A 57,671-nucleotide genomic window follows, 5' to 3' on the forward strand; every position below is an offset into this window, starting at 1 on the left:
CGTAGGCTCATTATGCAAAAGGCACGCCGTCACACAGTAAATGTGCTCCGACCGCTTGTAGGCGTACGGTTTCAGGTTCTCTTTCACTCCCTTACTTAGGGTTCTTTTCACCTTTCCCTCACGGTACTAGTTCACTATCGGTCTTTCAGGAGTATTTAGCCTTACCAGATGGTCCTGGCAGATTCATACAGGATTACACGTGTCCCGCACTACTCAGGGTACTGCTATATCCTCTTCGTTTACCTATACGAGACTATCACTCTCTTTGGTTAGTCTTTCCAAACTATTCTAGTTCACTTAGATTCTAATGTCGCAGCCCTACAACCCCCAATTTGCCGTAACAAATTAGGTTTGGGCTAATCCGCGTTCGCTCGCCACTACTAACGGAATCACTATTGTTTTCTCTTCCTCCGGGTACTTAGATGTTTCAGTTCTCCGGGTTTGCTCCTTTCGGTGACATGTCTTCAACATGCCGGGTTGCCCCATTCGGAAATTAACGGATCATAAATTATGTGCATCTCCCCGTTACTTATCGCAGCTTATCACGTCCTTCTTCGCCTCTGAAAGCCTAGGCATCCGCCATACGCCCTTATTTAGCTTATTGTACTTTTTGCTCTAGCATTACACTAGAACGAGCTCTTTATAATTCTTTATATTTTTATAAAAATAATTCGTTAGATATTTATCTAACTCTCTATCTTGATTCTTTACGATATCATTTTACCAATATGTCAATGAACTTTAGGTTATAAAAACCTCGTGGAGAATACCGGAGTCGAACCGGTGACCTCTTGCGTGCAAGGCAAGCGCTCTAGCCAGCTGAGCTAATTCCCCTTCTCTAGTAAGAGGAGCCTCATGAGCGATTAAGTTACTTAACACTCTCACCCAACTTCTAGAATTTCCTTACTTCGACCTTAATTAAAATAGTAGTCTCGGGCAGACTCGAACTGCCGACCTCTACATTATCAGTGTAGCGCTCTAACCAGCTGAGCTACGAGACTATTAAGATCTTAGTCTTTTTTTTAAAATTAACAGCAAAGAGTAAATTACCTCTTTTGTAACTCACCATCTTTCTCTAGAAAGGAGGTGTTCCAGCCGCACCTTCCGGTACGGCTACCTTGTTACGACTTAGCCCTAGTTATCAGTTTTACCCTAGGCCGCTCCTCTCGGTGACGGACTTCAGGCACCCCCAACTTCCATGGCTTGACGGGCGGTGTGTACAAGGCCCGGGAACGTATTCACCGGATCATGGCTGATATCCGATTACTAGCGATTCCAGCTTCACGGAGTCGAGTTGCAGACTCCGATCCGAACTGTGATATGGTTTATAGATTCGCTCCTATTCGCATAGTGGCTGCTCATTGTCCATACCATTGTAGCACGTGTGTAGCCCAGGACGTAAGGGCCGTGATGATTTGACGTCATCCCCACCTTCCTCGCGGTTTGCACCGGCAGTCTCGCTAGAGTCCCCAACTTTACTTGATGGCAACTAACGATAAGGGTTGCGCTCGTTATAGGACTTAACCTGACACCTCACGGCACGAGCTGACGACAACCATGCAGCACCTTGTAGAGAGTCCGAAGAAAGTCTATCTCTAGATCATGCACTCTACATTTAAGCCCTGGTAAGGTTCCTCGCGTATCATCGAATTAAACCACATGCTCCACCGCTTGTGCGGGCCCCCGTCAATTCCTTTGAGTTTCAATCTTGCGATCGTACTCCCCAGGTGGGACACTTATCACTTTCGCTTAGTCACTGAATAATTCCAACAACTAGTGTCCATCGTTTACGGCGTGGACTACCAGGGTATCTAATCCTGTTCGCTCCCCACGCTTTCGTCCATGAGCGTCAGTACATACGTAGTAGACTGCCTTCGCAATCGGTATTCTGTGTAATATCTATGCATTTCACCGCTACACTACACATTCTATCTACTTCCATATGACTCAAGTCAACCAGTATCAAAGGCAGTTCTACAGTTAAGCTGTAGGATTTCACCTCTGACTTAATTGACCGCCTGCGGACCCTTTAAACCCAATGATTCCGGATAACGCTTGCACCCTCCGTATTACCGCGGCTGCTGGCACGGAGTTAGCCGGTGCTTATTCTTACGGTACCGTCAGTTACCCACACGTGAGTAAGTTTCTTCCCGTATAAAAGCAGTTTACAACCCATAGGGCAGTCTTCCTGCACGCGGCATGGCTGGTTCAGAGTTGCCTCCATTGACCAATATTCCTCACTGCTGCCTCCCGTAGGAGTCTGGTCCGTGTCTCAGTACCAGTGTGGGGGATAATCCTCTCAGACCCCCTACCTATCGTTGCCATGGTAAGCCGTTACCTTACCATCTAGCTAATAGGACGCATAGTCATCTTGTACCGATAAATCTTTAATTAGATAGTGATGCCACTTCCCAATATTATGGAGTATTAATCTTCATTTCTAAAGGCTATCCTCCTGTACAAGGCAGATTCTATACGCGTTACGCACCCGTTCGCCGGTCGTCAGCAAAAAAGCAAGCTTTTCTCTGTTACCCCTCGACTTGCATGTGTTAAGCCTGCCGCTAGCGTTCATCCTGAGCCAGGATCAAACTCTTCATTGTAAAATCTTTAATAATTTTAAATGTTAAGCTTCAAAAGAATTTTTGGTAACCTAACCTAAATTAGGTCGCCGTGGTAATTCTACTCTTTAATTACGCTGTCAATTTCAATATTTTCAATGAACTTGGTTAGTCTCTAAATCACAAATAATCTCATTGTATCTTCAACTTAACCTCTTTGTAGAAACACTAGAATCGAACTAGTTGATTTGTCTTAAATCATTCCAAAATCTCTCTGAACTTTTGCTCTTTTTAAAAGCGAGTGCAAATATATAAACTCTTTTTAATCTGACAAAAATATTTTTGAAATTTTTGAAGTTTATTTTTACACTATTTCAACGAACTTTCGTTTTTAAAACGGACTGCAAAGTTACCTATTTTATTTCCGATTAAACAAGAAAAAATTAAACTATTTTTTAACCCTTTCTTAACCCTTCACATACCCTATTTTAATGAACTTTGCAATCTTCTAAACATTATCCGTTTTGCGATTGCGGGTGCAAACATACGACCTTTTTTTAATCCAACAACACCTTTTTAAACCTTTTTTTTAACTAAAAAACTAACTACCTTAAAAACAAATACTAAACCTTCTAGTTTTTTTACTTCTTTCTACGTTTTTTCTTCCTATCCTTCTTCTTTCTAATCTTAGCAAACATTCTTTTGTACTCTTCTACATCAACAGTTCCTTTTTTCTTTTCTAAAATACCCCTTGATTCAATAGACATTTTTGGTTCTTGATATTCTAATTCTTCATTTATATATCCTCTCTGCAAAATATCTTCTATCAAATAATCTTCATTTACTGTTGAAGGATTATATTCTGTTTTTAATGATAGCTTAAATAAATTCGCCGTTGCATTATACCAAAAAGCTTTCCATCCACTTCTAAATTCTTTAATATTATCAAAAGCTGTTTTTCCAGTTTGACGATGAATTAACTTAATCAACACTCTTCCCTCTGTTCGTGTCATCTTTTTCAATTGATCTGTCAATTCCTCTTCTAAGTACTTTTGGATTCTTTTGGTATACTTTCGTCTTTTACTTTTTGAAGGAATTCTTGATAATCTTAATTTAAGGCTATCAATTCTCTTAGAGGCTAATGTTGCATAAGGATAAGCCTTATATACTTTCTTCCTAAACCAATAGTAATAATGTATATCCGTTTTATTTTTAAATTTATGTTTTGGCAAAACAGCAACCTCTGGTAACTCTATCATTAAGGAATCTCCTCTTTTTACTAGATAATACTCATCCTCAAAGCTAGGTAGCGAGTCTTTTATTTGAGCCTGCAGTATCAAAGGCATTAGAATTATAAGAAGTAAGACAATTCTTTTCATAGTTTAATACATCAAAAAGGATTCCAAAAATAGCATATTCTTTAAAACAAAAAACTCATGAACGTTAATTCATGAGTCTTTTAAGTTAATTTTATAATTACTCTGCCATAATTGCTTCGGCTAGTTTTTTGTATGTTCCATTTTCCAGCTTTTCTCTTATTGCTGTAAAGGCTTCTATTGTTTCTTTTACATCCTCCATATTATGCCTTGCTGTTGGAATTAATCTTAAAATTATCAATCCTTTTGGTATAACTGGATATACTACGATAGAGCAAAACACTCCATGATTTTCACGTAAATCCTGTACCATTGCCATAGCCTCAGGGATTTCTCCTTTTAAATATACTGGAGTGATACACGTTTGTGTTGTTCCTAGATCAAAACCAGCATCTCTTAAACCTGATTGCAAGGCATTTGTAACTTCCCATAGCTTATCTTTTAATTCAGGTTGTGTACGAATTAAATCTAAACGTTTTAATGCCCCTTTAACCATTGGCATAGGAAGTGATTTTGCAAACATTTGAGATCGCATATTATATTGTAAGTATTGAACTACATCTGCATCACCGGCAAAAAACGCACCGATACCTGCCATAGATTTTGCAAAAGTTGCAAAATACACATCGATTCCATCCTGAACTCCTTGTTCAAAACCTGTTCCTCTTCCTCCTTCTCCTAGAGTTCCAAAACCATGAGCATCATCTACTAATAACCTGAAGTTATATTTTTCTTTTAACGCTACTATTTCAGCTAAACGTCCTTGTTCTCCTCTCATTCCGAAAACACCTTCAGAAACTAATAAAATACCTCCTCCAGTTTTTTCAGCCATTTTAGTGGCTCTTTTTAAGTTTTTCTCACAACTTTCTATATCATTGTGACGGTATACAAATCTCTTTCCCGCATGTAATCGAACTCCATCAATAATACAAGCATGAGTATCCATATCATATACAATAATATCATCTTTTGACACTAAAGCATCAATTGCTGACACCATTCCCTGATATCCAAAGTTTACCAAATAAGAAGCTTCTTTCCCAACAAATTCAGCACATTCTCTCTCTAATTGCTCATGATATTTTGTATGACCTGACATCATTCTTGCTCCCATTGGGTAAGCCATACCATCTGTAGCTGCTGACTCTCCATCAACCTTTAAAACTTCTGGATGATTTGCTAAACCTAGGTAATCATTTATACTCCAAGTAACTACTGACTTACCATTGAACTGCATTCGGTTAGATATAGGCCCTTCTAACTTAGGAAACACATAATATCCCTCTGCTTTATCTGCCCATTTACCTAACGGTCCCTTATCTCCTTTAATTCTCTCAAATAAATCTTTAACCATAATTACTTTTGTTATTCAGGGTGCGAAAATAGGGCTTTTTTAACAGTTAATCAAATCGAAAATTCACTAAGTTAAGTGACTAATTACAAGAAAAAAAGGCTTGAAATATTCTTTCAAGCCTTCTTCAATCAACTATTAAAAACTAACTAATCACCAACTTATTTGTTAAGCAATCAATTATAAGACGGTTGTAACTCTAATTAGTTACAGTATTTAAATTAGTTTAACACTATTTTAAGATTATACTTTCTTTATCGAAGAATTCAAAGTCATTCTTGATTTTGTTTTTATAATTACAATCTGTACTTTTAACAGTAAACTAACTTTAAAAACTATTTTATGTCTTCAGAATCTAATAAACCAACTACATTATTTTGGGTAATCGGTATTTTTGCGTTAATATGGAATGCTATGGGAGTAATGGCATACATTGGACAAGCATATATGACAAATGAAATGCTTGCTGCTTTGCCAGAAGCGGAACGTGCTTTATATGAAAATGTACCCGCTTGGGTAACAGCTGCTTTTGCTATTGCTGTTTTTGGCGGTACTTTGGGCTGTATCGTTCTTTTGTTAAAAAAGAAACTTGCCAAGTCTTTATTTTTAGTTTCATTAATTGCAATTATTGCTCAAATGAGCTACAATTTGTTTATGAGTAAAGCTACTGAGGTTTATGGTCCAGGAGGAATGGTTATGCCTATCATGGTTATTATAATTGGAGTGTTCCTATTACTCTATTCAAAGAAGTGCATTGAAAAGGGATGGTTATCATAAAAAATAAGAGCGAGTTTATTACTCGCTCTTATTTTTTAAATATATCTTTTTTAATTCTTGGTAATTCCAATTGATATCTAACTGCAATTGTTCTTATCAAAATAATAATAGATGCCGATATTATAAATTGAATATCTACATTAATATTTAATTTACCTAGTAAAAGGTATACTACTCCACCAGATAAACAGGCCGAAGCATAAATTTCTTTTTTAAATATTAAAGGAACTTTTCTTGTTAAAACATCTCTGATAACACCACCAAAAACAGCCGAAACCATCCCCATTATTAATGCTATAAATGGATGAAGGTTGAAACTCAATCCTTTTTGCAATCCTAATAAGGTAAAAACACTTATTCCTATGGTATCAAATAAAAACATTGTTTTACGTAATGGGGCTATTTTACTCCTAAATAAAAAAGTTGCTAATACTGCTGTTAATATAGTCCAGATATAGTTAATATCTCCAATCCAATTAATGGGGTGAGCATTAATCAAAACATCTCTTAGCATCCCACCTCCTACTGCAGTTACAAAAGCTATAATGATTACTCCAAAAACATCAAAGTCTTTTTTCAATGCTACCAAAGCTCCACTAATCGCAAAAGCAAAGGTTCCTGCAATATCAATAGCATAAATAACACTCATTACATATGTATTTCTGAAATTTCAATTTGTAAATCTCTTTCTACTTCAGCAATCTTTTGTCTTTCATTTTGCAATACCAATATTAAAGATATTCCCTTTTTTCCAGCTCGAGCTGTTCGACCACTTCGGTGTGTATAATACTCCTTCTTTTCAGGTAATTGATGATGTACAACAAATCCTAAATCTTGTACATCAATCCCTCTAGCAGACACATCTGTAGATACCAATACTTGTAAGTTTTCTTTTTTAAAAGCTCTCATCACTTTATCTCTCTCCTTTTGCTGCATATCTCCTTCTAATGCTTCTACTGAAAATCCTTCTTCTTTTAATTCTTTTGCTAACTTTTGAGCTCCTGCCTTCGTTCTTGTAAATACAATTCCTCTTTCATGATTCCTTCTCTCTAAAAATTGAACAATGATGTCTGTTTTTTCTCCTATGGTTGTTTGAACAAATTGATGTGAAATATTAGCATTGACCAGAGTATTTTTATCAATCTCAACTTGTTTAGCAGAAGCGTTCATATATTTCTTAACAATACTTCTAATTTCATTAGGCATCGTAGCTGAAAATAACCAAGTTTTTCTTTCGCCAGAAGTATATTTTAAGATACGATTTAACTCTTCTTTAAAACCCATACTTAACATTTCATCTGCTTCATCCAAAACCAATGTTTTAAGCTGCTTAAGGTTTACCTCGCCTCTTTCAATTAAATCAATTAATCTACCTGGAGTGGCAACAATTATATGTGTAGTTCTTTTAAGATTATTTATTTGTTTGTCTATTTTTTCTCCACCATAAACAGCTTCTACAAATATTTTTTTATCTACATATTTGGTATACTTGAATAACTGTTTTTTTATTTGCTGTACCAATTCTCTAGTAGGAGACAATATTAAGGCTTGAACATTGTCTTTTGATGGATTTATCTTATCTAAAACAGGTAATCCATATGCTGCTGTTTTACCAGTTCCTGTTTGAGCCAAACCAATAAAATCACTATTAGTTTGTAATAGGTATGGGATTACTTCTCTTTGAATTTCTGTTGGTGTAACAATTCCTAATTCTTTTAACCCTTTTATATATTCTTTTTTAATCCCTAAGGTTTTAAATGTTGTCATACACTTGTTTTAAAAATGCAAAGTTATTGCTTATTCTTGGGTAATAATAAATTCGTTACCTCTTTTGTGATTCTTCTAGGTTTTTGGGTTTTAGCATCTAACAAACAAAAAGTAGTTTCCGATTTAACCAAAACTTGTTTATCTCTTTTTATTTCAACATGTCTAACCGACTTTACTCCTTCTGTCTTACCAATCCAAGTGGTAATTGTTACTTCATCTTCTAATTTAGCTTGTCCCTTATAATCTATCTCATGACGTACAACAAACCAAACATAATCTGGTTTTGGTACATCTGCTATTAATTGTTTCCAATGAGCATCTGCTACATCTTGAATCCATTGTACATAAACTACATTATTCACATGATTGTACTCATCTATCTCCTCTAAAATTACTCGATGCTTCTTTTCAAAAATATTCATTTAACAAACTTACAACGATTGGTGTTAATTATTACTTAAAACTGCTAGTCATTTTATTGTAGCTAACAATATTTTTAGATATTCGAGTGCTGAGATTAAACTAAGAACACTTTGACAAACAAATTTGGAACCGAAAAAATAAGTAAACTATTACTCAAACAAGCAATTCCAGCTTCTATTGGTATTCTTGTTATGTCTATGAACATGATTGTAGATACTATTTTTGTTGGTAAATGGATTGGTGTTTTAGCTATTGCAGCAATTACAGTAGTTTTACCTATTGCTTTTTTCATTTCTTCTGTAGGAATGGGAATTGGTATTGGAGGAAGTTCTATTATCTCCAGAGCATTTGGTCGAAATGAAATTAAAAAAGCTTTTGAAGTTTTTGGGAATCAAATAAGTCTTACTGTTATACTGGCTTTCCTTTTTATTCTTGTTGGAGAATACTTTTGTGCTCCTTTACTACGATTATTTGGAGCAAATGGACAAATTTTAGATCCCGCTACCGAGTATTTTCATGTAATTATTTGGGGAGTTCCATTTTTAGCTTTCGCTATGATGGGTAATCCTGTTATTAGAGCTGTTGGGAAACCCAATTATGCTATGTTTACTTTGATTTTACCAGCGATTGCTAATATTATTCTCGATATTATCTTTATTAAGTTTATGGACTTGGGAATGTTTGGTGCAGGATTAGCAACTTCCATTTCTTATGCGGTAAGTGGATTATTTGTATTGTGGTTTTTCCTATCAAAAAACACTGAGTTAAAAATTCTTCCAGAATATTTTAATTTGAATTGGTCTATTGTAAAAGAAATCATTTCTTTAGGAGGAATCACCGTAATACGTCAAGGAACTATTAGCATACTAATTATAATACTCAATTATACATTATTTAAATATGGAGGAGAAATTTCGATTGCAGTGTATGGTATTATTAATAGGGTAATGATGTTTGCTTTATTTCCAGTATTAGGTGTAACACAAGGTTTTCTTCCTATTGCTGGTTATAATTATGGTGCTCAAGATGCCATTAGAGTAAAACAAACAATTAAAACTTCAATTCTATTTGGAACTGGTATCGCTACTTTTATTTTTATTTTAATAATGCTTTTCCCTTCTGAATTAGTAAGCATTTTTACAAATGATCAAGAACTATTGAGTTTAACACCCAACGCTTTAATAATTGCCTTTTTGGCAACTCCAGTAATCACAACACAATTAATTGGCTCTGCTTATTTTCAAGCAGCAGGAAAGGCTTTACCCGCCTTATTATTAACCTTACTAAAACAAGGCTTTTTACTGATTCCATTGGTTTATATTATGCCAAAGTTTTTTGGTGTAAATGGTGTATGGATGTCTTTTCCCATTGCAGATATCTTGGCAACCCTTGTTACTTATGTCTATCTAAAAAAGGAAATTGCAAAAAACCTCACTTAAAAGTTAACATTCATACTATTACTTCCTTTATTTCTTTTCTTTTTTATAAGAAAAGCTTATTTTAGTGGTCCTCGAAATATTATATTGTCTTAATTAACATTCTTAGAAAACCAACTAACATCTACTTACTAGGTTAATTAATGATTATTGTACAATTACTATGATAAGAAAAACATATGTCCTACTATCGTTGCTGTTTTTGAGTTTGTTAAATTTTGCTCCAAAAACAACGCATTCCTCCTTTCCTACTAAGAAAGATTTTAACTTCAACTCAATAAGAAAGGGCATGGTTACTACTACTTTTAATGCCAGTGCAGATCTATGTGATTGCGATAGAAGAAGACCTATTACGATTACTTCAACTACAACAGAAACAGATTATCAAATAATGTTAGATGTAAATTTTGTTACTGGAATGAGTTCTGATTTCTCTGATATTCGTTTTACAGATTCTGATGGATCAACTGAAATATCTTTTTGGATTGAAGAATTTACAGTAAGTGATGATGCAACTATTTGGATTAAAGTTCCATCTATACCAAATGGAACTAAAACTATATATATGTATTATGATGGTTGTACATCGTCTAATACTAGTAACGCGGCAAATACATTCATTTTTTACGATGATATGAATTCCACAACAGGTTGGAATACTTACGGATCAGGAGCTGTAAGTGCTACCACAACCTTAGGAAGCTCTACACTATCAAAAACAACCAATTGTGACCCTAATGGAGGATGGAAATCTATTGGACAAACCATTACGAATTTTAGATTAATAACAAGAGAAGTAAGAACTACCGCAGGAAACAATAATGGCTGTGGATTGAATAGGTATGGTATTGAAAATTCAGGATTTAATGGTTATAACATAAACAGAGATGCTAGAGGGGGAAATCGTGTTTTTGGTCTTGAAGCCAGAACAAATGGCAGTGGAAACAATGCAAACAGACCTAATAGAAATCAACCTATTGATACCTGGTTTAGAACTGAATTAACACGATGTTGTTCTTCGAATACTGTGACAGCTCAACTTTATGATGATAATAGAAATGCTATTGGTGGTTTGGTTTCTTCAACTATGCCTAACAATCGTAACTATTGTAATTTTGATAGGGTTACTGTTAGAGGAGGACATAATTATCATATTGATTTTATGGCAGTAGCTAAAAGTTCATGTGGAACTATCGGAGCAACTATAGGTGCAGAAGATGGTAGCGCCGACTTAAAACTAACTAAAACTGTTAACAATGCCCTTCCTAAAGTAGGAGATAATATTACCTATACCATAAGGGTTCATAATGCAGGACCTCTTTGTGGCACAGGTGTTCTTGTAGAAGATATTATACCTAGTGGATTAACTTTTGTAAGTTATAGTAGTACTTCTGGCACAACGTATAGCACAGGAACTAATACTTGGGACTTAACCTCTATCTCCATACTTCCAACCGAATTTGCCGAGTTACAAATTACTGTAACTATAGATTCAGCTGGACAAATTATAAACACGGCGAAAATTACTCAGAGTGATAAAGATGACCCTGATTCAGACCCGACAAATTAAATTATAGATTCACCATTTAAATTAGTGGTTAACACATCACTCATATAATTAAAAAATGGACGTAGTGCTATAAAGGCTTCATCTATATTAGATAAAAAGTCTTTTGCCAATACTTCCTTATCTGAAAATCTTTTGACAGCGATATATCCTTTTTTACGTATTAGATCAATATCTGGGTGTGTTTTGTCAAATCCCTTAGGAGCTGTTTTTAGTTCTTCTCCCTCAAATACTCCTCCAAAATGTTTTACATAATTTTCTTCAGTCAAAATTTCTCTAACTTCGGAAGCATCCATTTCAAATTCTTTACGAATTCTAAACAAATCTTCTTTATTAGGTTCCCAAAAACCTCCTGCTAAAAAACTATCTCCTGGAGCTATATGTAAATAATACCCACCTCTTAATTCAGGTTTCTTTCTATGAAATGAACCTCCGAAATGTGTTTTATAGGGTGTTTTATCTTTTGAAAATCGTACATCTCTATAAATTCTAAACAACTTAAACTTATCAATTTCATCATGTTTATTCAAGTTATCTTGAACGGAAGCATACAATGCTTTTGCATTGTTTTGAGCGTTTGTAAAATCACCTTTATTATCGGTAAACCAATCTCTGTTATTGTTTTCGCTTAAGTCTTTTAAAAATTGAAATGTTGATTTTTCTATTTGCATTGTTCTAGAAATTTGGAGCCCTAAAATACAAAAACTCCATGGAAATATTTCCATGGAGTTTTAGAATCCTTATAAGTTTTTTATTATACGTTGAATCTGAAATGCATAACATCTCCATCAGCTACGACATACTCCTTACCTTCTACTCTAACTTTACCCGCTTCTTTTACTTTAGCTTCACTTCCATATTCAACATAATCCGTATAACTAATTGTCTCAGCACGGATAAATCCTTTTTCAAAATCTGTATGAATCACTCCAGCCGCTTGTGGTGCCGTAGAACCTACAGGAATCGTCCAAGCTCTTACTTCTTTTACACCTGCAGTGAAATATGTTTGTAAATTTAATAATGTATATGCCGAACGAATTAAACGAGATACCCCAGGCTCTTCTAACCCAATATCAGATAAGAACATTTGACGCTCTTCATAATCATCTAACTCAGCAATATCTGCTTCAGTACCTACCGCTAATACAATAATTTCTGCATCTTCATTTTTTACAGCCTCACGTACTTTTTCTACATAAGCATTTCCATCTTTAGCTGAAGATTCATCAACATTACACACATATAATACTGGCTTTGCAGTAATAAATTGCATCGATTTTACTAATTCTTCTTCTTTTTCAGAAAATTCAATTGTACGAACAGATTTTCCTTCTAATAAAGTAGCTTGGATATTTTCTAAAATCTCTAATTCTAATTTAGCTTCTTTACTTCCAGTTTTAGCTGCTCTTTTTACCTTTTCTAAACGCTTTTCAACAGCTTCTAAATCTTTTAACTGAAGTTCAATATCAATTGTTTCTTTATCTCTAATCGGATCTACAGATCCATCTACGTGTACGATATTATCGTTGTCAAAACAACGTAATACATGTAAAATTGCATCCGTTTCTCTAATATTTGCCAAGAACTGATTTCCTAATCCTTCTCCTTTACTAGCTCCTCTAACTAAACCAGCAATGTCAACAATTTCTACCGTCGCTGGAATTACCTTTTCAGGATTTACTAATTCCTCTAATTTTTCTAATCTTGCGTCTGGTACATTTACCACTCCTAAGTTTGGTTCTATTGTACAAAATGGAAAATTCGCACTCTGTGCCTTAGCGTTAGACAAACAGTTAAATAAAGTTGATTTACCTACATTTGGTAATCCTACAATTCCAGCTTTCATATTTCTTTAAATATTTAATAAAAACACCAAAAATCAATATTTCGATTTTTGCGCATGCAAATATAGTTGATTTCCTTTCAATAAATACCATAAAAAAACCTCGAATTCATCGAGGCTTTATATCTTTAATATTTAACGATTATTGGTTAAATTTATTCATGGTGCATAAAACGTTGTTTTGCCAATAACTCTTCATCTGTTTCAACATTATCTTCATCTGGCACACAACAGTCTACTGGACATACAGCCGCACATTGAGGTTCTTCATGGAATCCTTTACACTCTGTACATTTATCAGCAACAATGTAGTATATCTCATCAGAAACTGGCTCTTGCTCTTCCTCAGCATTCGCGCTTGTTCCATTTGGTAACACTATATTACCTTCTAAATCGGTACCATCAGCATACTTCCACTCATCTGCTCCTTCATAAATAGCAGTATTTGGACATTCTGGTTCACATGCTCCACAATTTATACACTCGTCAGTTATTATAATTGCCATAGTATTTCTATATCGGTTTATGTATCTTTGCAGCGCAAAAATAACGCCAATTTAATTTAGAACCAAAATAAATGGAGATAACACAGAGCAGAATAAACGCTTTTGTAAAGTTAGGTAAGTTTTTAAGTCAATTTTCTCAAGAAAAGATTGAAATAAAAGATGCTATTGAGCATAATGATTTGTTTTTTGATGGGTTTAAACATCAATTAAAACTAGCAGAAGAGAATAATACATGGTTTACCAAAGAAAACTTATTATTTTCTACCGAGAATTGGTCTAAAGCATTAACTCTTTCCAATATTTCTACTTGGGTAGAAAATGAATCGTTAGGGACTAATGAAGCGAAAAATGTAGCAATTATTATGGCTGGTAATATTCCGTTGGTTGGTTTTCATGACTTTATTTCGGTATTAATTGCTGGGCATTCAGTGATAGTAAAACAATCGTCTAACGATAAACATTTACTTCCTTTCTTAGCGAAGTATTTAGAATATGTTTCTTCTGATTTAAAAGGTAAAATTGTTTTTACTGAAGGAAAATTAGAAAACTTCGATGCCGTTATTGCTACTGGAAGTAACAATACCGCTCGTTATTTTGAACACTATTTTAAAGATAAGCCAAGTATCATTCGTAAGAATAGAAATTCTGTTGCTATTTTAACAGGAAATGAAACTGAGGAAGATTTTAAACATTTAAGTGAAGATGTATTTCGCTATTTTGGTTTAGGTTGTCGTTCAGTTTCTAAATTATTTGTTCCAAAGAATTATGATTTCGATAATTTCTTTAGGGGAATGTATAATCGAAAAGAAATTATTGACAACGTTAAATACGCTAATAATTATGACTACAATAAGGCGGTGTATTTAATGAGCGAATTTGACATTTTAGAGAATGGTTTCTTAATGATAAAAGAAGATAATAGTTATGCCTCTCCTATTGCTTCTGTTTTTTATGAGTATTATGATAATACAGATGATTTAAAAATAAAGCTTTGGGAAGAAAGAGAGCAAATACAATGTGTGGTTTCTAAAGATTTTATGGATAATGAAATTGCTTTCGGACAAACACAACATCCAAAACTATGGGATTATGCTGATGGGGTAAACACCTTAGAATTTTTAGCTAAAATTTAAGCGAATCCTCATAGGATAATTTGCATCTTTGCCTTTCAACAACTCAACAATATGAAAAAACATAATTTTAGTGCTGGTCCTTGTATTTTACCAGAAAGCGTACTTCAAAAAGCTTCTGAAGCGGTTATTAATTTTAACAATGATAACTTATCGTTAATTGAGATTTCTCATAGAAGTCAGTCTTTCGTAAATGTTATTGAAAAAGCAAGGAGTTTAGCTTTAGAGTTATTAGGATTAGAAAACAAAGGTTATAAAGCATTGTTTTTACAAGGTGGCGCAAGCATGCAGTTTTTAATGACGGCTTATAATTTATTAAATAAAAAAGCTGCCTATTTAAATACAGGTACTTGGAGTTCTAAAGCCATTAAGGAAGCAAAGTTATTTGGAGACCTAATTGAAGTTGCTTCTTCAAAAGATAAGGGCTTTAACTATATTCCTAAAAATTATGAAGTACCTGGTGATATCGATTATTTTCACTGTACAAGTAATAATACCATCTATGGAACTCAAATGAAAAGTTTCCCTGAAACTTCCGCTCCCTTAATATGTGATATGAGTTCAGATATTTTTTCACGTCAGTTAGACTTTTCTAAGTTTGATTTAATCTATGCTGGAGCACAAAAAAATATGGGACCAGCTGGAGCAACCTTAGTTGTGGTGAAAGAAGATGTTTTAGGAAAAGTAACACGTCAAATTCCTTCAATGTTAAACTATCAACTATATATTGAAAAAGAGAGTATGTTTAATACCCCACCGGTATTTTCGGTATATGTTTCTATGTTAACTTTAGAATGGTTGAAAGATTTAGGAGGTATTGAATTTATAGAAAAGGTTAACAAGCAGAAATCTGCTTTATTATATAATGAAATAGATAGAAATCCATTGTTTAATGGGGTTGTAAATAAGGAAGATCGTAGTCATATGAACGCTACGTTTACCTTAGCTAATGAAAATTTAAAAGAGAAATTTGACACCTTATGGAAAGAAGCCAATATTAATGGTTTACATGGACATAGAAGTGTTGGAGGCTACAGAGCCAGTATGTATAACGCATTACCTTTATATAGTGTGCAGGCATTAGTAGATGTAATGCAAGAGTTAGAAAGAATCGCATAAATTAGTGTCTTTATAAAATATATCATCTTTAAAGACCAATAGTAGAAATAAAATGAAAATATTAGCAAATGACGGAATTTCTAAAAAAGGAATTGAAGTTTTAGAAAAGTCAGGTTTTGAAGTAATAAATGCAAAAGTTGCTCAAGAGCAATTAGAAAACTATATAAATGATCATGGTATTGATGCCATTTTAGTTCGTAGTACTACCCAAGTGCGACAAGAGTTAATAGAAGCTTGTCCGAGTATTAAGTTAATTGGATGTGGTGATATTGGTATGGATAATATTGATGTGGAATATGCACAAGATAATGGTGTATTCGTAATTAATACTCCTGAGGCTTCTGCCAATTCAGTAGCAGAATTAGTATTTGCCCATCTTTTTGGAATGGTTCGTTTTTTACACCAGGCCAATAGAGACATGCCTTTAGAAGGAGAAATGCGTTTTAAAGCTCTTAAAAAGCAATATGCTGCGGGGGTTGAACTGCGTGGAAAGACTTTAGGTATTATTGGAATGGGGAATATAGGGCATGAAGTAGCAAGAATAGCTTTAGGTATTGGGATGAACGTTATTACTTCTGATATTAATGTGGAAACGACTTCAGTAACAGTTCCGTTTTTCAATGGGCAATCTATAGATATTACTATTGATACTGTTCCTACAGAAGAGGTTTTAAAAGAAGCTGACTTTATTAGTTTACATATCCCTGCTCAAGAAGAATATTTATTAGGTTCAGATCAATTTGAATTAATGAAAGATGGCGTTGGTATAGTTAATACTGCACGTGGAGGTATTCTAGATGAAGTAGCTTTAGTTAGTGCTATTGATAGTGGAAAAGTAAAATATGCTGGTTTAGATGTGTATGAAAAAGAGCCTACTCCAGAAATACAGTTGTTAATGAATCCAGATATTTCATTAACACCTCATATTGGTGCATCAACTATAGAAGCTCAAGAAAGAATTGGTGTTGAACTTGCAAAACAAATAGTAGAATTACTTTCATAATAATATATGGCTATTGTTAAACCCTTTAAAGCTGTTAGAGCTACCAGAGATAAAGTTGCATTAGTATCTTCTAAATCATATGAAATTTATGATACTGAAAACCTAAATGCTAAACTTGCGTTTAATCCGTATACTTTTTTACATGTAATTAATCCTGGTTATAAATACCACAAGCAAGATGTTACTGGAGAACAACGTTTTAAATTGGTTCACAATCGCTATTTGGAATTTAAAGAAGATGGTATTTTCACGCAAGATGAAAAACCTGCTTACTACTTATATCAAAAAGTAACTCCCACGCATACGTTTTGCGGAATCATTGCTGCTACGTCGGTAGAAGATTATCATAATGATATTATTAAAAAGCATGAGAGTACTTTAAAAAAACGTGAGTTATTATTTGAAAATTATTTAAAAAACACTGGCTTTAATGCTGAACCTGTACTACTCACCTATCCTGACAATCCTTCTGTAGAGAAAATTATCCAGAAGTATCAAAAGAATAGAGCAGAGTACGAATTTTCAACAACTGATAAAGATTTTCATTTATTATGGGTAATTGATGATGAGCAAGATATAAAGAAGATTAATGACGCTTTTCAAGCCATAAACACCCTGTATATTGCTGATGGGCATCATCGTTCAACTTCTTCTTGCTTATTAGCTCAAAACTTAGCTAAAGAAAATCCAGAACATACGGGTAATGAAAACTATAATTTCTTTATGAGTTATCTATTACCAGAGAGTCAATTGAGTATTTATGAGTTTAATAGATTCATTAAAGATTTAAACGGATTAACTCCAGATGAATTCTTAATAGAGTTAGACACTTATTTCAGAATAGAAAACAGAGGTCAGGAGTTGTACAAGCCAAAAGAGAAGCATCAATTTAGCATGTACTTAAATGGAGAATTTTATTCACTAAATCTACGTAAATCAGGATATGAGTTTACTGATGCTTTAAGTGATTTAGATGCACATATATTATATACCACTGTTTTAAAACCTATTTTAGGAATTGATGATATAAGAGATGATTCAAAGATTATTTATTCTCAAGATAAATCTGATGGATTAGAGTTAAAAACGAAAGTAGACAAAGGTGATTTTCAGGTGTCTTTTGGAATGTTACCTACCACCATTGAGGAATTAAAAGGTATTATTGACGCTGGTCTTATCATGCCTCCAAAAACCACTTATATAGAACCGAAATTAAGAAGCGCTTTAACTATTTACGAATTTTCATAGTAAACGCCTATACACATATGATTACAGGAATTAAAGAAAACCTTCAAAAGATAAAAGAAACATTGCCAGAAAATGTTACTCTGGTTGCTGTTTCTAAAACAAAACCCAATTCAGATATTCAGGAAGCATATGATGCAGGACAACGAGTGTTTGGCGAAAATAAAATTCAAGAAATGGTAGGCAAATACGATGCTTTACCAAAAGATATTGAATGGCATATGATTGGGCATCTACAACGAAATAAAGTGAAATATATGGCTCACTTTGTAAGTTTAATTCACGGTGTTGATAGCTTTAAAACTTTGGTAGAAATAAATAAGCAAGCAAAAAAGCATGATAGAATAATTCATTGCCTATTGCAAGCTCGTATTGCTAAAGAAGACACTAAATTTGGTCTACCTTTTGCTGAAATAGAAAGTATTTTAGCTTCTGAAGAACTAAAAGAGTTAGAAAATGTGAAAATTACTGGGCTTATGGGCATGGCGACGTTTACAGATGATCAAGCCCAATTACAAGAAGAATTTTCTTCCTTAGCTAACTTTTTTAATGTCCATCAAAAGAAACATACTGATTTAACTACTTTATCTATGGGAATGAGTGGAGATTACTCATTAGCCATTGAAAATGGAAGCAATATGGTTAGAATAGGTAGCTCTATTTTTGGAGTTAGAAATTATATTGCTTAGATTTACCCTAATCAGCTAACTTAAATAATAAAAAAAGAGAAAGAATTGTACGCAATTTTAGATATTGAAACGACAGGTGGAAAATTTAATGAAGAGGGAATTACAGAAATAGCCATATATAAATTTGATGGTCATCAAGTAGTTGACCAGTTCATAGGACTTATTAATCCCGAGAAAGAAATTCAAGAATTTGTTGTAAAACTTACCGGAATAAATAATAAAATGCTTCGTAATGCTCCTAAGTTTTATGAAGTAGCTAAACGTATTGTTGAAATTACTACAGATTGTATTATTGTAGCTCATAATGCTAGTTTTGATTATAGAGTTTTAAAGAATGAATTTAGCAAGCTCGGTTATGAATTCAAACGAAATACATTATGCACCGTTACCCTGAGTAAAAAATTAATTCCGGATGCTCCTTCTCATAGTTTAGGGAAATTATGCAGACATCTTGGAATTCCTGTAGCAGATCGCCATAGAGCTAATGGTGATGCCATGGCTACTGTAAAACTTTTTAAATTACTCTTAGAAAAAGACGTTGAAAAAGAAATTCTTCAAGAATCTATCAAGTATTTTGACAAACGAGAAGTTAAACAAAAGATCGATAAGATATTAGATAAACTACCAGAAAGACAAGGACTTTTTTATGTTCATAATGAAGAAGGGAATATTATTTTTATAGGAAGAGGAACCAATTTAAAATATGAAGCCAATAAACTTTTTTTGAAAACCACTCGTAAGGCAGAAAAGATTTTAAAAAGGCTACACGATATTACTTTTGAAGAAACCGGAAATCTATTATTTACGCGTTTAAAATATTATTTAGAGTTAGAAAGACTTAAGCCTAAATATAATATCATTAGAAAGCGTAAACACAATCTTAATGGTTTTAATCATAGTGATATGATTATAATGGATAAAGGAAGAATTCCGGAAGAAAATGCAGTCATTTTAATTGAAAACAATGAAGTTATTGGGTATGCTTTTACCAATTTAGCTTATCAAGAAAATAAGTTAGATGTATTAAGATCTATGCTAACTCCCATTGAACACAAACAACTTTCTAAAACTATCATTAAAAATTACTTACTTAAAAATAAGGTGTCTAAAATCATTAGATTAGAAGTTGAAAATAATTTGTAATATTGTTTAAATTCCAAAATTTCTCTTGTTGAAACAACAAAAAAACAGCAACTGGAAAGATAAACTTCATGAAATCATTTATGAGGCAGATACACCCGCTGGCAAATTATTTGACATAGTTCTGTTAATTGCAATTGTGGCTAGTATTATATTAGTAATGTTAGAAAGTGTAGATTCTATTCATACAAAATATGATTCTTTTTTAGATATCTCTGAATGGGTTATTACTATCTTATTTACAATTGAATATTTTGCTCGTATTATCTCTATTAAAAAACCTTCTAAGTATATTTTTAGTTTTTACGGAATCATAGATTTATTATCTACATTACCTAAATATTTAGCCATCATTTTTACTGGAACACACAGCTTGGTTGCTTTAAGAGCGTTACGATTACTAAGAGTTTTTAGAATCTTAAAACTAGCTCGTTTTATTGGAGAATCTAACAACTTCATTAGGGCTTTAAAAGCTAGTAGAGCTAAGATAGGTGTTTTCTTGTTTTTTGTTTTAATCCTGTGTGTTATTTTAGGTACTGTAATGTACTTAATTGAAGGAGGAGACAATGGTTTTACAAGTATTCCCAGAAGTGTGTATTGGGCTATTGTTACTTTAACTACGGTAGGATATGGTGATATAGCTCCTCATACTCCTTTTGGACAATTTGTTGCCAGCATTATAATGATATTAGGTTATGGAATTATAGCTGTACCTACAGGAATTGTAACTTCTGAAATGACTAAAGCTACGATTGACACAAATACCCAATCTTGTCCTAATTGTTTGCATGATGGTCATAAAGATGATGCAGAATTTTGTTATCATTGCGGAACAAAACTGAATTAAATGTCGCAAGAAAATACTCTCATTACTATTGTAGGTGCAACAGCTATCGGTAAAACTGCACTTAGTATCAAATTAGCACAGCATTTTGGCTGTGATATCATTTCTTGTGATTCACGTCAGTTTTATAAAGAAACGGCTATCGGAACTGCTGTTCCTGATGTCGAAGAGTTAGCCGCAGCACCTCATCATTTTATTCAGAATCGAAGTATTTTTGAAGATTACTCTGTAGGTCAATTTGAAAAAGATGTATTGACAAAACTAGATGAGTTGTTTCAAAAGAATTCAGTTCAAATTATGGTTGGAGGTAGTGGATTATACGTTGATGCTGTTTTAAAAGGATTGGATTATTTTCCTGATGTTGCCCCAGAAATTAGAGTACAACTTACTTCTGAACTTGAAGAAAAAGGTATTGAATACCTTCAAAATAAATTAAAAGAATTAGATTTCGAAAGTTATGAAACTATTGCTCTAGATAATCCTCATCGTTTAATTAGAGCTTTAGAAATTTGTATTGGTACTGGGAATACTTATTCTTCTTACAAAAATAAACCAAAAGCTCCTCGTAAGTTTAACTCTATTAAAATTGGATTAACCGCTGATAGAGAAATAATGTACGATCGTATTAATCGTCGTGTAGATATTATGATTGCTAATGGTTTGTTAGAGGAAGCCAAATCGGTTTATCCACATAAAAGTTTAAATGCGTTACAAACTGTTGGCTATAGAGAGTTATTTGAATATTTTGATGGAAATTTCACTAAAGAGTTTGCTATTTCTGAAATAAAAAAGAATACCCGAAGGTTTGCCAAAAGACAAGGTACATGGTTTAGAAAAGACAAAGACATTTTATGGTTTGATTTTCAAGAGAACATAGAAACTATCATTGAAAAAGTGAAAAGCAGGCTATACTAAGATAGCCCACTTTTCTAAGGACAACCATTATACATCCCTATTTCCTTTTATACCTCAACTTACCTGTTTCTATTCCAATTGCGGTTTTTGCCAGTATGGTAAATATTAAGGCCCCTAACGCCCAAATACCAAGTGTTACACCAATCTCAATCCCTGTAGGTGTATATTCAGCTATTTTTCCATATGGTCCCGGAATAAAGCCTGGAACAATTAGTCCGAAACCTTTTTCAATCCATATTGCAATAAATAGAATGAAACAGGCAAAGTATAAGATTTTTAAATTGTTTCGAAGCTTATGAAAAGTTAATATGATTGTAGCTAAAAGGTTTAAGGAAATAGCTGTCCAAATCCAAGGTAATAAAGCCGTTTTTCCTTCTAAACCAAAAAACAAGTAATAAGCGCTTTCACTATGATGTGTAGGAGCGTAAAACTCCTTGAACAATTCAGATACCAACATAATTATATTAATCTGAGCTGCTACTGTAACAACCATAGCTATTTTCTTTATAGTTTTATCTTCTATCTTAAATGCCGTAAAGGTTCTAATAATTGCTAATACTAAAATGATCAAAGCTGGTCCAGCTGCAAACGCAGAAGCCAAAAACCGAGGTCCTAACAAAGCATTGTTCCAAAATGGACGTGCTTGTAATCCTTGATATAAAAATGCTGTTACTAAGTGAATTCCAACTGCCCAAAAAACTGATAAGATTGCACCAGGTACATACACACTTTTCTTAGATTCTTTCCCTTGATAATGTCTGAATAGAATATAAAATGGTATGGTAATATTTAAAAACAAGTACCCATTTAGCACAATAACATCCCAAGTAAGCATAGAATTAGGAAAGTTAAATACTCCTATTCCTGGTAACATATGCCATAATACAGAAGGGCCTCCCATATCAGCTATCACAAAAGCCAAACACATTATTAATGCGGCTACTGCTAGCCCCTCTCCTATTAATACGGCTTGTTTAAAATCAATATCTTTCAGTACATAAGTAGGCATTACTAACATAACTGCAGCAGCGGCAACTCCGACTAAAAAAGTAAAATTTGAAATATATAATCCCCAACTAACTCGATCTGTCATTCCTGTAACACTTAGTCCATGCTCTAATTGAATTGAGTAACAATACATTCCTACCAACATTACGAAAGTTAAAAATGCCATCCATAAATGATAGGTTTTTGAACCTTTGGTTATGGTATCAAAACTATCTATAATTAAACTTTTAAAAACTTTAAATTGTTTCATCTATTTATATTTTAATCCATGAAATACCAAAACTTTGGTTCTGTTCCCAAGTCTTCTTTTAATCGGAATACTTTTTTGTTTTCTAAAACCCATCTAATCGTACTATTAGGGTCTAATAGATTGCCAAAAATTCTAGCTCCAGTTGGGCAAGCTTCTACACATGCTGGATTTTTACCAGCTCTTGAACGTTGTACACAAAAAGTACACTTCTCCATCACACCTTTTTTACGTAAACGGTTTCCTAAATAATGTTGATTTTTATTGATTTCTTCTTCAGGAACTTCAGGTTTACTCCAGTTAAATCTTCGTCCATCATATGGACATGCAGCCATACAATACCTACATCCAACACACCAATCATAATCTACTACTACTAACCCATCCTTTTCTCTCCATGTAGCTTGTACAGGACATACCTCAACACATGGAGGGTTATCACAGTGAAAACATTGAGTTCCCATATAAAAATGACCTTCTGCAGGTACTTCATGGTAGTAATTATCATCCGCTTCATTAAAATTGAAACCTTTACCGTCTTTCATTTCATGAATACGGATATATTGCATTTGCGAATTTCTATCTTGATTATTTTCTTCTACACAAGCACTCACACAATCCATATATCCCTGACATTTAGAAATGTTAAAAGCATACCCAAACAATACATCGTCTTCAGCATTTTTAGAAGACATATTGATGGTTTTACCCGTTCTTAGTTGGTATGAACGTACCAACCTATCTACCGTTGCCTGTTTCTCTTCATTGGTCATGAGTTTATAGTTTCCTTTAAACTGTTCCTCCCAATCTATTTGGGCTTTTTCTTTTGATGTTTCGCTCGAAACTACACTTGTACAAGATGATACTGCTCCTGCTCCTATTAATAAACTTGCCGTTAACTTTTTAAAAGCTGAACGTCTGTCCATTTGTACATCAAACACTTGATCAAATCCATCTTTATGTCGTTCTTCTCCAATAGATGCCTTTACGGCAGCATCGTAAAACTCTTTCTCTGTTAACGCTTCATTTTTCTTATCTGAATTGCAGCTTCCATTTTTTCCGCATTCACAAGAATTACATGAACCGCTTGTTTGTTTATGCTTACTATTTAGGTTTAGAGTAAACCATTTTTTATTGTTATTGCTCATGCCTAAATTATTTACGTTCCTTAATTTTTTGTGTATTGAATCTTGCTGGCCATTTCGTTTCAAAACTTGGTGAATGTGGATTATGACAATTCACACAGGTTAAAGAAGCTCGCGGTGGTGCCCAACTTTTAATACGCTTTCCATGTGCTCCTCCTGTCCAGTCTTTATATTGTTGTTGATGACATTGACTACATAATTTATAACTCTTATTAAAATCTACTCCATGCCCTGTAATACTTCGCAACTCATCCATATTAGCACTATTATGACAAGTGATACAATTCATTGTTGTAGATTCAGCATGATTTAGTTTAATATTCCAATGTGCCTTCTTTATATCTTTTGTTTGCATTTTAGCCAAAGGCTGTGTATGACATTCCGTACACTTATAAGATTTTATTTTATCTTTTCTTGTTGGAATTAAAAAAGTGATCTCATTTTCGCTTACTTCAATCATATTCATGCCATCAATGTATTTATCTGATGAAATAGAGGTTCCTTTATAATGTTTACTTTCTGCTTCTATTTTATCTGTTATACTATGATATTCATGTTCCTTATGCTTACAAGAAATACTAAGTAGTAATAATAGAATAAGGTAGCCTGTTTGTTTAATAGTTGTAGTATTCTTCATTAGTTCCCAATTTTTCTCATGAAGTCTCCAACATCTACAGTAACCTTGTTATTAGGTACGTGACATTGACGACAATTAACTCGTTCTGGATGTGAAACTCTAATTTCTTTAGGGGCGCTCGGTCCTGCATGACAAGCCAAACAGTTTTCTCTCAATTGTAATTGATGCGGAATTACAGGTGGACTCCCTGCCAATGCATTGTTTATTCCTGCAACTGGAGTTGTACCTCTCTTGAAATTTGTTTCCTTAAATAAAGAATTTGTTTTCTTAGGAACATGACACTGACGACAGTTAATCTTTTCTGGATGTGGCGTAACAGGAGTATATGCTTTGTATTTTTCCACATATCCACCATTTTCATGACACTTTAAACAACTATTGTCTCCCATATCGCGTTCACTATTTACTTCATGTGGAATACTAGGTGGTGCTCCATGAAAAGCTCTATTATCATAATAGTTTTTCATGCTACGTTGATGTTTTTCATCAATAGGCATCTTTGTATAATCTAAGGCATGCTTTGAGCGCTCAAAAACCCCAGACTCAGAAGGAATAATTGGGATGGGTCTATTATTTTCTATTGGAACATATGCTTCCTCTTGTCCTGTATAGTAACTATAATTCCATATGGTAATAAATGCTACAAACAAGACAATAAACAGTGATATTATACCTAATCGTTTTCTCATAACTTAGGCTTTTTCAACTTTAACCGCACACTTCTTATAATCTGGCTCTTTTGATATAGGACAAAAAGAATCTAGCGTGATATCATTAATCAACATGTTTTCATCAAAGAAAGGAACAAATACTTGCATCGGTTCTGGTACCCCTCTTTCATTTACCGATGCTGGTAAAATAATCTCTCCCCTACGTGTAGTTAATTTCACTTTGTCTCCGTTTCTAATTTGCATACGTTTTGCATCTTCCGGATTTAACTCAACATAGGCATGTGGCATGGCTCTGTGTAACACAGGAATTCTTCTAGTCATAGACCCTGTATGCCAGTGCTCAACTACACGCCCAGTATTTAACCAGTATGGATATTCATTATCTGGTTCTTCAGCTGCAGGTTCATAAGGACGTTGCCAAATAATAGCCTTTCCATCTGGTTTCCCATAAAAATGAAATTCTTCTCCATTACTACAAGCTGGATCATATTTAGCATTAAATCGCCATTGAGTAGATTTTCCTTCTACATAAGGCCAAATAGCTCCAGACTGCTCTTTTAATACTTCTAATGGAGCCATATTATGTTTTTTTCCTTTATGGAACTTGCGGTACTCTGTATAGATCTCTTCAATATGGGTCTCTGGCTTGTAGTAAAACTGCTTTTCATACCCCATACGTTTTGCTACCTCAATCAATTGCCAAGTATCACTCATGGCTTCCCCTGGAGGTTGTACCATTTGTTCAAAGTATTGTGTTCTTCTTTCAGAATTCCCATACATTCCCTCACGTTCTACCCACATTGCTGATGGTAAAATTACATCAGCTATATCTGTAGTTGGTGTTGGATAAATATCTGAAACCACGATAAAACGTCCTTTTTTCTTTGCTCCATCTCGGTAACGTTTCAACTTAGGCATTGTTACCATTGGATTGGTTACTTGAATCCACATAAATTTGATATCTCCACGATCTAATGCCCTAAACATTTCTACCGTATGATACGTTGGTTTTGGTGCAATATTCTCTACAGGAACATCCCAAATTTTTGCTGCAAACTCACGATGCTTCGGATTCATTACCACTCCTTTTGGTAATTTATGTGTTAATGTTCCTACTTCTCTTACAGTACCACAAGCTGATGGTTGTCCAGTTAAAGAGAATGGACTATTTCCAGGTGTTGAAATTTTTCCAGTTAATAAATGGATATTATAGATTAAGTTGTTCATCCAAGTTCCTCTTGAATGCTGATTTACTCCCATACACCACAAAGACATTACTTTCTTATTTGGATCCCCATAATAGGCCGCCATATATTTAATATCCTTAGCAGAAACTCCCGATATCTGTTCTACTTTCTCTGGTGTATAATCTTCTAGGAAGTTTTTAAACTCGTCAAAACTTATGCCTGATGGTTTGTCTTTGAATTTATAGTTATCCTCTAATCCATAGCCCATGTTGGTTAATCCTTTCTTGAAGTTACAATGTTTCTCTACAAAGGATTGATTTACCCAACCATTTTTTATAATCTCATAACATATAGCATTTGCAACGGCTAAATCTGTTTGAGGTTTAAATATGATAGATTTATCTGCCGCCATACTAGTACGTGTTGTACGTGTAGCAAAATCGATAATTTTTACACCTCTCTTTAATCGTTGATCTAACAAACGAGAGAATAATACTGGGTGCATTTCTGCCATATTATTTCCCCATAAAAAGAATACATCTGCATGATCTATATCTTCATAACACCCCATAGGCTCATCCATTCCAAAAGATGTTAAGAATCCTGTAACAGCACTTGCCATACATAAACGAGCATTTGCCTCTACATTGTTAGTTCCAATACATCCTTTAAAAAATTTAGAAGCCACATAACCGTCTGGAATTGTCCATTGACCAGAACCATAAATGGATACAGCATCTTTACCATGGTCTTTGATCGTTTCCTTCATTTTTGAAGCTATTAAATCTAAAGCTTCTTCCATAGAAGTTTCAACATACCTTCCATTCTTCTTTACCCAAGGTTTTGTTAAACGATCTTTACCATACATAGACATTACTGAGTGGTACCCTTTAACACAGCATAAACCTTTATTTACACTAGATTTTGGATCTCCCTTAACAGCTACTGCTTTGCCATCTTCTACACCTACCAATACACCGCACCCAACTCCACAAAATCTACAAGGTGCTTTTTTCCAATCCAAATTTCCTCCTTTTGGTAAGTTTCTTTCTTGCTCTCCAGCAAACATAATTCCTGGAAACATCGTAGCTGCTGCTGTCATCGCTGAAAGCATAGCCATTTTCTTTATAAAACTTCTTCTGTTTGTTGTTGAAGTATACATGGGCTAGTGTTTTTTAGGTGTATTAAATCCAGAAACCATCGCTAATAATTTTAAGCTTTTTATAGTTTCCAATCTTTGTTTCAAAATGTCTTCGTCCGCCTTAGTATCGGTCTCTGTAACAACCACAAGAATATCTTTATTTTCTGCAGGTATTACTTCACATTCTTTAATTGAAGACAACTCATTAATGAGCTCATTCTTTTTTCCTTTATATGGATGTGCTAAGTAACTTTTAATAGGCATATAAATACATGTAATAATTTGTATCAAATTAAGAAAAAGACAAACACAAACAACATGATATTTATCATAAACAACCTAAAAATCAATGCGTTATATTTTTAAAGAAATAGCGTTTTCATACTTTCCCCATTAGTATCAAGGTTTTGCAGTCTTTTAAAGCACTTCATGTAAAAACTAATTTATTATGATTATAAATAACCCTCAACTGATAAATATCATGATTAATCAGACCATACAACCCTAATTTCATTTCAATCATTAACACGGATATTATGTATAAAATTAAAAGTAGAATTTGGGTAGAAATTGATGGACAAATGTTTTTAGGAGAAGGAAGAATACAACTTTTAAAATCTATAGAAAGAACCAAGTCTTTATCTAGATCGGCTAAAGAGTTAAATATGTCATATAAAAAAGCTTGGAATCTGATTGATTCGGTTAATAAAAAAGCCAAAGAGCCTGTAGTTATTAAAAGTACCGGTGGATCTGGTGGAGGTGGTACCACAATTACCTCCTATGGAAAACAACTCATTCATCTCTTTGAAACAATTACTGATAAGTCTTGGAAGTTTTTCGATAAACAAACAGAGAAAATATTCTTAGAAATTTAGTTTCATGACTTATATCATGTAATAATATTGCATAAGGCTAGACCTTTGTATAAAATTATAAACAAGAAGTAATGGCAAATGATTTAAAGATTGTTTCGGCTAAAGAAGCAGTATCAATTGTAAAATCTAATGATAAAATTTTCTTTCAAGGAGCTGCAATGACTCCTAATGTATTAATTGATAATTTATGTGAACGATACGAAGATCTTACCAATGTTGAAATCATTCAAATTCATACACACGGGCAAGCAAAATACTTAGAAGCTCCTTATTCTAATTCCTTTAAACTGATTAGCTGTTTTGTAGGAAACAACGTTAGAAAAGGAGTAAATACGAATAATGGGGATTATGTTCCTATCTTTTTAAGTGAAATACATTGGCTTTTTAGAAGAGGAATATATCCTTTAGATGTTGCTTTCATTCAAGTTTCTCCACCCGATAAGCATGGATATTGTTCTTTAGGAGTTTCTGTTGATATTACCCTCCCAGCTATACAAACAGCAAAAGTAGTAGTTGCTCAAATAAATCCAAATGTTCCAAGAACACATGGTGATGGTATTATTCATATAAAAAATATTGATTATGCTGTTGAAGTAAATTCACCTATTCATGAATCTATTACAGGAACCCCTTCTGAAATAGAATCACAAATAGGAAAGCACGTAGCTGAGTTAATTGATGATGGAGCTACTTTACAAATGGGTATTGGTAATATTCCAAATGCAGTATTACATAATTTAACCAATCATAAACGATTGGGAATTCATACAGAAATGTTTTCTGATGGTATACTTCCTTTAGTAGAAAAAGGAATCATTACTGGTGAAGAAAAAGAAATCAAAACAGGTAAAATTGTAACCTGTTTTGCTGTAGGTTCTCAAAAACTATATGATTTTATCGATGACAATCCACTTGTACATTTTAAAGAAGCCGGATATACTAATGATACTTCTATTATAAAGTTAAATCCAAAAGTAACCGCTATTAATAGTGCTATTGAAATTGATTTAACAGGACAAGTTTGTGCAGATACTATTGGTAAATATCAATATTCCGGTGTAGGTGGTCAAATGGATTTTATTCGTGGAGCCTCTTTATCCAAAGAAGGGAAGGCTATTATTGCCATGCCATCTATGACTCCGAAGGGTATTTCTAAGATTACTCCTTTCCTAAAAGAAGGTGCTGGCGTTACTACAACAAGAGCACATGTACATTATGTTGCAACAGAATACGGTGTAGTAAATCTATTTGGTAAAAGTTTAAAACAACGTGCAAAAGCCTTAATATCTATTGCACATCCAAATTTCAGAGAAGAATTAGAACGAGAAGCTGCTAAAAGATTCTCTTTATAATTTCCTTTGTTTCCATTTTATTATAAAGCTCCATACATCATTTTTGATTATGGAGCTTTTACTTTTAAAGTTTTAAAAAAAACAATGCCAATAGGTATTAAAAACAAAATACTTCCAACAAATAAGTAATGATTAAGATAATACCCAACATCAATATTCCTCCAACTAGAAAATCCCTTATAAAAGATTAGAACTTCTATAATAATAAAAGCTATAACATAAATAAATACTTCCCTTTTTGATAAACAAATTAGATTAAACTCATGTAAAATTCCTAAAAGCCCTAAACTTACAATTCCCAAAAACATCCAGTGTATATAACCTATAACAAAATCTATATAAGAAGAAACACCCCGAGCTACATAGGGTACCACACCAATTATTTGCATTGTTAATTTTATAAAGAATAGTATTACAACCGTTTTAAATACAAGTACTAAAACATTCGAAACGGTATTAAATAGCTGTTCTTTCTCTCTATGTATCTCTTTTAGTAGAATTGTAAAAGCTATTATTTGAAATAGTCCTCCTATACCTGCAATTACATTAATTACATAACTTAATTTCATCCATAAAATGGATATTAAAAAAGTAACTATAATTCCAATATTAAAAAGTAAAAAGAAAGGTTTAAACACTTTTTGTGGAATATTAAGACCTTTTAATTCAAAAACTCTTAGCAACAAACCTACTAAGCCAAGTATAAACCATCCGTTGTATTGAAAGTGCAAATAAAAATAGATTGCATTTCTATACCAACTAGAGTTTTCTCCGAGGGTATTCATTATTATTCCTAAAGCCCATGGTCCAACACTTGAAATAATCATATACCACAATGCCAATTGAACGCATTTATAAGAGTTTGTCTTTTTTAATTCTTTTGGAGTAAACTTAAAAACTAAATAACCAAAAAAATAAGAAGCTATGATAAACAAACTTGAAAAAACTATAGAGAACAATGCATAACCAGTAAATGGAAAAGTAAAAAGCATTCCTACAATTGTTATTTGCGTACACCAAAAAACTCTAAGGTACTTTCTCTCTATATTCGCCTTTTTAAAATACAGCTCGTATATTAAAATCATGAATGCCGTATATACCCAACCTAAAAGTGCTACATGCGAGTGTGCATGTACAATATGACGATAATTAAAGTCAATTTCTACTATTGAAAAACAGCGTAATAACACTCCTAATAATGTTATTATCAAAAAATAACTCAATGCTATTGCACTATGTTTCTTAAGAATACTCATTATAATTTTTTACGCACAACTTTTCGTTTATACATCACTACAATAGTAAGTAAAATCATACTACAAAAAACAATATATACAAAACTAGGGATTGGAATAGGATCACCTGAAGCATAACTATGCAACCCTGATAAATAATAATTTACCCCAAAAGAAGTCATTATTATAGACCAAAACGCAAACATACTTGCGGTATTTAACACAAGAAAGTTATTGAGTTTTGGTACAAATCGTAAGTGCAATACAATAGCATATACGATTATACTAATTAAGGCCCAAGTTTCCTTTGGATCCCATGCCCAATAACGTCCCCAACTTTCATTTGCCCATATACCACCTAAAAAAGTTCCTATTGATAATGTAAACAAGCCAATGGTCATTGATAATTCATTAATATAACTAAGCTCCTTAACCTTTAATTCTATAATAGATTTGTTATTTGTTGTTTTGAATAGCATGAGTAACAATGCCATAATTCCTAAAACTGCTGATAGTGCTAATGGGGCATAACTACTAACAATAGTGGCTACATGAATTTTTAACCAATACGATTTTAGTACGGGCATTAAGTTTGTAATCTCTGGATTTAACCAATCTAAATAACTTACAAATAGTAAAGCTCCTGTAAACAACGTAGCTAGAGGTAATGCAAAGTCTGATTTTCTAAAAGTTATCAATCCACTTAACAACAAACACCATGCTACAAAAATCAACATTTCATACCCATTACTCCATGGGGCATGTTGTGCTATATACCATCTTAAAATGATATTAAATGTAAATAGTAAGAATGCTATTAAAGTGATTAGAATTAAGGTATTCCAAAAAAAGTTTATTAACTTTTTTTGTATAAACATCTTTATAATTGCCAAAACTAAAAGTAACAGTCCTACCACAAAAAACACCTGAAACAACCAAAAGTTAATGTTCGCCCTATTATACCATAGTTCAGCTTCTACTCTACCAGCTGTGGGAATAATATCAGCTGATAAAACTTCTTGATACTTTTTGATATACGCTATTTTTTGAAGCGCTTCTTTGAAATCATTTTGACCTAAACTCTTAAAATAGCTTGGTAAAATTGTTTGTGCAAAACGTCCATCTTCCTCGGTAAAGTCTTTAAAATGATAATTGTAACTATACCAAGTATTATTCTCATCTCCTTTCTTCGGAAAAATCTTCAAATAGTTTCCTGTAAATAGATTGTATAAAATATTAAAACGCTCATCAATCTTTAAAACTTCTTTATCAAACTCATTACGTTCAGCTGGTTTCTTCTTATTTGCATTTTCAACTTCGTTTGACAACAAATAGTTTCCTTCTTTATCTAAAAAACTAATAAAAGCATACAACCCGTTTTTACCTTCAGGTATATTCTTTAATATACTACCAATTTTATCTGTGTCGACTTTTATTATAGGAATTCGCTGCCATATTTGAGGCACCATATGCATCCCTAAGAATACTTGATTTACATCAAGCTGTACTATCTTATTATTAATTGGATACTTGAAGTTTGATTTACGAGATATTTTTCGAATACATTCTGAAGCTAACGTATTGATAGGTTTGATTCGTCCATCTAAATCTTGTACTAATAAGCGTCCAAATATTTCTGATTGTTGTTCATCTATTTCTAAAGAAGAAACTAATTTTTCTATCGTAATTTTCTCTGGAATCGAGTCTTGCTTAACATTAGCAAATGTTGAAGCGCCAATCGTAAAAAAGAGTATTGTTATTGCGGTTTTCGTTTTTAATTTCTTTAACTTTTTATTAATCTGTTGGAAACGTGAAGCTTTTCCAAAAAAAGTAAAAAGCATTCCAATTCCCATTAAAAAATAACCGAGATAAGTAACCCAAGTTCCTATAAAATCATGATTTACAGACAATACTGTTCCTAGCTCATCAGTATCGTAACTTGCTTGAAAAAAACGAAATCCTTTATAATCTAATACATTATTCATAAAAATCCTATAATCAAAAGTTTCTTTAGAATCAATAACAGTAACTTCACTTGCATATGCTGATGGACTTGAAGAACCAGGATACCTTTCTAATTGAAAATCGTTTAACTTTATTGAAAATGGAGTTTGTATGGCTCCTGCTCCATAAGACAATATTACCTCTGTTCCATCCTTAAAATCGACCTGATGTTTAATGGGGAGAAAACCTTCTCTGTATAATAAATTTACCTCTTGTATTTCTTTACCAACACGAACGTTAACTATTAAAGCATCATCTAAAGCTGATTCGTTATCAGTTTTATCTTTTATTGTGCTTATTAACTTAAATTTTCCTTTGGGATGATAAGATGTAGGAACAAAAGAAAAATCTCCCGATCTAAATAAGGTTTTTAGAGCTATTTCTTGTACCGTATCCTTTTTTATTCTACCGGCCTGCTGACTGGACATGATAAAAAAATCTATGGGATGAGGTGCTTTTATTTTAAACGTTCCATTTTCCTCTATGATTTTAATAATTCCTTCTCTTTCTGCTTCAAAACCAACTTCATGCTGATGTTCTCCTACCCTTTCAATCTCACCTTTCTTTAAATATACTGTATTCCTTCCATTCCCAGTAGTTGTAACCATTTTAAGCAATGGTTCTCCATTAACATTATCTGTAATTACTTCTGGGGAAGCATCAGCGACATATTGCTTAAACGAAATTGATACAGGAAGATTTTCTAAATTTTCGCTAAACTCGAATTGATTGTCCTCTAAAGGAGAAAAACTAAGTTTCTTTTGAATCTTTTTACTTAATTTTCCTTTTGTAAAAGTAGCCGTTAACAACTTAGTATCAGATATAATGACATTCGAAGAAGCTCCTTCTCTGATTCGCATAATCCCACTAAAAGAAGTATATCGAGTTATACCAGCCCCCAATAAAACAATGACGAATGCGATATGAAAAAGAAAAATTGCCCATTTACGCTTGGCTAGTAAGTTATATTTGAAAATATGCAAAAAGAAACTTATTGCCAAACCCAACATTACTACTTCAAACCACCAAGCATCATAAACACTAGCCCAAGCAACAGCCGTACCATAATCATTTTCTACAAAGGTTGCTATAGCCATAGCAAATCCAAATATGAGTAACAAAATTAGGGCAAGCGAAGATGATGATAAAAATTTATATAGTTTTTGCATACGTTTACTATTTAAAAAAGATAATTTTTAAAGTTTATTCTCTAAAAATTATCTTTTCAAGTGTTCATACTTAAGGGGTAATTAATTCAAAGAAGCTTTTTTACTCCCATAATTGGCTTCTCTTTGTTTTGCTTCTTCTAACCATTTCGGAAGTAAATTATTCTTAAACTCTTCCTTTTCTTTATGTAGTTCTTCTATATCTAACCCTATATACTTTTGTGCCTTCTCTTTGGTAGAAATGTCTGGCATTTCAACGGGTTTATTATATCCTAAATCAGCTAATAAACGAGCTAATTTTACACGTCCTTCAGAAGCCTTATCTAGACCGCTAGCAATAACTCTTCCTGTTTCAACAGGTGAATGAAAAGAGGCTCCATGCGCCGCTGCCGCATAGTCCCAACGCCATTGTGCATGACGAATATCCATTAATATATCTTTCATCTGCTCTTCGGTTGCTCCTAAATCCCAACACTTCTTTGCCTCTACATGCATTCTAACCAACGCATCCTCTAATTTTAATCTTGCCTCCGTAGATTTTTGTTGACGTTCATAAACGTTTGCTTTTAACTTATCTGCATCTTCTCTATGACAAACCTGACAAGAATTAGCAACATTATTCATAGGAGACTGTATATGGTGATCTGTAAATTTCTGACCTCCTTCACTTTTATATGGCATATGACAATCAGCGCATGACACTCCTCTATCTGCATGTACTCCAGTTAAATAAGTCTCATATCCAGGATGTTGCGCTTTTAACATTGGTGCTTTACTTAACTTATGAGTCCAATCTTTAAAGTTTATGTCATCGTAATATTTTTCCATTGCCTCTACCGACATTCCATTTTTCCAAGGAAATGTTAAATAAGGAACACCTTCTTTTCCTTGCTTTGTTTTATCAAAATAATATTCGACATGACATTGAGCACAAACCAAAGAGCGCATTTCTTGATGAGTAGCTTTGTTGATATCTTTACCCATAGCTTCAAAAGCTTCAACCAATGCTGGTCTTGTTATTGTCAGCTTCATTGTTTTAGCATCGTGACAATCGGCACATCCAATTGGGTTTACTACTTCATGTCCCTTATCAGCCCATTTTCCTTTGTAGAATTCAGTAATACCAATTTCATTCATCATCCTTGGAACATCAGGGCTTTTACAAGTCCAACAAGTAGCTGGCATTGGCCCATCTCCTTTACCTTTAGGACCTCCAGTTCTCAATGTATTTTGTAAATCAGTAACTGCATGTTGATGTCCGCGCCCTTGATTATAATCTTTAGCAAATCCATAACCTGCCCAAAGCACCACCAAACGAGTATCTTCTTCTAACATATCTCTCATTTTTGATCCTCCTTGAAAAGATTCAAAATCACTTTTCTCGGTTTGTAAAAACGATTGATACTCCGCTGGAAAATTTTTCCCCCATTCTTCATTTCTAGGCTCATTTTCACTAATTTCTACCTGAGGTACGTACATATACTTTGCCTCATTTTTTCTATTTACTATACTAGACGCTAATAATCCGAGGAGAAAAACGACTACCACTGTTACTATAAATAATACTTTGTTTTTCATTTGTTTTGTTACTTTTTTATTTGTTCATTAAGCCATTCAGGTATTACTGTTTCTACATTATCTGTAGGTATTGGAGCAATGTTGTTTCTTATTGTTGAAATTCCATGCACCGTACCATGTGGAAGTTCTTGATGACAAGACCAACATTTTCGTTCTGTTCTATTTTCTTTGTGCTCTTCAAGCCACCCGTCATATTTTGTTTGAGTTACTTGCTGTACATGACATCTGATACAATTATTCTGTACCACCTCTTGAGATGCTTCTCTCATAAACATTACTTCTGGTTCTGCACGCGCGGTAAAAACAGATGCATGAAACAATCCATCTTTAGCTTTGAAATAATATTTGTTAAACACATTATCATGAGGTACATGACAATCGTTACAAGAAGCTTGTTCTCTATGCGAACTATGCATCCAACTATTATACATAGGTGTCATTACATGACAGTTTACACAAGCCAAGGGATCATCTGACATATAAGAAACCAAAGAAGCTTCTTTTGCCATGAAAAAACCTAGACCAGTCAATATTCCAATTAGAATAATAGCGACCCTTCTCCATCTAGATTTTTTGTTTGGTAATATTTCGCGATTAAAATTCAAATTATGTTTGGTTTTGAGAAGCTCGTAGCTCTTTTTCTAAGCTAATTGCTTTACGATGTAAAATGTTATTTTCTAAATGAATATGTTTATGTAAATCTTGCTCAAACTCTTCTAGTTTAGCATATAATGCTTTATGCGTATTACAAGCTCCTGTAGGAGGTGTATAATTATTTGTTAGACTCGCTATTTGTTTCAAAATATCTCCAGCATTTTCGTGTTCATATTCCATCATACGAATTGGGTTATTTACAGTATTAAAAGGAGGTATCTTAACTAATGTTCCTTGTTTTTTTGCTTCGAATAATTGCCTTATAAATGGAAACAATACTTGTTCCTCTTTTTCTAAATGAATTATTAATTCATTGGCTATTTCATGAAAAAGGTTATTGATTTCTACAACTTCAGGATGTCTAGTTTCATGCACTTTTGCTACTTTATTTGCGTATTGAGAAATTAGTGGTAAATTTTCTCGTACATACGTATGATGTACATTCTCTATATAGATTATTAAAAAGTCTAGCTCCCACTTATCATAATCTTCGATCAAATCTTTCACAACCCCTATTTCAGAGAGCTCTTTTTCAATATCGTTGATATCAACATTCTTCTGAGCACAAGCCTTAGTCAATGAAACATTTCCTCCACAACAAAAATCTATTCCATACTTTTTAAAAATATGGGCGGTTTTAATGTTTTCTGTAACATATTCAGCTACTGTTTTATCACTTGAGGTTACCATAGTTCTATTGTTTAGTTGAAAATAAAGTTGGCTTCACTGTAATCATTATCCACCCCCAATTATTAGTATTATTATCTGAATTTGCTTTTAAAACTTCCATTCCTTCTGATGGAAAAAGATGAGAATATCCTGCCTTGATTCCTATTTCCTTACTAAACTTGTATCCATATACAAGATCTAACTCCATTCCTAATTGTTTTGAAACTGAACTATTGAGTTCTGCTGCTGCTGAAAAGTTATGCAGGCTTGCTGTTATACCCGATTTAGAGTTTAATTTAAAATTGGCCATTGCATATATATCAAGTAATCCCACATTATTAGCGTGATTACCTACATAGAAATAGTCCATTAAACCGTTGAATTTATGATTAGTACCATAAAATGGAGTAAAAGCTTTGTTTTCATTGTTTATTGGAGAACCATTCTCATTTCCACTAATCAATTCTGTACCAATTCCTATTTTAGTTTTGTTTGATACTTTATAATAAGCCTCTAAACTTAATAAGTATGCACTTAGTTCTCTGTTTCCTGCATCTCTACCAAACTGATAATATAAATTCGAAACAAGTTTGAACTTATCTATATTAGCCTTTAAATGTGTACCTACTGTTTGACTATATTTTAGTCCAATGGGAGTTTGCATTCCGTTATTTAAGAATAAAAAGCTTCCTGAAAAATTTTCCCAGTCTTTATGCAACCAAGCATACTGTAAAGATTTATAAGTATTCGGTGTCTCTAACAAAGTTCCTGTTACTTTCTCTCTTGATTGATTAAAAGCAACCCCAACATCTATTCTTAAATCTTTCTCTTTGTATTTTAACAAAGCCATATCATGGCTTCTTGCTTGTTGTGCCCAGCCTACATTTCCAAAAATTCGACTATCATCATAAATTACTTCTTGACGCCCAAACTTAAGAGAGAAATTAGCATCTAATAAAATTTCTGCCCAAGCCTCATGTAACCCTAATCCATTGGCATCTGCTATATTCAACTGAGGAACATCTCCCCAAACTCTCACATCTTGAATACTTAAATAAAAATTTAAGTTCTCCATAGCATATGTTGTATTCAATCTTGTTCTTTGAGATATAAATAACGCTGCATCTTCGTTATTTGCTATTAATGTTTTAAACCCATGCCTATACTCTGCTCTTGGTCTTAATTCTGCCTGAACTGTTAATTGAGCATATGAAGCTGTTGCTACTAAAGCTAATAGGATACTAAGAAACTTGTTTGTTTTCATGATGATCTATTTTTTTAGATTTCCTAACAAATTTCTTTAGAAAGTATTCCTTAAACTATGATAAAGGTCATGCTTTGAAAAAACTTTAACTAATTTTAAAGGTCATAGCTAACTCACTTTTATATATTTGCGAAAAACAATAAAAAACATGAGATCAAAAATTATACTATTAGTAGCTCTTCTTATTTCAACTTTATCATTTTCTCAAACAAAAGTAGGTACAGTAAATAGTGATTTAATTATTGGTAAAATGCCTCAAACGAAAAACGTTTTAAAAAGAATTGAGAGCGCTGGTAAAAAGTTAGATTCATCATACAATATAAAGGCTAAGGAGTATCAAACAAAAATTGATGCTTTCAAAGCTGATGAAAAGACCATGAGTGATGCTGACAAAAAGAATAGAATCCAAGAATTACAAGTATTGGATCAGGAGATGCAGAAATTTAGAGTAAATGGTACTAAAATGATGCAACTACAACGTGATGAATACATGCGCCCATTGTATAAAAAACTTAGTGAAACGATTGCTGAAGTAGCCAAAGCAAACGGATATACTCAGATTTTAACTACCAATGGAAACCAATTTGGTTATATAGACGAGCGTTTTGATATTACACAATTGGTATTAGATAAATTAGGTATTAAAGAGTAAACTCTAATGTATCAAAAACAAAAAGACTTACAACTTCAATATGAAGGATTTTTAAAAACACCTTTTCTTTGGCATGGAAAAGGTGTTTTTGATTTAGTACAGTTTGAAACAACTGCAATTAACACCACTTCATTTACTACTAACATTAAGAAAAAACTGAGGCTTGGAAAACTGGTAGAACGTTTTGTTTCCTTTCAACTTCAGCAAGACAGTTCTATTAAAATTTTAACTGAAAATCTTCAAATTCAAAACAACAAAATTACCTTAGGTGAATTAGATTGTTTATTACTACAGAATAGCACATCTATTCATGTGGAAATTGTTTACAAGTTTTATTTATACGATTCTTCATTTGGAAGTTCAGAAATAGATCATTGGATTGGTCCAAATAGACGAGATTCACTTGTTCAAAAACTTACAAAACTAAAAAGGAAACAGCTGCCTTTACTTTACTCTAAACATTGTAAAAAGTATTTAGATAATCTTAATCTTTCTAATCAAGATCTACTACAACAAGTATACTTTAAGGCTCAATTATTTGTACACTTATCAAATTATGGTCAACATTTCTTAGAAGTTAATAATGATTGTATTTATGGATTTTACATTTATGCAAATGAGTTGAATCAATTTTCTCAATGTAAATTTTACATTCCAAACAAACATAATTGGTTATTAGAGCCTCATACTAATGTAAATTGGCATAATTTCGAAGATTTTAATTCAAAACTACAACCTTTTCTTGACGAACAAAACGCACCATTATGCTGGTTAAAAAGGCAGAATGGTGAGCTTGTTAAATTTTTTGTTGTTTGGTGGTAAATCTATTATAAATAGCTTTTAGTTACTTGACCAGTCTATTTTTCTAGAAACGTACATTACTATAGCTAGTATTATAAATAAACCTACACTTCCCACCAATAATGCATAGTTTTCTAGTTGAATTATTGTAAAGATAAAAGCATACAAAGCGGACAAAGAAATTGCTACAAATACCGTAAACTTGTTACTTTTTAAGATATTCTTTGCATATAAGGTTATTAATGTAATTACCGATATACTTGCTATTCCATATGCCTTTAAAAAATCACTATGCTCAGAAATAGACACCAACAATGTATAAAACATAACTAGGGCTAATCCAATCATTAGATATTGAAAAGGGTGCATATTAATTTTACTAATTGTTTGAATCAAAAAGAATACTAAAAAAGTTAAGGTTATTACCAAAAATCCATATTTGGTAGAACGTTCACTCTTTTGATATTCGTCTACCGGAATTTTAAAGTTTACTCCAAAATCGAATTCATTGAAATTTGGTAATTCAGAAAAATGTTGTTGAGAAAAAGGTCTATTTATATCTAAAACTTTCCATTTGGCATCAAATCCATCGTTCTGAATTTTGTCTGGGTTATAAGGTAAAAACTCGCCCATAAAATTTGCAGTTTTCCAATTGGAAGTAATTCTTGCGGTTGTTTCCTTCCCTATCGGAATGAACCGTACTTCTTCACTCCCTCTTACATTAAAGTTAATTGAAAAATTGACTAATTTCTCACGAGTTTCTATTTCTTTGAATGGTACATAATCACTTTCTAAATTATAGTAGTTAAAGCCATCTTTTTCATTTGACGACAAATCATATGTTTTATCGTTGAGCTTTACTTTTACAGCACTACTAACTCCTTTGACATTGGTTGTTTTTAGTACTATTTTACTTTTGCTCCATAGTATATTCTTTTCTTCAATTTCTTTTTTACTAAAATCTATTGTTTTAAAAACTCCGTTGATTAAAATAGAGCTATTAAATACTGCAGTGGTATAAATTCCTCTCTTTTTTTGTTCAGGATCAATATTTGAATTTATATCTAACTTATCGGGAAAAAAGTAAGCATATTCAATATGTTCGATTTTTTCTGTAGTTACTTGCTTCGTTTTTTCATTTGTTATGAGTTTTTCAGTAAAAACTTTATATGGAACTTTTAAAATAGGTCCATACACCACCACTTCATTCCCCCATTGTTTACCTATTTCATTGACAACGGTTTTTTGTCTATAAGAGCGTTCTCTAATTAAATCTTCAATAAAAATCAGTGGGATAATAAGTATAAAACTTAAAAAACCAATCATTATCATTCTCGCTGTGGAAGATGTTTTAACCCATGTTATAAATCTGTTTGGTGGTTGCTCCATTTTTCTAATATTTAAAGTTTATTTACTTCAAAATTAGTAGAGCCATAGCAATCTAAAGAGGTACAATTAGAATTCGTAGGAGTTTATTTAGAATTTGATTTTATTCTAATAAACAACACCATTAAACCTTTTGTGGTTTGGTCGTTTTTAATTTTGATATTCTTTTTCTTGAAGTAATAAAATATACTCCTGATAATAAAACAACAGAGGCTACTATTGATTGTACTGTTAATTTCTCATCTAAGAAATACCATCCTAAAACCAGCGCTACCACAGGATTAACATAAGCAGATGTTGAAACTTTTTCTGGAGACACTACTTTCAATAAATAATTAAAAGCTGTAAATGCCACAATACTTCCAAAAATGATTAATAATATCATAGATGTTTGTGCTTCAAAAGACCAACTTAATGGAGAAGTCCATTTTTCATGAAACAATAATGAACTGATAAACAACAACACTCCTGCTATTAACATTTGATATCCAGTACTCACAAAAAAGTTCTTAGGTAAGTTTGCTTTGGCCACAAATACACTTCCATAGCTCCAACTTAATAGACAAGTAAAAATCATAAAAATTCCTAAGACCGTTCCTTCTGATGTTGTTATTTCATTTTGACTGACTAATAAATACATTCCGACAAAACCGAGTAATACTCCTATGATAGATTGCTTTTGCATTTTTTCTCCATCTAACAACCTCATTAATAACAATACAAATAACGGCTGCGTAGAAGCTAATAATGCAGCGAAACCACTATCTAAGTATTTTAAAGCCCATACAAAGACTCCATTACCATACACCAAAAACAGAAATCCGGCAATGGCTGAATTCATAAATTCACTTTTATTTATTCGAATAGAAACCCCCAATAATTTTGCTATAACCATGATTAAAACTCCTGATGCAGTAAATCTTGTTGCAGCCAACAATAGTGGAGATACTTCAGAAACAACAATTTTGTTAAGTAAGTAGGTTGATCCCCAAATAACATAAATAGCAAAAAAGGCTGTGATTACTAAGGCTTTCGATTCTTTCATAAAATAAACTTATCTCTTGTAAATGTATTGATAAAGTTTCATTTTTAACCTCCTGATCCTTTTAAAATTTCTTTTCTAATTCTACTTAAGCTTTGTGTAGTAATTCCTAAATAAGAAGCAATGTGATAATTTTTCACATGCTTTTCAATACTGGCATAAGATTTTGCAAAATTTAAATAGCGTTGTTTTGCAGATTGCGAAAGTGCAGCTAATGTTCTTTTTTGATTTTTAGCCATAAAACGCTCTACTTTCTTTCTAATATGATGTTCTATTGAGGGAATTTTGTGCAGTGCTTTTTCAAAGTCTTCTTTTTCGACTCTTAATAAAGTAGATTCTTTAATACTTTCTATAGTTAATACGGATTTTTCATCAAGAAAATAACTTATATAATCACTAATCCACCAATCATTTACGGCAAACTGTATAGTATGTTCTTTTCCTTTTAAATCAATAAAAAAAGTGCGCAGGCAACCGTCTAGGACATAATACTGATGTTTTACCTCCTCTTCTGTGGTTAATATCAATTCTCCTTTTTTAAACGTTTCTTTTTTAAAAATACTAGAAAGATACCCCAATTCTTGACTAGTTAACGACAGCCCCTTAAATATGATCGCTAATTCTCTTTCCATTTTCCTAAATTTAGGATAAAAATTCGAATTTTCATATCATTTTAAGCAATATTTTTAAAAATTACAGTAATGATTCTAAATAATGTTCTTCAATTTGATAGGCCTTTTTTAATTCGTCTATCTTTAAACTAACCTTTTCTTTATCTATGTTTTTAGAAGATTTCGAACCAATTAACATTACATTCTTACGCGTATGCTCGTTACTAATAAATTCAAATACCTTAGTATTATATTGATGCTTTTCTAAAATCAGTGCTCTTATGGTATCTGTGACCATTTCAAACTGACGTTCTTTAAAAATACCATATTTTAAGAGTGGACTCTCCTGTTCTTTTCCTTTTACCTGTTGGCGAATTTGCTTATGACAGCAAGGAGCACAAATAATCAATTCCGCATTAGCAGATAAACCTTTAAAAATGGCATCATCTGTAGCTGTATCGCATGCATGCAATGCAATTAAAATATCTATTTTTTCATTTTCATATTCTTGTATTGGCTTGGCAACAAAATATAATTCAGTAAAAGCACACTTTTTTGCAATTTCATTACAATACTTCACTAAGTTTTCTCTTAATTCAATTCCTGTAACATTTACAGCATGTCCTTTTTGGTTGACCAAATAATCATATAAAGCAAAAGTTAAATACCCTTTACCAGATCCCATATCAACAATATTGATTTTTTTTGACAGTTTAACCGACTTTAATTGAACTTCTATAATTTCAAGATACTTATTAATTTGTCGATACTTATCTGCCATTTTAGGAATAACATTTCCGTCCTTATCAGTAATTCCTAAATGAAATAAATAAGCACTATTTTCTGCTCTTTTTATTTTTTGCTTATCATGTATATCAGGTAATTTATTCTTAAAACTTGGATGTGTTTTTTTATAACTTACTTTTTTCTTTTTGGATACAAAAACTAACAAATCATTACTTAAAGTAAATAGGGAAGCTGCCCTAAACTTCTCAGAAAGTAACTCTTCAATTATTTCAATACTTTCATTTAAGTCGTAATTCTTAACCTGATCATTTGTACTATACCTATATAAAAATTGAAATGACAACTCTCCCTTTAACACTATCGGTCTTATATAAACATTCGGTAAAGCATCACTTTTACGTAATGGTTTACTTAATGTCAGTTTTACAAAGGTGTCTTCCTTGACACTGTTTTGAATTGCTTTGAAAAGTTCTTGTAAATTTTCCTTCATAATGCAAAAATAGGTAATTAAGACTTTTAAAACTTGCTTTGTGCTTGCTATAAAACTTGTTTAACTTTTCTATTTACTGTAGGGTAATTACAGCTGCAAAAATCTTTTTTATTATATTTATAATCAAACAGTTAAAACGATTTAACATGAGGGATTTATTTTTTTTCTTTATTTTTCTATTGTGTAGTTCTACTATTAAGGCGCAAAATCCTAATTTAAAGCTAACACAAGCTAAAGGTAAGTACCAAAACTTCTATTTTAAATCTCCTCAGAAATACAACAATAAAGCTCAAGAATTTAGAGTAATAAAAATAGAATTTTCAACTAGTTTTAAGGATGTTGATTCTAAGAACAAATACCAAATTTTGATTACAGGTAAAGTTAAAAGTAATAACGAACGCATTTTATATAATGCAAAAAATCTTGAAGAACTGAAGTATTATCAAAACATATTTCGTAAAAAATATAAAAAAGTGCTACTCACTGAGTATAGTTATTTTGTAAATAAAAAAAAATACTACGACACTTCTATTTCAGTTGAGTTTTGATAAAGAACTATATTGTACATGTTTTTAAAAACACATACCGTACAAAGTATAATTCATCATATTTATACGGTAAGTATTATTAGTTTCTACTCTCTAAAACTTCTTCAATATCAGTAAGGTTAAAACCTTTAGCTTTTAACAGAATTAAATAGTGATATAATAAATCTGCGGCCTCATTTTTAAACAACTCTTCATTATTGTCTTTTGCCTCAATAACTAATTCTACTGCCTCTTCCCCAACTTTTTGAGCTACTTTGTTAATCCCTCTTCTAAACAACTTGTTGGTATAAGATTCTTTTGAATTTGAGTCAATTCGATTGTGAATTGTTCTTTCTAACTGGTATATAAATCCTTTAGCCGTGTCTTCTGCAAAACAAGATGTAAATCCTTTATGACAAGTAGGACCAACAGGATCTGCTTTTATTAAAAGTGTATCATTGTCACAGTCTAATAAAATATCTTTTACGAAAAGATAGTTTCCAGATGTTTCTCCTTTTGTCCAAAGTCTGTTTTTACTTCTACTATAAAAAGTAACCTTTCCTTCTTCTTTTGTTTTTGTAAAAGCTTCTTCATTCATATACCCCAACATTAATACTTGTAGTGTTATGTTATCTTGTATTATAACTGGTACTAATCCATTAATCAAAGGAATTAGTTCGGTACTTTTTTTAAAATCTATGTTCATCTTATTGGAATATTCTTTTGTTTTAATGCTTCTTTTAATTTTGGAATTGGAATTTCTCCAAAGTGAAATATACTAGCGGCCAAACCAGCGCTTGCTTGAGTTTTTGTAAAAACTTCTGTAAAATGTTCTTCTTTACCTGCTCCACCAGAAGCTATTACTGGAATATTAAGTCTTTCACTAACTTCTTTTGTAACTTCAATATCAAATCCATTTTTAGTTCCATCGCTATTCATAGATGTTAAAAGTATTTCTCCCGCTCCAAGCACTTCTACTTGTTTAGCCCAAGCAACTGTTTCTAAATTTGTTTCATTAGTCCCTCCTTTAGTAAATACTTTCCATGTTCCTGATACATTTTTAGTATCTATAGCAACCACAACAAACTGACTTCCAAACCGTTCTTTTAATTTAACTATTAACTCCGGGTTCTTAACTGCAGATGAGTTGATACTAATTTTATCTGCTCCTGCTTTTATCAAAGCTAAAGCATCTTCTACTGAGCTTATTCCTCCTCCAACAGTAAATGGAATATTTATTTCTTTAGCTATTCTTTCAACCAGTTCTACCAGTGTTTTTCTATTTTCGAGTGTAGCAGTTATATCTAAAAAAACCAACTCATCAGCTCCATCTTTTACATATTGTTTTGCTAATTCAACAGGATCACCAGCATCTTTTATATCAACAAAATTAACACCTTTTACAGTTCTTCCATCCTTTATATCTAAACAAGGAATTATTCTTTTCTTTAACATAATTTCTGTAATTCTTTTAAAGTTATTTTTCCTTCATAGATTGCCTTTCCTATAATTACACCTTCACAACCAATTTCTTTAACTTTATATAAATCTTCCATACGAGAAACTCCCCCACTTGCTATAAGATTTATCTTTGTTTTTTGCATTATCTCCTTATACAACTCGTTTGAGGTTCCTTGCAGCATACCATCTTTAGCTACATCAGTACAAATTACATTTGTAATACCAATTTCTTCAAAGTCTTTTATAAAATCTAAAACATCCACTTCAGAGGTTTGCATCCAGCCATGTGTAGCTATTCTTCTATTCTTACAATCAGCTCCCAAAATAATTTTATCATTTCCAAAGGTTGATAACCAATTAATAAAAGTATCTGGTTTTTTTACAGCTATACTCCCACCTGTAATTTGATTGGCTCCAGATTCAAATGCTATCCTTAGATCTTGATCAGATTTTAACCCTCCCCCAAAATCTATTTTCAAATTGGTTTTCGACGCTATACTTTCTAAAACTTTATAATTGACAATTTTACTCGACTTAGCTCCATCAAGGTCTACTAAATGTAAAAACTGAATTCCGTTAGCTTCAAATTCTTTAGCTACTTCTAATGGATTTTCGTTATATATTTTTTTTGTGTTATAATCTCCTTTGGTTAATCGAACGCATTTGCCTTCAATAATATCAATAGCTGGTATAATTCTCATTTTATAATTCTAAAAAGTTTTTTAATAATTGTGCACCTATTTGAGCAGATTTTTCTGGGTGAAATTGCATTGCATAAAAGTTATTCTTTTGCATTACTGAACTAAACTCCTTAATATAATCACAAGTTGCAATAGTTTCATTACAAGGTTCAGCATAATAACCATGTACATAATACATATTATCTTCTAAACAAATGTTTTTAAGCAATGGAGATGTTTCTATAGTAGAAAAACTGTTCCATCCCATATGAGGTACTTTATCTTGTGGAGGAAACTTCTTAGTTTTTGCGTCAAAAATCCCTAAACACTTCGTGTTTCCTTCTTCAGAAGATAAACACATTAACTGTAATCCAAGACAAATTCCAAGTACTGGTTGTTTTAAGGATAAAATAACTTTATCTAATTCTCTATTCTTTAAATAATTCATTGCTGAACTAGCTTCGCCCACACCCGGAAAAATTACTTTTGTGGCACTTCTAATTTCTTCTGGATTATCTGTAATGATACTTTTATATCCTAATCGAGAGATAGCATTTTGTACAGATCTAATATTTCCAGCATTGTATTTTATAATTGCAATCATTTATACTTCTAAATAATAATTTGATTTTTTTATAATGCTCCCTTTGTAGAAGGTAAAATCATTTTCGATACATCTCTTTTAACTGCCACTTTTATGGCCTTTGCAAAAGCTTTAAAAATTGCTTCTATTTTATGATGCTCATTAATTCCCTCAGCTTTAATGTTTAAGTTACATTTTGCACCATCTGTAAACGATTTAAAAAAGTGATAGAACATTTCTGTTGGCATTTTTCCAATCATTTCACGTTTAAATTCTGCATCCCAAACTAACCAGTTTCGCCCTCCAAAATCAATTGCTACTTGTGCTAAACAATCATCCATAGGTAAGCAAAACCCATAACGTTCAATACCTAATTTATTACTTAAAGCTTTCGCGAAGACTTCCCCTAAAGCAATAGCCGTATCTTCAATGGTATGGTGTTCATCAACCTCTAAATCTCCAGCAACCTGTATTGACAAATCCATTTGTCCGTGACGTGCAATTTGATCCAACATATGATCAAAAAAGGCTATTCCCGTATCAATATTACTAGTACCATCACCATCTAAATTAACCGCTATCTTAATTTGAGTTTCATTTGTATTTCGTTCTATAGATGCTGATCTTTCTTTGAGTTTCAAGAATTCATAAATGGTATTCCAATCATTGCTTTCTAAGGCTATATAAACATCTAGCTCATCTCTTTTAACAGTTATTTCATCCGCACCTAAATATGTTTCATCATTAATATAAATTCCTTGTGCTCCCAGGTTTTTTGCTAATTCTACATCTGTTAATCGATCTCCAATCACAAATGAATTTGTTAAGTCATATTCATCAGAAAAATATTTTGTTAATAAACCTGTGTTTGGTTTTCTTGTAGGTAAATTATCTTTAGCAAAAGTTCGATCAATAATTTCATCTTGAAACTCTATTCCTTCTTCTCTTAGTGTATTCATTACGAAATTATGCACAGGCCAAAATGTATTTTCAGGATAAACATCTGTTCCTAAGCCATCTTGATTGGTAACCAATACTAACTCAAAATCAAGCTCTTTGGCTATTTTACTTAATCCTTGAAATACTTTTGGATAAAATTGTAATTTTTCAAATGAATCTGTTTGTTCATCTGCTGGTTCTTTAATTAAAGTTCCATCTCTATCGATAAATAATACTCGTTTCATTTTTTATAATTCTTTTAGTGTGTTGATTAGTTTTAAATTCTCTTCTGGGCTTCCAATTGTTATTCGTAAACAATTCTTAACTAAACTATTTCTATTTCTAGTTATAATTTTCTTATTTACTAATATTTTATAAAGTTCATTAGCATCTTCTACTTCAACTAATACGAAATTTGCTTCGGTTGGATATACTTTCTTTACAATAGGTATTTGTTGTAATTGAGGAATCATTTTTTCACGCTCAATCAATAATATGTTTTTTTCAATTTCAAATTTTGTTTGACTATTTAATGCCAATAAAATAGCTTCTTGATTTAAAGAACTTACATTGTATGGAGGCTTTACTTTATTATATAAGTCAATAATCTTTTCGTTTGCATACGCAGCACCAACTCTTGCTCCGGCCAATCCCCAAGCCTTGCTAAATGTTTGACTTACGACTAGATTCGGATAATTTTCAATCTCTGAAATAAAAGATGCTTTAGTACTAAAGTCAATATAAGCTTCATCAATTATTACGATTCCATGATAGTTATTTAGAATATAAAGTATCTCTTCTTTATTGATAATATTTCCTGTAGGATTATTTGGAGAACAGATAAATATTAGTTTCACATCATCCATTTCTAAGTAAGGTTGCAACTGATTTAGATTAATTTGAAAATCAGCTAGTAAAGGCTGTTTAATTAATTCTATATTGTTTATAGCCGCAGATACATCATACATTCCATAAGTTGGCGAAAATGTTAATGCTTTGTCCCTACCTGGTTCACAAAAGATTCTAAATGCCAAATCAATTACTTCATCACTTCCGTTTCCTATGAAAATTTGACTTGCCTTTGTTTGTTTTATATCAGAAAGTCTTTTTTTAATATTTACTTGTCTAGGATCTGGATAACGGTTTAATGTACCAAATGGATTTTCATTAGCGTCTAAATAAACTTCTGCTGTTCCTTTAAACTCATCTCTTGCAGATGAATATCCTGCTAATTCTTTGATATTTGTACGAACAATATTTTCTAAACTAAACATTATTAACTTCTTTTAATCTTACTGAAACTGCATTTTTGTGCGCTTGTAAACCTTCAGCTTCTGCCATTAACTCTATAGCATTTCCAATATTTACAATTCCCTCTTTTGTGATTTCTTGAAAAGTAATTTTCTTTATAAAACTGTCTAAAGAGACTCCGCTATAATTTTTTGCATACCCATTGGTTGGTAAGGTATGATTAGTTCCACTAGCGTAATCTCCTGCACTTTCACAACTATAATTGCCTAAGAAAACGGATCCTGCATTGGTTATCTTTTCTATATAATCTGAAGCTTTACTAGAAGCTATTATCAAGTGCTCTGGCGCATAAACATTACTAAACTCAATACATTCTTCTATAGAGTTTAACACTACTGAAAAACTATTTTCTAAAGCTTTTGAAGCTATCTCTTTGCGTTCTAAACTTGATAATTGTTTTTCTAATTCTTTGATAACTCTATTTATGGTATTCTCATCAGTCGCTGTCAAAACAACTTGGCTATCAATTCCATGTTCTGCTTGAGAAAGTAAATCCGCCGCTACAAATTCAGTATTAGAAGATTCGTCTGCAACTACTAAAACCTCACTTGGTCCGGCTGGCATATCAATCGCAATACCTTCTTGTTGAACTAACTCTTTTGCTTTAGTTACATACTGATTTCCTGGCCCTAGGATTTTATATACATTCGGTATCGTTTCTGTTCCATATGCCATAGCTCCAATTGCTTGTGCTCCACCAACTTTAAAAATTCTTGTAACTCCTACCAATGAAGCTGTGTATAAAATTGCCGGATTTATTTTTCCTTCTTTGTTTGGTGGTGTGCATAAAACTATTTCCTTACATCCAGCAATCTTGGCAGGAATACCTAACATCAAAATAGTTGAAAACAAAGGAGCGGTTCCTCCAGGAATATAAAGTCCTACTTTTTCTATTGCTACGCTTCTTCTCCAACAAGAAACTCCTTTTGTTGTTTCTACTTTTGTTTCTTGTTCTTTTTGAGAAGTATGAAATCTTTCAATATTACTTTTTGCCAATTGAATTGCTTCTTGCAATTCTTTTGAAATTAGGGTTTTTGCTAATGTTATTTCTTCGTTGGTTACTTGTATAGAAGAAAGCTCTACTCCATCAAACAATGCTCCATATCGAATCAATGCTTCGTCTTTATTTTGCTTAACATCTTCTAAAATTGTAATTACTTTTTTCTCAAGATTAGCTTGATTTAAAGTGGCTCTTTTACAAATAGAAGCCCATTCTTTTGTTGGTGGATTTTTAATTGTTTTCATAATATTACACAACCATTTTTTCTATTGGACAAACTAAAATTCCTTCTGCACCATTACTCTTCAACTCGTCAATTATTTCCCAAAACTCATTTCTGTCTAGTACAGAGTGCACCGAACTCCATCCTTCTTCTGCCAATGGCAATACTGTAGGGCTTCGCATTCCTGGTAAGATGCTAATAATTTTATCTAGTTTCTCATTAGGTGCATTTAACAATATATATTTTGATTTTCTCCCTTTTAAAACAGACTGAATTCTAAACTGAAGTTTATTCAACACCTCTTTTTGTTCTTCTTCTATTTTTGGAGAAACTGCTAAAACCGCTTCCGAAGTAAGTAAAACTTCTACTTCTTTTAAGTTATTCTTAAACAAGGTAGAACCACTAGATACAATATCACAAATACCATCAGCCAAACCAATATTTGGTGCAATTTCAACCGATCCATTAATTATGTGCAATTGTGCTTCTATATTATTTTCTTTTAAAAAGCCTTTAACTGTTTCTGGATAAGACGTTGCTATCTTCTTCTTATTAAAGTAAGATATTCCAGTATAATTTTCATTTTTAGGAATGGCTAGTGAAACCTTACATTTGGAAAATCCAAGCTTTTCAATAAATTCAATTCCCGTTCCTTTTTCAATCAGCAAATTCTCTCCTATAATTGCTGCATCAACTACTCCGTCTTTTAAGTACTGCGGAATATCACCATTTCTGAGATAAAAAACTTCTAACGGAAAGTTACTTGCTGACGCTTTTAATTGATCTTTACCATTATCAATAGATACTCCACATTCCTTTAGTATTTGAAGAGAATCTTGGTTAAGTCTTCCTGATTTTTGTATGGCTATTTTTAATTTACTCATTTTATTTAGTTTGGTTTGAGTAAATCTTTTTGGAAATTATTTCTTGGCGCCTGATCGAAATAAAAAACCCGTTTGATTTACTCAAACGGGTTTTAAAATATATTTAGAATTTATTCAATACATTTTCAGCTCGCTTGAGTGCAAGTATGAAAATGATGATGATGTAATTGAATAAAATTCATTTCTTTCTTTTTTGTCTTTGCAAATATTTAGAATTTATTTTTTAGAATCCAAATTTTTTTTCCAAAAAATAAATTTCCAAAAAATTATATAACACTAATTTAAAATTTAAACTTACAAATGACTTAATAAATCGTACAAACTTTCACTTTTTTCTAATCCCATCTTTTTCTTAATTCTATAACGTGTAGTTTCAACACTTCTAGGTGAAACATTTATAAGTTGAGCTACCTCTTTACTTTTTAAGTTCGCTACTATATAAGTACAATGTTTTAAGTCATTTACAGATAAGCTTGGCGCAACTTTTTTCAATTTATTGAAGAATTCTGGTCTTGTTTTTTCAAATTGAATTTTGAAATCTTCCCACATTTCTTCTTCAGATATTAAATCAGATAACTTTCTATTAATCATTATTAAGTACCTAGATGTATCCAAACTATTATCTAAATATCCTTCAATATCTTTACAAACTTTCCTTATAGAATCATTATATGTTGATATTCTCAAAACTCTAGAAAAAAGAGCTTGTTCATTTAATTTTAATAAATTTTCATTCTCTCTTTCATTCTTATACAACTCCTTATTTTTCTCTTTTAAATCTATTATAAGTTCCTTTAATTCTAAATTAAGTTCGTTGATTTTTTCATTCTTCTTTTTGTCTTTCTTTCTAAAATAAATTAATCCAGACAACAGTAAAATCAATAATATAATTGTTAAAATACTCCAATATAACTGACGTCTCTGATCTTTAATAATTTCATTGTTTTTTTCTTTTAAATCTTTCTCTAACTCTAACTCACGCATATAAGAGTCTTCTAAATATGCCTCTTTATATTTAATAGCCGCTCTTAACTCCACAATTACTTCTTTATAGTAAGCTAAAGCTTTAATCTCTTCATTCTCTTCCTCATATAATTTTGCATAAGCTTCATTGATTAAACTTGTTGTATAATTATAACTATCCTTTGGAAATTCAATACTCTTGGCTTTTTTTAAATACTCATAGGCTTTTTCAAATTCTCTAAGCTCTAGGTAATTGTCGGCAATAAAATAGTACAATCTTTTGAGTCCTGTAAGTTTTTTATGTTGATTGATTAACTCTAAATATCTAAAGGCATACTCGTTCGATTCTGACCACTGCTCTCTCCTTCTTGAGTTTATCGTAAGATTATAATAGGCATCTATTCGTTGTGGAAACTCCTCTATTTGTTCATATTTAGAAATTGCTTTCTTAAATAACTCTTCCGCTTTTTTATAATCTTTTTTGCTTAATGATGCTGATACTCCTCTTGAATTGTATATAGTTCCTTGTAGAAGGATATCATTTGTTTTATTAGCTAGTTTAAATGAATTAGAAAAAAGTTCTTCTGAAACTTTGTATTGTTGGAGAAATAGATTTTTGACTCCTCTTAAATAATATATTTTACTATTAATGGAATCTTCCTCAATTGTTCTATTATTTATTTTCACATAACGAAGAATACTATCCAATAACTCTTCATTTTCTGTTTTTTGAAATAAATAGTAATCATTTACTATTTTCTTTTTGTACTCATTGGTAGAGATTTCTTTTTGTTGTCCGAAACAGAAGGTACTTATAAAAACCAACAATAAGGGGGCATTCCATTTTCTCATTCTTATAAATTAATGGTTGTTTTTATATACGTCAATTATACTACACTAGTTTTTACACAAAAAACTTTAATGTAAAAACACATCAAATCTACTACATAAGCTTTTTTAAGGTGCCTAATAAATACATTTGCCTTGAAGTTACTTAGTTCTTCCCTTTTACTATTTAACTTTAAATATTTTAAGTTACCAAAGTATAATGATGTTTCCCCTAATTCTTCGTTGTTGATATTTTTGGTAACTTTTTCGTTTTACAAATTTTAATTTAAAACAAGTAGTTCTTAACGATCAATCCTATTATTTCAAAAATAAAAAAAATACATAACTAGGTTAAAATAATATCAATTTAACAAAGAAGGGCTCAAAAGTACCACTTCATCTTTATTCAATCCAATTTTTTTACAATTAATAACTGAATGTTCTAAAATCTAACACTACAAATCTACTACATAGCCTTATTACCTGTGTTTCTCTTATATATTTGCTTTTAAAAATATAAAGTTTCCCCTAGACAAATAAAGTTACCATACATTTTACCTCTACTATTTTTTAATCCCTTACGTAGTTTTGATTGGTAACTTTAACTTATAAAAAAAACACCTGTTGATATCAACAGGTGTTTTTTTTATAAAATCTAATAGATTTAAATAGCTTAATTCTCTTTTATAGAATCAACATTACTTTCAATCATATTTTTAAGGCTTTCTAATTGCCCACTATCTTCATCTACATCAACGCTTCTCATCATTTTCATAATGGCATTAGGATTCATGTTCTCTCCTAATAATCTTGCAACTCCCACTCCCATTTCTTTCGAATCAACAAATCCTACAATCTCATCAATTGCATCCGTTTCTCCAATATAATATAAGGTTGCTTTTCCTTTTTTATCATTAAACTTCATCAATACTTTGTAGTCAGAATTTTTAAAGATGCCTTTAATCTTTTGTCTTTCTGCCGTTAATTCTTCTTCCGTTGCTTTATTTTTTGGTAAAAAAGCTACATTCACTTTTCTTATACTAGCATAGGCTTCTTTATCACTTTCAGAAGCTCCTTCTTTCATTTTAATTGGTAAAATACTTGAAGAAAAGTCTAAGGTTACAAACTTTGAATTGTCTTGACTTTCCACAATATATTTTTGTAGAGATGGTTTATTACAGGATACTAATGCAAACATTAGTATCGACATCGTATAAATTACATATTTTTTCATAATATTTTAATTTTAGTTGAAATAAGGCGAGCACTTGTCTCGCCCTAATTTAATGTTTTATTCTATTTTTCTTTATCAGAATATTTATGAGCAATCTTCGATAATTTGTTTACATCAATCTCCCCTGTTAAAGAAACAATCACAGACTCTGTACCTTGACCTTTTTCAGTGTTCTTAACAAACATTAATACTTCACTTACTAAATCTTTATTCTTAGTTGCTTTCACATAAATTTTCACACGAGAATCTTTGTCTTTCACTCTCATTAATTGTGTCAAATTCGAATTTTTGATGGCCTTGTTTACCATTCCTTCCATTTGAGCTGCAACACTTGAATTCTCGGTTTTGAAAAGCTTTAATTCATTTAATCCTTTTGCTGTATTGAAAATTTCCATATCGTCAGATTTTGCATCTGGAAATTTTTGTAACAATTCAAACATATCTTTTGTTACTACTACAGATGATACTTCATCTAAATCTTCTAATTTATCAAACAATGACTGTCCAAATGATACAGTTGAAGTAACTAAAAATGCTAATAATAATATTACTTTTTTCATGATTTTCTTATTTACGTTTACTTGGTTTTAATTTTTACTATTTTACGGTGTTTATTACTTTGTTTACAGTGTCTTCATAGGTATTTAAGTGTCCAATAGCATCTTGACCTTTGTTAATGTTGTTTGAAACTGCATATAAAGCTTCGTTTCCTTTGTTTAAATTGACTGAAACCATTTGCAACGCTTCTTTTACTTGTGCAAATTGCGCTTGCAATTGTTTCTCTTGTAAATGCTCATCATACCTTTGTTTTCCTATAAAAACGCTAAACAATAAGACTACTGACGCTGCCACCGATAACCACTTCCAGTTCTTTTTATTAGTTCTCTCAGGTTTTAACTGAATGGTTTTGGTAAAGGTTTCATCTTTACTTTGTTTAAAATAACTAAACATATAACTATACTCATATAAATGAGGTGCCACATTATCAGAAGTAAAATACTCTTGTAATACTTTTTCTTCTTGTAGGGTAGTTTCTGCGTCTAGATATTTCTCTACTAATTTTTCTATGTTAGCTAACTCCATAGTTATGTTTTTTTATTAGTTCTTCTCTTATGGTTTTTCTTGCTCTTGATAATGCTACTCTAACTGCAGTCGGTTTCATATCTACCATTTTACAGATTTCATCAAAATCATACTGTTCAATATCTCTTAACTGAATAATAATTTTTTGTTGTTCTGGTAACTTCTCAATGAGTTCATGTACTTGGTTTACACTATCATTATGTTCTACTTTCTTTTCTAAAGACGTATCTTTTTCCTTATAATTACTATGAACTAAAGTTAAATTACTTGCTTGTTTCGACTTTAATCTATCAAAACAATAATTCTTCGTCATAGTCATAGCAAAAGCTTCTACGTTCTTATAATTTGAAAGCTTCTCTTTATTTTTCCACAATTTAAAATACAATTCTTGCGTAGCGTCTTCAGCTTCTTCGGTAGAAACTAAAAGTCTCTTTGCTAAACGAAAGACTTTGTCTTTAAATGGTAATACAGCTTTTAAAAAGTCTGATTGTTTCATGGCTTAGTTAGTTAATTATGTAAACTTTCTAAGAATTTTACGTCTTATTAAGTGGTTTACATCTCTACGACGAGACAAAATAAATTTTGTTACACGACAATTTTAAAAAAAATAATATTATTACTTAAATTGCGTTATTATATACTGATTCCAAATACCAAAAATATATGAAGTTTTTTAAATCTACCCTCCTTTTATTAATCTCTATTGTTATCTTTTCGTGTAGTAGAGATGAGCTTTCTCCTGAAAATGTACAAGTACAAAGTTTTATATGGAGAGGTTTAAATGCATATTATTTATGGCAAGGTGAAATTCCTGATTTATCAGACAATAAATTTATTAGTGATCAACAATTATTTAATTATCTATCAGATAAAGGAGAACCTGCTAATTTTTTCAATTCTCTCTTATATCAAAAAGGAACGATTGATAAATGGTCTTGGATTGTAGATGATTATGTGGCTCTTGAACAAGCTTTTCAAGGTACTACTCGAACTACTGGTATGGAATTTGGAATTGCTGAATTTAAGTCTGACCCAACAAAGGTATTTGGATATGTACGATATGTTGTAGCAGGAACAGATGCAGCAAATAAAGGAGTTACAAGAGGTATGATTTTTACAGAGGTAGATGGAACCGAGTTAACCCAACAAAACTATCGTAGTTTATTGTTCTCAAATAATAACGCTTATACAATTCATTTAGCCGATTTTAATGCTGGTGATCCAATTACCAATGCAACTACCATAAACCTTACAAAAAGTACCAATACTGAAAATCCTATTTTGGTGGCAAAAACTTTAGATGAAGGAGGTAAAAAAATAGGTTACCTTATGTATAATGGTTTCATTTCTAATTTTGATATGCAACTTAACCAGGTATTTGCACAATTCAAGGCAGATAATATTACTGAGTTAATTGTTGATTTAAGATACAATGGTGGTGGTTCTGTTAATACTGCTACTTATTTAGCCAGTATGATTACTGGTCAGTTTAAAGGAGAAATTTTTGCCAAGCAACAATGGAATTCAAAATTCATGAATGCTTTAGCCGATCCTGATAATTTAAATAATAGATTTACAGATAAAATTGACTCGCAAAGTATCAATAGTCTTAATCTCACCAATGTATACTTTATTACTACTGATGGATCTGCTTCTGCCTCAGAATTACTTATGAATGGATTAGTTCCACATATAACTGTAAAA

54 protein-coding genes, 2 tRNA genes and 2 rRNA genes (2 of these 58 only partly in view) are annotated in these 57,671 nt (G+C 32.0%); 17 read left to right on the forward strand and 41 right to left on the reverse strand.

Annotated features, from left to right (window positions below; translation table 11 throughout):
• From ABNT22_RS10970 to ABNT22_RS10995, 6 genes are all read right to left on the reverse strand, one after another.
• A 23S ribosomal RNA gene (locus tag ABNT22_RS10970) occupies nucleotides 1-604 on the reverse strand; it reaches 2,264 nt to the left of the window's first position.
• 156 nt (nucleotides 605-760) lie between these two features.
• Nucleotides 761-834: transfer RNA gene (locus tag ABNT22_RS10975), tRNA-Ala, on the reverse strand.
• Nucleotides 835-927: 93 nt separating this feature from the next.
• Nucleotides 928-1,001: transfer RNA gene (locus tag ABNT22_RS10980), tRNA-Ile, on the reverse strand.
• A 78-nt stretch (nucleotides 1,002-1,079) separates the two neighbouring features.
• A 16S ribosomal RNA gene (locus ABNT22_RS10985) occupies nucleotides 1,080-2,600 on the reverse strand.
• The 16S and 23S rRNA genes sit together here with 2 tRNA genes alongside, the layout of an rRNA operon.
• Nucleotides 2,601-3,199: 599 nt before the next feature.
• On the reverse strand, nucleotides 3,200-3,937 hold the full coding sequence (locus tag ABNT22_RS10990; protein ID WP_348718953.1) for a DUF4294 domain-containing protein: 738 nt from the start codon (nucleotides 3,935-3,937) through the stop codon (nucleotides 3,200-3,202).
• Between the two features lie 97 nt (nucleotides 3,938-4,034).
• Nucleotides 4,035-5,288 (reverse strand): aminotransferase class I/II-fold pyridoxal phosphate-dependent enzyme, encoded by a 1,254-nt coding sequence (locus tag ABNT22_RS10995; RefSeq protein ID WP_348718954.1) that lies wholly within the window; start codon nucleotides 5,286-5,288, stop codon nucleotides 4,035-4,037.
• 339 nt (nucleotides 5,289-5,627) lie between these two features.
• On the opposite strand from ABNT22_RS10995, the gene ABNT22_RS11000 reads away from it, so the two are divergent.
• A complete protein-coding gene (locus ABNT22_RS11000) occupies nucleotides 5,628-6,062 on the forward strand; it encodes a hypothetical protein (RefSeq protein ID WP_348718955.1) in 435 nt (144 codons plus the stop codon).
• A gap of 28 nt (nucleotides 6,063-6,090) precedes the next feature.
• Here ABNT22_RS11000 and ABNT22_RS11005 read toward each other — a convergent pair whose 3' ends face one another.
• The 3 genes from ABNT22_RS11005 to ABNT22_RS11015 are packed head-to-tail and all read right to left on the reverse strand — an operon-like array spanning nucleotide 6,091 to nucleotide 8,251.
• Nucleotides 6,091-6,711, reverse strand: a complete 621-nt coding sequence (locus ABNT22_RS11005; RefSeq protein WP_348718957.1) for a trimeric intracellular cation channel family protein — start codon at nucleotides 6,709-6,711, stop codon at nucleotides 6,091-6,093.
• The gene (locus tag ABNT22_RS11010) at nucleotides 6,711-7,829 is read right to left on the reverse strand and encodes a DEAD/DEAH box helicase (RefSeq protein WP_348718958.1); all 1,119 of its coding nucleotides are present in this window, start codon (nucleotides 7,827-7,829) and stop codon (nucleotides 6,711-6,713) included. Before ABNT22_RS11010 ends, ABNT22_RS11005 begins: the two co-directional genes overlap by 1 nt.
• A gap of 23 nt (nucleotides 7,830-7,852) precedes the next feature.
• Nucleotides 7,853-8,251 (reverse strand): thioesterase family protein, encoded by a 399-nt coding sequence (locus tag ABNT22_RS11015; protein ID WP_348718959.1) that lies wholly within the window; start codon nucleotides 8,249-8,251, stop codon nucleotides 7,853-7,855.
• Nucleotides 8,252-8,362: 111 nt separating this feature from the next.
• Between ABNT22_RS11015 and ABNT22_RS11020 the strand changes: the two genes are divergently transcribed.
• Nucleotides 8,363-9,691 carry an MATE family efflux transporter gene (locus ABNT22_RS11020; RefSeq protein WP_348718960.1) on the forward strand — a complete coding sequence of 443 codons (1,329 nt, stop codon included), beginning with the start codon at nucleotides 8,363-8,365 and terminating at the stop codon, nucleotides 9,689-9,691.
• Between the two features lie 286 nt (nucleotides 9,692-9,977).
• The gene (locus ABNT22_RS11025; RefSeq protein WP_348718962.1) at nucleotides 9,978-11,258 is read left to right on the forward strand and encodes a DUF2341 domain-containing protein; all 1,281 of its coding nucleotides are present in this window, start codon (nucleotides 9,978-9,980) and stop codon (nucleotides 11,256-11,258) included.
• Here the strand turns inward: ABNT22_RS11025 and ABNT22_RS11030 are convergent.
• The 3 genes from ABNT22_RS11030 to ABNT22_RS11040 form a co-directional block, all read right to left on the reverse strand.
• Complete coding sequence (locus tag ABNT22_RS11030) at nucleotides 11,255-11,926, reverse strand: DUF2461 domain-containing protein (RefSeq protein WP_348718964.1); 672 nt, start codon at nucleotides 11,924-11,926, stop codon at nucleotides 11,255-11,257. The genes ABNT22_RS11025 and ABNT22_RS11030 overlap by 4 nt on opposite strands.
• An 83-nt stretch (nucleotides 11,927-12,009) precedes the next feature.
• Nucleotides 12,010-13,101, reverse strand: coding sequence for a redox-regulated ATPase YchF (ychF, locus tag ABNT22_RS11035; protein ID WP_348718965.1), 1,092 nt, complete (start codon nucleotides 13,099-13,101; stop codon nucleotides 12,010-12,012).
• Nucleotides 13,102-13,253: 152 nt separating this feature from the next.
• Nucleotides 13,254-13,604: a 4Fe-4S dicluster domain-containing protein gene (locus tag ABNT22_RS11040; protein WP_348718967.1), complete on the reverse strand. Its 351-nt coding sequence runs from the start codon at nucleotides 13,602-13,604 to the stop codon at nucleotides 13,254-13,256.
• Between the two features lie 71 nt (nucleotides 13,605-13,675).
• On the opposite strand from ABNT22_RS11040, the gene ABNT22_RS11045 reads away from it, so the two are divergent.
• The 8 genes from ABNT22_RS11045 to miaA are packed head-to-tail and all read left to right on the forward strand — an operon-like array spanning nucleotide 13,676 to nucleotide 21,689.
• On the forward strand, nucleotides 13,676-14,737 hold the full coding sequence (locus ABNT22_RS11045; RefSeq protein ID WP_348718968.1) for an acyl-CoA reductase: 1,062 nt from the start codon (nucleotides 13,676-13,678) through the stop codon (nucleotides 14,735-14,737).
• A 51-nt stretch (nucleotides 14,738-14,788) separates the two neighbouring features.
• Entirely contained in the window at nucleotides 14,789-15,853 is a 1,065-nt protein-coding gene (gene serC / locus ABNT22_RS11050; protein ID WP_348718969.1) for a 3-phosphoserine/phosphohydroxythreonine transaminase, read from the forward strand.
• Between the two features lie 52 nt (nucleotides 15,854-15,905).
• Entirely contained in the window at nucleotides 15,906-16,856 is a 951-nt protein-coding gene (locus ABNT22_RS11055; protein ID WP_348718971.1) for a D-2-hydroxyacid dehydrogenase, read from the forward strand.
• Nucleotides 16,857-16,862: 6 nt separating this feature from the next.
• The gene (locus ABNT22_RS11060) at nucleotides 16,863-18,104 is read left to right on the forward strand and encodes a DUF1015 domain-containing protein (RefSeq protein ID WP_348718972.1); all 1,242 of its coding nucleotides are present in this window, start codon (nucleotides 16,863-16,865) and stop codon (nucleotides 18,102-18,104) included.
• 17 nt (nucleotides 18,105-18,121) lie between these two features.
• The gene (locus tag ABNT22_RS11065) at nucleotides 18,122-18,790 is read left to right on the forward strand and encodes a YggS family pyridoxal phosphate-dependent enzyme (RefSeq protein WP_348718973.1); all 669 of its coding nucleotides are present in this window, start codon (nucleotides 18,122-18,124) and stop codon (nucleotides 18,788-18,790) included.
• Nucleotides 18,791-18,835: 45 nt separating this feature from the next.
• A complete protein-coding gene (locus ABNT22_RS11070; RefSeq protein ID WP_348718975.1) occupies nucleotides 18,836-19,933 on the forward strand; it encodes an exonuclease domain-containing protein in 1,098 nt (365 codons plus the stop codon).
• A gap of 28 nt (nucleotides 19,934-19,961) precedes the next feature.
• Nucleotides 19,962-20,777, forward strand: coding sequence for an ion transporter (locus tag ABNT22_RS11075; protein ID WP_348718976.1), 816 nt, complete (start codon nucleotides 19,962-19,964; stop codon nucleotides 20,775-20,777).
• Complete coding sequence (gene miaA, locus ABNT22_RS11080) at nucleotides 20,778-21,689, forward strand: tRNA (adenosine(37)-N6)-dimethylallyltransferase MiaA (protein WP_348718977.1); 912 nt, start codon at nucleotides 20,778-20,780, stop codon at nucleotides 21,687-21,689. It begins immediately after the preceding gene.
• Nucleotides 21,690-21,726: 37 nt separating this feature from the next.
• Here miaA and dsrP read toward each other — a convergent pair whose 3' ends face one another.
• Genes dsrP through ABNT22_RS11110 form a run of 6 tightly spaced genes read right to left on the reverse strand, consistent with a single transcriptional unit; the run spans nucleotide 21,727 to nucleotide 27,989 of the window.
• The gene (gene dsrP / locus ABNT22_RS11085; protein WP_348718978.1) at nucleotides 21,727-22,947 is read right to left on the reverse strand and encodes a sulfate reduction electron transfer complex DsrMKJOP subunit DsrP; all 1,221 of its coding nucleotides are present in this window, start codon (nucleotides 22,945-22,947) and stop codon (nucleotides 21,727-21,729) included.
• An 11-nt stretch (nucleotides 22,948-22,958) separates the two neighbouring features.
• The gene (locus ABNT22_RS11090; protein ID WP_348718979.1) at nucleotides 22,959-24,092 is read right to left on the reverse strand and encodes a 4Fe-4S dicluster domain-containing protein; all 1,134 of its coding nucleotides are present in this window, start codon (nucleotides 24,090-24,092) and stop codon (nucleotides 22,959-22,961) included.
• A 7-nt stretch (nucleotides 24,093-24,099) separates the two neighbouring features.
• Nucleotides 24,100-24,726 (reverse strand): cytochrome c3 family protein, encoded by a 627-nt coding sequence (locus tag ABNT22_RS11095; protein WP_348718981.1) that lies wholly within the window; start codon nucleotides 24,724-24,726, stop codon nucleotides 24,100-24,102.
• Nucleotides 24,726-25,415: a nitrate reductase cytochrome c-type subunit gene (locus tag ABNT22_RS11100; RefSeq protein ID WP_348718983.1), complete on the reverse strand. Its 690-nt coding sequence runs from the start codon at nucleotides 25,413-25,415 to the stop codon at nucleotides 24,726-24,728. Before ABNT22_RS11100 ends, ABNT22_RS11095 begins: the two co-directional genes overlap by 1 nt.
• A 3-nt stretch (nucleotides 25,416-25,418) precedes the next feature.
• Nucleotides 25,419-27,746, reverse strand: a complete 2,328-nt coding sequence (locus ABNT22_RS11105) for a molybdopterin-dependent oxidoreductase (protein ID WP_348721642.1) — start codon at nucleotides 27,744-27,746, stop codon at nucleotides 25,419-25,421.
• Nucleotides 27,747-27,749: 3 nt separating this feature from the next.
• Nucleotides 27,750-27,989, reverse strand: coding sequence for a hypothetical protein (locus ABNT22_RS11110; RefSeq protein ID WP_348718985.1), 240 nt, complete (start codon nucleotides 27,987-27,989; stop codon nucleotides 27,750-27,752).
• A 272-nt stretch (nucleotides 27,990-28,261) separates the two neighbouring features.
• Between ABNT22_RS11110 and ABNT22_RS11115 the strand changes: the two genes are divergently transcribed.
• Both ABNT22_RS11115 and ABNT22_RS11120 read left to right on the forward strand, forming a co-directional pair.
• Entirely contained in the window at nucleotides 28,262-28,600 is a 339-nt protein-coding gene (locus ABNT22_RS11115; RefSeq protein ID WP_348718987.1) for a molybdenum transporter, read from the forward strand.
• A gap of 71 nt (nucleotides 28,601-28,671) precedes the next feature.
• On the forward strand, nucleotides 28,672-29,952 hold the full coding sequence (locus tag ABNT22_RS11120; protein WP_348718989.1) for an acetyl-CoA hydrolase/transferase family protein: 1,281 nt from the start codon (nucleotides 28,672-28,674) through the stop codon (nucleotides 29,950-29,952).
• A gap of 47 nt (nucleotides 29,953-29,999) precedes the next feature.
• On the opposite strand, the gene ABNT22_RS11125 is transcribed toward ABNT22_RS11120, so the two are convergent.
• The 6 genes from ABNT22_RS11125 to ABNT22_RS11150 form a co-directional block, all read right to left on the reverse strand.
• Nucleotides 30,000-31,208 (reverse strand): hypothetical protein, encoded by a 1,209-nt coding sequence (locus tag ABNT22_RS11125; RefSeq protein ID WP_348718990.1) that lies wholly within the window; start codon nucleotides 31,206-31,208, stop codon nucleotides 30,000-30,002.
• Nucleotides 31,208-34,360 carry a cytochrome c biogenesis protein gene (ccsA, locus tag ABNT22_RS11130; RefSeq protein ID WP_348718992.1) on the reverse strand — a complete coding sequence of 1,051 codons (3,153 nt, stop codon included), beginning with the start codon at nucleotides 34,358-34,360 and terminating at the stop codon, nucleotides 31,208-31,210. The genes ABNT22_RS11125 and ccsA overlap by 1 nt, the downstream gene beginning before the upstream one ends.
• An 81-nt stretch (nucleotides 34,361-34,441) precedes the next feature.
• Nucleotides 34,442-35,935 (reverse strand): ammonia-forming cytochrome c nitrite reductase, encoded by a 1,494-nt coding sequence (gene nrfA, locus ABNT22_RS11135; RefSeq protein WP_348718993.1) that lies wholly within the window; start codon nucleotides 35,933-35,935, stop codon nucleotides 34,442-34,444.
• 8 nt (nucleotides 35,936-35,943) lie between these two features.
• Nucleotides 35,944-36,540, reverse strand: coding sequence for a cytochrome c nitrite reductase small subunit (gene nrfH, locus ABNT22_RS11140; RefSeq protein WP_348718994.1), 597 nt, complete (start codon nucleotides 36,538-36,540; stop codon nucleotides 35,944-35,946).
• A 1-nt stretch (nucleotide 36,541) separates the two neighbouring features.
• Nucleotides 36,542-37,279 (reverse strand): iron-sulfur cluster repair di-iron protein, encoded by a 738-nt coding sequence (gene ric / locus ABNT22_RS11145; protein WP_348718996.1) that lies wholly within the window; start codon nucleotides 37,277-37,279, stop codon nucleotides 36,542-36,544.
• A gap of 4 nt (nucleotides 37,280-37,283) precedes the next feature.
• Complete coding sequence (locus tag ABNT22_RS11150) at nucleotides 37,284-38,522, reverse strand: alginate export family protein (RefSeq protein WP_348718997.1); 1,239 nt, start codon at nucleotides 38,520-38,522, stop codon at nucleotides 37,284-37,286.
• Between the two features lie 148 nt (nucleotides 38,523-38,670).
• On the opposite strand from ABNT22_RS11150, the gene ABNT22_RS11155 reads away from it, so the two are divergent.
• Nucleotides 38,671-39,174 (forward strand): OmpH family outer membrane protein, encoded by a 504-nt coding sequence (locus ABNT22_RS11155; RefSeq protein WP_348718999.1) that lies wholly within the window; start codon nucleotides 38,671-38,673, stop codon nucleotides 39,172-39,174.
• 6 nt (nucleotides 39,175-39,180) lie between these two features.
• Nucleotides 39,181-39,996, forward strand: a complete 816-nt coding sequence (locus tag ABNT22_RS11160; RefSeq protein WP_348719000.1) for a DUF1853 family protein — start codon at nucleotides 39,181-39,183, stop codon at nucleotides 39,994-39,996.
• An 18-nt stretch (nucleotides 39,997-40,014) separates the two neighbouring features.
• On the opposite strand, the gene creD is transcribed toward ABNT22_RS11160, so the two are convergent.
• The 4 genes from creD to ABNT22_RS11180 form a co-directional block, all read right to left on the reverse strand.
• Nucleotides 40,015-41,364 carry a cell envelope integrity protein CreD gene (gene creD, locus ABNT22_RS11165; protein WP_348719002.1) on the reverse strand — a complete coding sequence of 450 codons (1,350 nt, stop codon included), beginning with the start codon at nucleotides 41,362-41,364 and terminating at the stop codon, nucleotides 40,015-40,017.
• 121 nt (nucleotides 41,365-41,485) lie between these two features.
• Nucleotides 41,486-42,406: an EamA family transporter gene (locus ABNT22_RS11170; RefSeq protein ID WP_348719004.1), complete on the reverse strand. Its 921-nt coding sequence runs from the start codon at nucleotides 42,404-42,406 to the stop codon at nucleotides 41,486-41,488.
• Nucleotides 42,407-42,450: 44 nt separating this feature from the next.
• On the reverse strand, nucleotides 42,451-43,035 hold the full coding sequence (locus ABNT22_RS11175) for a Crp/Fnr family transcriptional regulator (protein ID WP_348719005.1): 585 nt from the start codon (nucleotides 43,033-43,035) through the stop codon (nucleotides 42,451-42,453).
• 61 nt (nucleotides 43,036-43,096) lie between these two features.
• Nucleotides 43,097-44,251 carry an SAM-dependent methyltransferase gene (locus tag ABNT22_RS11180; protein WP_348719007.1) on the reverse strand — a complete coding sequence of 385 codons (1,155 nt, stop codon included), beginning with the start codon at nucleotides 44,249-44,251 and terminating at the stop codon, nucleotides 43,097-43,099.
• A 146-nt stretch (nucleotides 44,252-44,397) separates the two neighbouring features.
• Here ABNT22_RS11180 and ABNT22_RS11185 point away from each other — a divergent pair, with 146 nt between their 5' ends.
• The gene (locus ABNT22_RS11185) at nucleotides 44,398-44,799 is read left to right on the forward strand and encodes a hypothetical protein (protein ID WP_348719009.1); all 402 of its coding nucleotides are present in this window, start codon (nucleotides 44,398-44,400) and stop codon (nucleotides 44,797-44,799) included.
• Nucleotides 44,800-44,878: 79 nt separating this feature from the next.
• Here the strand turns inward: ABNT22_RS11185 and hisIE are convergent, their stop codons facing one another.
• From hisIE to ABNT22_RS11250, 13 genes are all read right to left on the reverse strand, one after another.
• Entirely contained in the window at nucleotides 44,879-45,484 is a 606-nt protein-coding gene (gene hisIE / locus ABNT22_RS11190) for a bifunctional phosphoribosyl-AMP cyclohydrolase/phosphoribosyl-ATP diphosphatase HisIE (RefSeq protein WP_348719010.1), read from the reverse strand.
• Complete coding sequence (hisF, locus tag ABNT22_RS11195) at nucleotides 45,481-46,233, reverse strand: imidazole glycerol phosphate synthase subunit HisF (RefSeq protein ID WP_348719011.1); 753 nt, start codon at nucleotides 46,231-46,233, stop codon at nucleotides 45,481-45,483. Before hisF ends, hisIE begins: the two co-directional genes overlap by 4 nt.
• The gene (gene hisA, locus ABNT22_RS11200) at nucleotides 46,227-46,940 is read right to left on the reverse strand and encodes a 1-(5-phosphoribosyl)-5-[(5-phosphoribosylamino)methylideneamino]imidazole-4-carboxamide isomerase (protein WP_348719012.1); all 714 of its coding nucleotides are present in this window, start codon (nucleotides 46,938-46,940) and stop codon (nucleotides 46,227-46,229) included. The genes hisF and hisA overlap by 7 nt, the downstream gene beginning before the upstream one ends.
• Before the next feature lies 1 nt (nucleotide 46,941).
• Nucleotides 46,942-47,523, reverse strand: a complete 582-nt coding sequence (hisH, locus tag ABNT22_RS11205; RefSeq protein ID WP_348719014.1) for an imidazole glycerol phosphate synthase subunit HisH — start codon at nucleotides 47,521-47,523, stop codon at nucleotides 46,942-46,944.
• Between the two features lie 29 nt (nucleotides 47,524-47,552).
• Nucleotides 47,553-48,686: a bifunctional histidinol-phosphatase/imidazoleglycerol-phosphate dehydratase HisB gene (hisB, locus tag ABNT22_RS11210; protein WP_348719016.1), complete on the reverse strand. Its 1,134-nt coding sequence runs from the start codon at nucleotides 48,684-48,686 to the stop codon at nucleotides 47,553-47,555.
• Nucleotides 48,687-48,689: 3 nt separating this feature from the next.
• Nucleotides 48,690-49,715, reverse strand: a complete 1,026-nt coding sequence (hisC, locus tag ABNT22_RS11215) for a histidinol-phosphate transaminase (RefSeq protein WP_348719017.1) — start codon at nucleotides 49,713-49,715, stop codon at nucleotides 48,690-48,692.
• Complete coding sequence (gene hisD / locus ABNT22_RS11220; RefSeq protein ID WP_348719018.1) at nucleotides 49,708-50,997, reverse strand: histidinol dehydrogenase; 1,290 nt, start codon at nucleotides 50,995-50,997, stop codon at nucleotides 49,708-49,710. Before hisD ends, hisC begins: the two co-directional genes overlap by 8 nt.
• A gap of 4 nt (nucleotides 50,998-51,001) precedes the next feature.
• On the reverse strand, nucleotides 51,002-51,859 hold the full coding sequence (hisG, locus tag ABNT22_RS11225; protein WP_348719019.1) for an ATP phosphoribosyltransferase: 858 nt from the start codon (nucleotides 51,857-51,859) through the stop codon (nucleotides 51,002-51,004).
• A gap of 294 nt (nucleotides 51,860-52,153) precedes the next feature.
• Nucleotides 52,154-53,674, reverse strand: coding sequence for a hypothetical protein (locus ABNT22_RS11230; protein ID WP_348719021.1), 1,521 nt, complete (start codon nucleotides 53,672-53,674; stop codon nucleotides 52,154-52,156).
• Between the two features lie 649 nt (nucleotides 53,675-54,323).
• Nucleotides 54,324-54,884 (reverse strand): DUF4252 domain-containing protein, encoded by a 561-nt coding sequence (locus ABNT22_RS11235; RefSeq protein WP_348719022.1) that lies wholly within the window; start codon nucleotides 54,882-54,884, stop codon nucleotides 54,324-54,326.
• A gap of 62 nt (nucleotides 54,885-54,946) precedes the next feature.
• Nucleotides 54,947-55,444: a DUF4252 domain-containing protein gene (locus tag ABNT22_RS11240; RefSeq protein WP_348719023.1), complete on the reverse strand. Its 498-nt coding sequence runs from the start codon at nucleotides 55,442-55,444 to the stop codon at nucleotides 54,947-54,949.
• Nucleotides 55,445-55,481: 37 nt separating this feature from the next.
• Nucleotides 55,482-55,967 (reverse strand): hypothetical protein, encoded by a 486-nt coding sequence (locus ABNT22_RS11245; protein WP_348719024.1) that lies wholly within the window; start codon nucleotides 55,965-55,967, stop codon nucleotides 55,482-55,484.
• Nucleotides 55,954-56,463 (reverse strand): sigma-70 family RNA polymerase sigma factor, encoded by a 510-nt coding sequence (locus ABNT22_RS11250; RefSeq protein WP_348719025.1) that lies wholly within the window; start codon nucleotides 56,461-56,463, stop codon nucleotides 55,954-55,956. Before ABNT22_RS11250 ends, ABNT22_RS11245 begins: the two co-directional genes overlap by 14 nt.
• A gap of 167 nt (nucleotides 56,464-56,630) precedes the next feature.
• On the opposite strand from ABNT22_RS11250, the gene ABNT22_RS11255 reads away from it, so the two are divergent.
• Nucleotides 56,631-57,671, forward strand: the 5' portion of a protein-coding gene (locus ABNT22_RS11255) for a S41 family peptidase (RefSeq protein ID WP_348719026.1). It continues 372 nt past the right edge of the window; the window shows 1,041 of its 1,413 coding nt (coding positions 1-1,041); it begins with the start codon at nucleotides 56,631-56,633; its stop codon lies off the right edge, out of view.

Source organism: Tenacibaculum sp. 190130A14a, assembly GCF_964048965.1.
In the GTDB taxonomy this organism is placed as follows: domain Bacteria; phylum Bacteroidota; class Bacteroidia; order Flavobacteriales; family Flavobacteriaceae; genus Polaribacter; species Polaribacter polynesiense.

Bases quoted from the DNA above. Each gene is read 5' to 3' on its own strand.
- ABNT22_RS10990 (WP_348718953.1), bottom strand. From the start codon at position 3,937: ATGAAAAGAATTGTCTTACTTCTTATAATTCTAATGCCTTTGATACTG.
- ABNT22_RS10995 (WP_348718954.1), bottom strand. From the start codon at position 5,288: ATGGTTAAAGATTTATTTGAGAGAATTAAAGGAGATAAGGGACCGTTA.
- ABNT22_RS11000 (WP_348718955.1), top strand. From the start codon at position 5,628: ATGTCTTCAGAATCTAATAAACCAACTACATTATTTTGGGTAATCGGT.
- ABNT22_RS11005 (WP_348718957.1), bottom strand. From the start codon at position 6,711: ATGAGTGTTATTTATGCTATTGATATTGCAGGAACCTTTGCTTTTGCG.
- ABNT22_RS11010 (WP_348718958.1), bottom strand. From the start codon at position 7,829: ATGACAACATTTAAAACCTTAGGGATTAAAAAAGAATATATAAAAGGG.
- ABNT22_RS11015 (WP_348718959.1), bottom strand. From the start codon at position 8,251: ATGAATATTTTTGAAAAGAAGCATCGAGTAATTTTAGAGGAGATAGAT.
- ABNT22_RS11025 (WP_348718962.1), top strand. From the start codon at position 9,978: ATGGTTACTACTACTTTTAATGCCAGTGCAGATCTATGTGATTGCGAT.
- ABNT22_RS11030 (WP_348718964.1), bottom strand. From the start codon at position 11,926: ATGCAAATAGAAAAATCAACATTTCAATTTTTAAAAGACTTAAGCGAA.
- ychF (WP_348718965.1), bottom strand. From the start codon at position 13,101: ATGAAAGCTGGAATTGTAGGATTACCAAATGTAGGTAAATCAACTTTA.
- ABNT22_RS11040 (WP_348718967.1), bottom strand. From the start codon at position 13,604: ATGGCAATTATAATAACTGACGAGTGTATAAATTGTGGAGCATGTGAA.
- ABNT22_RS11045 (WP_348718968.1), top strand. From the start codon at position 13,676: ATGGAGATAACACAGAGCAGAATAAACGCTTTTGTAAAGTTAGGTAAG.
- serC (WP_348718969.1), top strand. From the start codon at position 14,789: ATGAAAAAACATAATTTTAGTGCTGGTCCTTGTATTTTACCAGAAAGC.
- ABNT22_RS11055 (WP_348718971.1), top strand. From the start codon at position 15,906: ATGAAAATATTAGCAAATGACGGAATTTCTAAAAAAGGAATTGAAGTT.
- ABNT22_RS11060 (WP_348718972.1), top strand. From the start codon at position 16,863: ATGGCTATTGTTAAACCCTTTAAAGCTGTTAGAGCTACCAGAGATAAA.
- ABNT22_RS11065 (WP_348718973.1), top strand. From the start codon at position 18,122: ATGATTACAGGAATTAAAGAAAACCTTCAAAAGATAAAAGAAACATTG.
- miaA (WP_348718977.1), top strand. From the start codon at position 20,778: ATGTCGCAAGAAAATACTCTCATTACTATTGTAGGTGCAACAGCTATC.
- dsrP (WP_348718978.1), bottom strand. From the start codon at position 22,947: ATGAAACAATTTAAAGTTTTTAAAAGTTTAATTATAGATAGTTTTGAT.
- ABNT22_RS11090 (WP_348718979.1), bottom strand. From the start codon at position 24,092: ATGAGCAATAACAATAAAAAATGGTTTACTCTAAACCTAAATAGTAAG.
- ABNT22_RS11095 (WP_348718981.1), bottom strand. From the start codon at position 24,726: ATGAAGAATACTACAACTATTAAACAAACAGGCTACCTTATTCTATTA.
- ABNT22_RS11100 (WP_348718983.1), bottom strand. From the start codon at position 25,415: ATGAGAAAACGATTAGGTATAATATCACTGTTTATTGTCTTGTTTGTA.
- ABNT22_RS11105 (WP_348721642.1), bottom strand. From the start codon at position 27,746: ATGTATACTTCAACAACAAACAGAAGAAGTTTTATAAAGAAAATGGCT.
- ABNT22_RS11110 (WP_348718985.1), bottom strand. From the start codon at position 27,989: ATGCCTATTAAAAGTTACTTAGCACATCCATATAAAGGAAAAAAGAAT.
- ABNT22_RS11115 (WP_348718987.1), top strand. From the start codon at position 28,262: ATGTATAAAATTAAAAGTAGAATTTGGGTAGAAATTGATGGACAAATG.
- ABNT22_RS11120 (WP_348718989.1), top strand. From the start codon at position 28,672: ATGGCAAATGATTTAAAGATTGTTTCGGCTAAAGAAGCAGTATCAATT.
- ABNT22_RS11125 (WP_348718990.1), bottom strand. From the start codon at position 31,208: ATGAGTATTCTTAAGAAACATAGTGCAATAGCATTGAGTTATTTTTTG.
- ccsA (WP_348718992.1), bottom strand. From the start codon at position 34,360: ATGCAAAAACTATATAAATTTTTATCATCATCTTCGCTTGCCCTAATT.
- nrfA (WP_348718993.1), bottom strand. From the start codon at position 35,935: ATGAAAAACAAAGTATTATTTATAGTAACAGTGGTAGTCGTTTTTCTC.
- ric (WP_348718996.1), bottom strand. From the start codon at position 37,279: ATGGTAACCTCAAGTGATAAAACAGTAGCTGAATATGTTACAGAAAAC.
- ABNT22_RS11150 (WP_348718997.1), bottom strand. From the start codon at position 38,522: ATGAAAACAAACAAGTTTCTTAGTATCCTATTAGCTTTAGTAGCAACA.
- ABNT22_RS11155 (WP_348718999.1), top strand. From the start codon at position 38,671: ATGAGATCAAAAATTATACTATTAGTAGCTCTTCTTATTTCAACTTTA.
- ABNT22_RS11160 (WP_348719000.1), top strand. From the start codon at position 39,181: ATGTATCAAAAACAAAAAGACTTACAACTTCAATATGAAGGATTTTTA.
- creD (WP_348719002.1), bottom strand. From the start codon at position 41,364: ATGGAGCAACCACCAAACAGATTTATAACATGGGTTAAAACATCTTCC.
- ABNT22_RS11170 (WP_348719004.1), bottom strand. From the start codon at position 42,406: ATGAAAGAATCGAAAGCCTTAGTAATCACAGCCTTTTTTGCTATTTAT.
- ABNT22_RS11175 (WP_348719005.1), bottom strand. From the start codon at position 43,035: ATGGAAAGAGAATTAGCGATCATATTTAAGGGGCTGTCGTTAACTAGT.
- ABNT22_RS11180 (WP_348719007.1), bottom strand. From the start codon at position 44,251: ATGAAGGAAAATTTACAAGAACTTTTCAAAGCAATTCAAAACAGTGTC.
- ABNT22_RS11185 (WP_348719009.1), top strand. From the start codon at position 44,398: ATGAGGGATTTATTTTTTTTCTTTATTTTTCTATTGTGTAGTTCTACT.
- hisIE (WP_348719010.1), bottom strand. From the start codon at position 45,484: ATGAACATAGATTTTAAAAAAAGTACCGAACTAATTCCTTTGATTAAT.
- hisF (WP_348719011.1), bottom strand. From the start codon at position 46,233: ATGTTAAAGAAAAGAATAATTCCTTGTTTAGATATAAAGGATGGAAGA.
- hisA (WP_348719012.1), bottom strand. From the start codon at position 46,940: ATGAGAATTATACCAGCTATTGATATTATTGAAGGCAAATGCGTTCGA.
- hisH (WP_348719014.1), bottom strand. From the start codon at position 47,523: ATGATTGCAATTATAAAATACAATGCTGGAAATATTAGATCTGTACAA.
- hisB (WP_348719016.1), bottom strand. From the start codon at position 48,686: ATGAAACGAGTATTATTTATCGATAGAGATGGAACTTTAATTAAAGAA.
- hisC (WP_348719017.1), bottom strand. From the start codon at position 49,715: ATGTTTAGTTTAGAAAATATTGTTCGTACAAATATCAAAGAATTAGCA.
- hisD (WP_348719018.1), bottom strand. From the start codon at position 50,997: ATGAAAACAATTAAAAATCCACCAACAAAAGAATGGGCTTCTATTTGT.
- hisG (WP_348719019.1), bottom strand. From the start codon at position 51,859: ATGAGTAAATTAAAAATAGCCATACAAAAATCAGGAAGACTTAACCAA.
- ABNT22_RS11230 (WP_348719021.1), bottom strand. From the start codon at position 53,674: ATGAGAAAATGGAATGCCCCCTTATTGTTGGTTTTTATAAGTACCTTC.
- ABNT22_RS11235 (WP_348719022.1), bottom strand. From the start codon at position 54,884: ATGAAAAAATATGTAATTTATACGATGTCGATACTAATGTTTGCATTA.
- ABNT22_RS11240 (WP_348719023.1), bottom strand. From the start codon at position 55,444: ATGAAAAAAGTAATATTATTATTAGCATTTTTAGTTACTTCAACTGTA.
- ABNT22_RS11245 (WP_348719024.1), bottom strand. From the start codon at position 55,967: ATGGAGTTAGCTAACATAGAAAAATTAGTAGAGAAATATCTAGACGCA.
- ABNT22_RS11250 (WP_348719025.1), bottom strand. From the start codon at position 56,463: ATGAAACAATCAGACTTTTTAAAAGCTGTATTACCATTTAAAGACAAA.